Here is a 55908-nt window from a genome sequence, read left to right on the forward strand (position 1 = left end):
GCGAGGTCTATCGCGCACTGACCAGCACAAACCCCCACCACGCCACCCAACCCACAAACCCAGCCACCGCCGCTTGACTTCTATAGGAGCATCCCCCCTCCGAGCTGCGCTGACACCGGAATTGTCGTACCCCTGGGCTAGCGTCCGCGGGCATGGGCATCGATCACGTGGCGGTCGTCGAGGAGTACAGCGGGTTCTTCACCGAGGCGGTGGAGGGCAACCTGGCCGCGCCGGTGCCCAGCTGCCCCGGGTGGACGGTGGACGACCTGGTCGCGCACCTGGCGGAGGTGCAGGCGTGGTGGACGGCGGTCGTGCTGGCGAAGGGCGCGTACCCCGACGAGGAGGCGGCGCGGCGGGCCTCCGACACCGGGCCGGACCGGGTCGAGGGGTGGCGGGAGATCAGCGCCCGCTACGTCGCGGTGCAGCACGAGTACCTGCGCCACGCCGGGCCGGACGCGCCGGTGTGGGTGTGGTGGAACGACGAGGGGCGGGACACGGCGGCGGCGCTGGCGTCCCGGCAGGCGCACGAGGCCGTGGTGCACTGCTGGGACGCCCAGCGGGCCGCGGACAAGGTCAAGCCGATCCCGGCCGAGCTGGCGGCGGACGGCGTCGACGAGTTCCTGGAGCGCTTCCTGCACGGCGAGGAGTGGACGGCCGGGCCCGCGGTGCTGGAGCTGGTGGCGACCGACACCGGGGCGAGGTGGTGGCTGGGCACGGACGGGACCACGACGCCGAAGTGGCTCGCGGGCGGCGCGCTCGCCGGCGGTGGATCGGCGGGTGGTGAGCTCGCGGGTGGCGGCTCCCGGCCCGGTGAATACGCGGCCGACGCGGTGGACGCCCGGGTCGCGGGCACGGCGGAGCAGCTCTACCTGCTGCTGTGGCGGCGGCTGGGCATGGGGGAGGTGACCGTCACGGGTGATGACGTGACGGTGGAGGCCCTGCTCGGCTGGCCGAACCTGACCTGACCCCCGATCGGGGCCCGGCGCCGGCGTCCGCCCTGCTCAGGGAGCTTGGCGGGCGTGGCGCGGGCTCGGGCCGGCGGGTGGGGACCGGCCCGGCGGGGGAGGCCGGTGGTCGTGGTGCCCGAAGTCGGTGGGCGGGGCGCTGATCGACTTTTGCGCACCACACCCCCGCGTCGCTTATCGTCGCAGGTGTGGAACGACCGCTCTTCGTGGTCGGCGACGTGCACGGGCACCTCGCCGAGCTGACTCGCGCCCTGCACTCCTCCGGCCTCGTCGACGCCGACGGGGACTGGTGCGGTGGCGGGGCGGAGCTGTGGTTCCTCGGTGACTTCGTCGATCGCGGCCCCGACGGGATCGGGGTGATCGAGTTCGTGATGCGCCTCGCGGAGCAGAGCGGTGGCCAGGTGGACGCCCTCATCGGCAACCACGAGGTGCTGCTGCTGGGCATGCACCGGTTCGGCGACCGCAACGTGCCCGGCGCACCCACGCCGCGCAGCTTCGCCCGCAGCTGGCTGCTCAACGGCGGCCTGCGCAGCGACCAGGACCGCCTCACCGACGCCCACATCGAGTGGCTGACCACCCGCCGCGTCCTCACCGAGGTCGACGGCCACCTGCTGATGCACTCCGACACCCTCGCGTACCTGGAGTGGGGCACCACGATCGACGACGTGAACGCGGCCGTCCGGGCCGTGCTCAAGGGCGACGACCTGGAGCACTGGTGGGAGTGCTGGCGCAAGATGACCACCCGCTACGCCTTCCGCGGCCCGGACGGCGCGGTGGTGGCGAGCGAGCTGCTCGACGTGCTCGGCGGTCACGAGGTGGTGCACGGGCACAGCGTCATCGCGGACCAGCTCGGCGTGCCGCCGGAGCAGATCGACGGCCCGCTGCGGTACGCCGACGGCAGGGTGCTGGCCGTCGACGCGGGCCTCTACAGCGGCGGCCCGTGCCTGGTCGTCCAACTGGGACGCGACGACAGCCCGGCCGGGACGGCCGACGCCGTGCCCGGCGACGCGGGCGGCGTTGCGGAGGACACGGACTGAGCGCAGCATGGCTGCACCCGGTAAGGAGGCACGCCATGCTGACCGCGACCCGCACCACGACGATCCTGCCCGTGTCCGATCCGGACCGGGCCTCCCGCTTCTACGCGGACCAGCTCGGTCTCACCCCGCTCGGCGGCGGTCCGGGCGACGGCACCCGCCTGTTCGAGCTCGGCCGCGGCGACGCGCTCGGCCTGATGCCCGCCGAGGAGGGCGCGCAGAGCGGCCACACCGTGCTCACCTTCGAGGTCGACGACCTGGAGAGCGAGATCGGGGACCTCCAACGGCGCGGCGTCCGGTTCGAGGACTACGACCTGCCCGAGCTGAAGACCGTCAACCACATCGCGGTGCTCGGTTCGCAGAAGGCGGCCTGGTTCCACGACAGCGAGGGCAACGTCCTGTGCCTGCACGAGGTCGCCGGCTGACGTCCCCGGCCGACGTCCCCGGCCGACACCCGGGTCGGCGTCCCCGGGACTCAGGGCAGGGCCACGATCTCCTTGCCCAACGGCATCAGCGACACGGGCACGAGCTTGAAGTTCGCCACGCCCAGCGGGATGCCGATGATCGTCACGCACAGCAGCACGCCGGTGACGACGTGGCCGATGGCGAGCCAGATGCCCGCGACCACGATCCACACGACGTTGCCGAGCAGCGACGGGGCGCCCGCGTCGGGCCGGTCCACCACCGTGCGCCCGAACGGCCACAGCGCGTAGTTGGCGATGCGGAACGACGCCAGTCCCCACGGGATCGTGATGATCAGCACGCAGCACACCACGCCGGCGACCGCGTACCCGACGGCCAGCCAGAAGCCGCTCAGGACCAGCCAGATCAGGTTCAGGATGAGCCTCACGAGTCCATCCTGCCCGATTAAGCTCCCGACCCGTGCCGAACAAACTCCGCTGGGGTGTCGTGGCGACCGGCGGCATCGCCGACGTCGTCACCGGTGACCTCCGCCTGCTGCCCGACGTCGAGGTGCTCGCGGTGTCGTCGCGCGCGCTGCCCAAGGCCGAGGCCTTCGCGGCCAAGCACGGGATCCCGCGCGCCTACGGCGACTACGCCGACCTGCTGGCAGACCCGGACGTGGACGTCGTCTACGTGGCGACGCCGCACGTCCAGCACCACGAGGTGACGCGGGCCGCGCTCGAAGCGGGCAAGCACGTGCTGTGCGAGAAGCCCGCCACGCTCACCCTGCCGGACCTGAAGGACGTGGTGGACCTCGCCCGTGAGCGCGGCCTGTTCTTCATGGAGGCCATCTGGACGCGGTTCAACCCGCTCATCGTGCGCATGACCGAGCTGATCGCGGACGGCGCGATCGGTGAGGTCCGGTCGGTGCGGGCGGACTTCGGCTTCACCCTGGAGCACGACCCGGCGCACCGGCTGTGGAACAAGGCCCTCGGCGGCGGCTCCCTGTTCGATTTGGGCATCTACCCGGTGTCGTTCGCGCACCTGGTGCTCGGTGAGCCGGACACGGTCGCCGCGCACGGCCGCCTGGTCGACGGCGTGGACGCCGAGATCGGCATGCTGCTCGGCTACCCGGGCGGCGAGCACGCGTTGCTGGCGTCCTCGCTGGTCAGCCCCTTGAAGACCGGTGCGGTCGTGTACGGCACGAGTGGCCTGGTGGAGCTGCCGGAGGCGCTGTACAACCCGAGCGTGATCGTCGTGAACGGGGTGGAGCACCGGCACGAGCAGGAGGGCGCCGGGTACGTGCCGCAGCTGCGCGAGGTCGTGCGGCGGGTGTCGGCGGGGGAGACGGAGAGCCCGTCCGTGCGGCCCGCCGAGTCGCTCGCGATCCTGCGCACGCTCACCAGGGCCGCCGAGCAGGTCGGCCTGACCTACGACGACGTGGCCGGCTGACCGTGCGGCGGGAGTTCCTGCTCGCGGGCGTGGGCGTCGTGCTCGTCGGCGCGGTGGGGTGGGCGGTGCTCACACCGTCCTCGGTGGACGTCGCGGTCATCACGTCGGTCGCCGGGGACGGTTCGGTGGAGTGGGTGGACGCCGAGATCGTCCGGGCCGAGTCGGACAGCTCGGCGGTGCGGGAGCTGCCCGGGTCCGAGCACCGGCACGTGTCGCGGCCGGCCGACGACGCGACCATCCACACCGCGCTGGGCTGCGGCGAACCCGTCGGGCCGCGGCTGTCGTCCGGGCTGGGCGCGGTGGAGTGCTCGCGGGACGACTTCCTGGCGATGCCCTACCCGCCGTACGCGCCGAAGCTGTACTTCGACGGCGACGGGCGGATCGTGGAGGTCGCCGGGCGCTATCACCCGTGACCGCCCGGCCGGTCGGCCAGCAGGGCTTCCGTCACCCGCACGACCGCCTCGACCCGGCGGCTGCCCGGCGTGAGCAGGTGGCTCAGCGCCACCCGCACGATCGTGTCCGCGACCAGGTGCACGCGCGCGTCGGGCAGCTCGGGCCAGTGCTGGCGGATGTGCTGGGCGAACACCGAGGTGGCCAGCGCGAGCACCGGTTTCCCCCTGGTGGTGAGGAACGGGAGCATGTCCTCGGCGTTCGCGCCGTTGAGCACCGACCTGGCCAGCACGTCCCGCCCGGCCAGGTCGAACGCGAACGCGATGCCCCGGCGTAAGCCCTCCAGGGGGTCGGGTTCGCCCAGCAGCCGCTCGCGGATGCCGTGCACGAACTCGGCGGTCTTGTGCAGCGCCACGGCCTGCACGAGCCGTTCCTTGTTGCCGAACTCGTTGTAAACGGTCTGCCTGCTCACGCCCGCCTTGACCGCGACCTCCGCCATGCGCAGGCCCCGGGAGCCGTGCGCCGCGAGCAACTCGGCCGCCGCGTCGAGCAGGGCCCTGGTGAGTTCCGTCACGGCGCAAAGCTTGGCACAGCGCATAGGGTGCGAGCCGTGCCGCTGACCGTGGGATTCGACCTGGACATGACGTTGATCGACCCCAGGCCGGGCATGGCGGCGGTCATGGACGCGGTGGCGGCGGAGAGCGGCTACCCGCTCGACGGCGCGCACTTCGCGGCCAACCTCGGCCCGCCGCTGGACATGACCTACCGCGAGTTCGGCGTGCCCGAGGCCGACATCCCGGACCTGATCGCCCGGTTCCGCGAGCTGTACCCGGAGGTCGTCATCCCGGCCACGGTCGCCCTGCCGGGCGCGGCGCAAGCGCTTGCGGCGGTGCGTGAGCTGGGCGGGACGACGATCGTGGTGACCGGCAAGTACCGGGCCAACGCGGCGCTGCACCTGGCCGCGTTCGACTGGCACGTCGACCACCTGTTCGGCGAGCTGTGGTCGACCGGCAAGGCGGAGGCGTTGAAGGCGCACGGCGCGGCGGTGTACGTGGGCGACCACGTGGGTGACGTGCGCGGTGCGAAGGCGGCGGGCGCGGTGTCCGTGGGCGTGGTGACCGGGCCGTGCGACGCCGACGAGCTGACCGCCGAGGGCGCGGACGTCGTGCTGCCGGACCTGACGGCGTTCCCCGCGTGGCTGCGGGCCAACGCCGAGCGGCTCACCGCCGCGGTCGGGCGCCCCTCACCGCGCTGAGCACGCCCAGCGCGAGCCCCGCGGGCGCGAGCAGCCAGCCCGCCGCGAACACCCAGGCGGGCAGACCGCGTTCGCCGACGATGAACATCGCGACGATGGCCGCCACGCCGAGCGCGAACAACGCCACTGCCAGCGGCATCAGCTTCGTGGTCGACATGGGGTGAAGCGTAGTCGCGCGATCGGAGGTGCCCCGGCGGTGGTGTTCTGGATAGTCTGGTGGGACGCGTCCTGGGCACGCCCGGGGCGCGTTCGTCGTGTGATCGCTCAGTAAGGATTGGTGAGAACGGTGCCGACCGGCAAGGTCAAGTGGTACGACTCGGAGAAGGGCTTCGGCTTCGTCACCCAGGACGGTGGCGAAGACGTCTACGTGCGGAAATCCGCGCTGCCCCCGGGTGTCGAGGGCTTGAAGGCCGGTCAGCGGATCGAGTTCGGCATGGCCGAGGGCAGGCGCGGGCCGCAGGCGTTGTCCGTCCGCCTGATCGACCCGGCGCCCTCGGTCGCGGAGGCCCGCCGCCGCCCGGCGGAGGAGCTGCACGGCCTGATCGAGGACATGATCAAGCTGCTGGAGCTGAAGGTGCAGCCGGAGCTGCGCCGCGGCCGCTACCCGGACCGGAAGAACACGAAGCTGATCTCCGAGGTCGTCCGGGCCGTGGCGCGGGAGCTCGACCCGTAGGTCGACGGGCCCGGGACTACCAGAAAGCCGTCGAAGCCCCAGGTCGCAAGCCTGGGGCCGGTCACGGAGAACCGCGGGGTCGGACTAGGAGCGGTCGTCCACGGAGAGGACCCAGGTGCCCCGGGCGACGAAGTCGAACGCGCCCGTGTCGCCGGCCTCGATGCGCGCCCCGTACTGCTGCACCTCGACGCTCTCCAGCTGGTCGTCCCGGTTCGGCAGCACCAGCGTGTAGGCGAACCTCGGCTCGCGCTGGGTGAACAGCTTGCTGCGCAACGGCTCCTGCTGTTCGCCTCGGGCGTTGCGGTAGGTGAACTTGACCGACCAGGCGGTCTCCGCCAGCTCACCCGGGACCGAGATCTGCACCGGCCTGCCCGGCCGCACGCGCAGCACGCCGACCGCGTCGGCGTCGACCGCGCAGTTCTCCGACTGCAGGTCGCAGTACTGGGACGGCCTGACGTTGATCGCCTCACCGTCGGCGTAGAACGTCACCTCGGGGTCGGTGGGCGCCGCGCAACCGGCCAGGACCAGCAGCGACAGCGGGATGAGGAGTCGGCGCACGGCGGTCGAGCCTACGTGCCCGGCCTGGGCACCACGGGCGCGGCCCGCAGCGGGCGGTCGCCGCCGAGGCCGGGGATGAGCGTCGCGCCGCGCCGCGTCTGCACGGTCTGCGCCAGCCCGACCGCCAGCAGCACGGCCAGCACGGTGAAGCCGATCCAGTACTCGGTGGGCAGCAGCACGCCCAGCGCGCCGCCGAACACCCAGCCCAGCTGCAGGATCGTCTCCGACCGGCCGAACGCCGAGGCCCGCGACTCGTCCGGCACGTCGTCCTGGATGACCGCGTCCAACGACACCTTGGCCAGCGAGCTGGCGGTCGCGCCGACCAGCCCCACGGCCGCCGCCGTCACCAGGCCCGGCAGCACCGCCGCCAGCACCACCGTCGCCAACGCCGACACCAAGCACCCGATGACCACCTGGTCGGGTGAGCCGAACTGCAGTCGTGCGCCGACGGCGTTGCCGAGGAAGCTGCCCACCCCCGCCGCGGCGGCGATCACGCCCAGCAGCAACAACTGCATGAACGCGTCACCCTCGGTCTGGGCGCGCACCACGAACGCGGCGAACAGCATCAGGAACCCGGTCTGCATCCGGATCGCGCCGTTGGCCCACAGCGCCACCACCACCGAACGCCCCAGCGGCTGCCGCGTCGGCTTGCGCGGCTTCGCCCGCAGCGACGCCGGCACCTCGCCCTCGGTGACCTCCACCCAGGACGGGATGCGCAGGCAGTAGTAGCCGTTCGCCAGGCACAGCACGGCCGTGAACCACAACGCGCCCGGCGAGCCGAACACGTTCGCGAACCCGGCCGCGACCGCACCGAACACACCACCCGCCGCCAGGCCGAACACCGTCATCCGGGCGTTCGTCTTGGACAGCGTGATCTCGCGCGGCAGCACGCGCGGCGTGATCGCGGCCTTGAGCACCATGAACGACTTCGACAGCACCATGCTGCCCAGCGCCGCCGGGTACAGGCCCCAGTTGTCGAAGTTCAACGCCATCACGATCGACAGGAACACCCGCAGCACGCACGACGCCGCCAGCGCCACCCGCCTGCCGTGCTGGATCCGGTCCAGCGCGGGCCCGATGACCGGCGCGACCACCGCGAACGGCGCCACCGTGATCAGCAGGTACAGCGCCACCTTGCCGCGGCTCTCGCCCGCGGCGGCGGAGAAGAACAGGGTGTTGGCCAGCGCGACCGCCATCGCCGCGTCGGCCGCGTAGTTGAGCATCACCGCGTAGGTCAGCGACGACAGGCCGGACTGCTTGGCGCCGTCGGCGTGGGCGGCCCGGCGGAACGCGGCCAGCGCCTTGCCGCTGAGCTGCCTCGTGCGGAACCACACCACGCGGGTCACGGTGAGCTTCTTCGGCAACGTCGGCGCGGTCGGCTCCTCACCACCCGGCGGCGGCGGCGCGAAGCGCGCGGACTCCCGGTCCCCGCCCCGCGGCGGCGGACCGCCCGGCGGCGGCGCCGACCGACCGCGCGACCGGTCGCGCGGTGGCGGCTGACCGTTCGGTGGCGGCTGACCGTTCGGCGGGGTCGGCGGTGCGCCGGGTGTCGGGTACGGCCGGGTGCGCGGCTTGTACTCGTCGTCCTCCCACGGGTACCGCCGCGACTGGTCTTCCGGCCGAGGGGGTGTCACCCCTCAATCCTGCCTCACCCGGCACGACCGCGTCTCAGACATTGCCGCCGGTGAGCACGGTGGCGATCGACTCGCCGGGCACGTCCGCGACGGCGATCGCGGCCAGCCCGATCGCCCCCGCCGGCTCCAGCACCAACCCGAGCGCGCCCCGGGCCAGCGCCATCGCGTCCCGGATGGCGTCGTCGGGCACCAGCAGCATGTCGTCCACCAGCGCCCGCAGCCGGGGGATCGCGGCCGGCACCGGCACCCGCACCGCGATCCCGTCCGCGATCGTGTCGATCGGCGTGTCGCCCGCCGGCCGCCCGGCCCAAGCGCGCGCCACGGCCGGCGCACCCTCCGCGCACACCCCGACGATCCGCGTGCCCGGCGAGTGCTCCTTGATCCAGCGCGCCATGCCGGTGATCAACGCGCCGTCACCGACCGGGATCACCGCCGTGTCGAAGGCGTGGCCCGCGCCCAGCAGCTCGACGGCGATGCTCCCCGCCCCCTCGGTGACGGCGACGTCCCGACCGTCCTCGACGAACACCGCACCCACCCGCTCGGCGTGCGCCCGGGCCACCGCCTTGGCACCGGTGAAGTCACCCGGCACCTCCACCACGGACGCGCCCAGCGACCGCATCCGCCGCACCTTGTCCGGCACCGCCGCCGACGAGACGAACACCTCCACCCCGAACCCCCGGCGACGACCCACGTACGCCACCGCCTGCCCGAAGTTGCCCGCCGACGCGCACACGACCGTGCGACCCGGCGGCAGCGTCGCGCCCAGGAAGTCCGCGCCGCGACCCTTGAAGCTGCGCAGCGGGTTGACCGTCTCGACCTTGACGAGCACCCGCCGCCCCAACGCCTCGCACAACTGCTCGTCCACGTACTGCGGTGTCCCCCGGAACACGGGATCGATGGTCTCGGCGGCGCGGGCGATGTTGTCCAGGTCGATGTCCACGCGCCAGACGGTAGGTCACCCGGTCGTGAAGCGGACCCGGAAGATCGTCGGCCAGTTCTTGCCCGTCACCAGGAACTCGTCCGTGCCCGGCACCGCCGCGATGCCGTTGAGCACGTCACTGGCCGGCACGTCGTCCGGCCGCAGCACGCCCAGGTCCACGGTCGCCGTGACGCGACCGTCCGCCGGGTCGATGCGCACCACCTCGTCGGTCTGCCACACGTTCGCCCACACCTGCCCGCCGACGCACTCCAGCTCGTTCAGGCGCGTCACCGGCTGCCCGTCCCGGCGCACCGCCACCGAACCGGTCACCGCGAACGAACCGGGGTCGCGGAACGTCAGCTCGTCGGAACCGTCGCTCATCACCAACCGGCCGCCATCCCGGCACAGCCCCCAACCCTCACCCTCGTAGGTGACGCGCCTCACTTCTTCGAGGGTGTCCCGGTCCCACTCGATGGCCACCCCGTCCCGCCAGGTGAGCTGCCAGACGCGGTCGTCCACCACCGTGATGCCCTCGCCGAACAGCGGCTGCGGCAGCTCCACGCGCCGCTCCACCTCGCCCGTCCCCGGGTCGACCCGACGCAGCGACGACTGCCCCTCCAGGCCGGTGCCCTCGTAGAGCACCCCGTCGACCAGCTCCAACCCCTGCGTGAACGCGCCGGTGTCGTGCGGCAGCGTGCCCAGCACCTCCACCCCCGCCGGCCGGTCCGTTGACCCACCCGGAGGGGTGGCGCACGCCGCCGACAGGACGAAGACCACCGCCATCAGGACCCACCGCACGTCCGAAAGGGTGGCACGTGTGCACGGGGCTGCGAAGACGTGCGGCACAATCCACCTGTGACCGCCACGCCGACCCAGCAGCCCGATCCAGCGCTCGCCGACCCCGAGGCAGTCCGGCTCGCCCGAGCCGCCGCACAAGAGGAAGCGGGCGCGGAACGCGTCGGTGACCACGTGGGCACGGTCGCCGAGGACGAGGTGTCGGCCACCCACCTGTTCGAGGCCGAGCACGCGGGCTACCGCGGCTGGAACTGGGCCGTCACGGTCGCGTTCGCCGGCCCCGGCACGCCCCTCTCGGTCAGCGAGGTCGTGCTGCTGCCCGGCGACGACGCCCTCGTCGCACCCGACTGGGTGCCGTGGCACGAGCGCGTCCGCGCCGGCGACCTCGGCGTGGGCGACCTGCTGCCAGCCCCCGAGGACGACCCGCGCCTGGCGCCCGGCTACGTCGGCTCCGACGACCCCGCCGTCGAGGAGGTCGCGCTCGAGATCGGCCTCGGCCGGGTCCGGGTGCTCTCGCGCGAGGGCGTCCTCGACGCCGCCCAGCGCTGGCACTCCGGCGACTTCGGCCCCCGCAGCGAGATGGCCCGCAGCGCCCCCGCCACCTGCGGCACCTGCGGCTTCTACACCCGGATCGCCGGATCGCTCGGCGCCGCCTACGGCGTGTGCGCCAACGAGCTGACGCCGGCCGACGGGCACGTGGTGCACGTGGAGTACGGGTGCGGCGCCCACTCCGAGGTCGAGGTCGAGGGCGGCCCGCTGGTGCCCGTCGCGGAGGTCGTCTACGACGACGCGGTGCTGGACGTCGAGGCGAACCCGGTGCCCCAGGCGCCCGCCGCCGACGCCCCGGCCGACGAGAGCGGGAAGTGACCGCGGACCCGTTCGGCACCGAGGCGCTGCGCGAGTCGGTGCTGGCCGCGTGGCGCGGCTCGCCCACGCGGTTCCGCGAGGACGCCAACGCCGAGGAGGACCTCAGGCTCGGCGGCTACCGCGACCGGCTGCTGGTGGAACTGGCGCAGAACGCCTCCGACGCCGCCGGCGACACCCCCGGCGTGCTCCGCCTGACCCTCGTCGACGGCGAACTGCGCGCCGCCAACACCGGTGCGCCCCTCGACGCGGCGGGCGTGGCGGCACTGGCGTCCCTGCGCGCGTCCTCGAAGGCCACCGACACCGTCGGCCAGTTCGGCGTGGGCTTCGCCGCCGTCCTCGCGGTGACCGACGAACCACGCGTCGTCTCGCGGTCCGGCGCGGTGGCGTTCTCCGCCGCCCGCACGCGCGACGCCGTGCCGACCCTGGCGTCCGCCCGCGGCGGCGACGTGCCCGTGCTGCGGCTCGTGTGGCCGTCGGACGAGTCGGACGTGCCCGACGGGTTCGACACCGAGGTGCGGCTGCCCCTCAAGGTCCAGGCCGACGGCCTGCTCCCCGAGTTCGCCGCCCAGGCGCCCGACCTGCTGCTCGCACTGCCCGGCCTGCGGCGCATCGAGGTGGGCGACGACGCGTGGGAGCGGACCGAGTCCGACGGCGTCGTGGTGCTCACCGGACCGTCCGGCGCGCAGCGGTGGCTCGTCCGCCGGGTCGGCGGCGAACTGCCCGCCTCCCTCGTCGCGGGCGTCGAGTCCCGGCCCCACTGGTCGGTGTGCTGGGCGTGGCCGATGGACGAACCCCTCTCCGGTGACGTCCTGCACGCGCCCACCCCCACCGACGAGAAGCTGTCACTGCCCGCCCGGCTGATCGCCACCCTCCCCGTCGAACCCTCCCGACGACGGGTGCTCGCCGGTCCGGCCGCCTCGTTCGTGCTCGACCAGGCCGCCCAGGCCTACCCCGGCCTGGTCACCGAACTGCCCGCGGTCGAGCGCACCTCCCTCGTGCCGCTGCCCGGATTCCCGCTGTCCGAAGTGGACGACCGGCTGCGCAACGGCGTCCTGGCCGCCCTGCGCACCGCCTCCTGGCTGCCGCTGGCCGACGGCGAGTGGGCCGCGCCCACCACCGCGAAGGTGCTCGACCTCGCGTCGTTCGAACTGGTCGAGCTGCTCGAAGACGTCATCCCCGGCCTCCTCGACCACGAACTGACCCTGCCACCGCACGCCAAGGCGCTGGCCGCGCTCGACGTCCCCCGGCTCGGCGTGTCCGAAGTGGTCGCCGCCCTCACCGGGGTCGGCGGCGACCCGACGTGGTGGCACCAGGTGTACGACGCCCTCTCACCCGTCGCGGACGTCGACTCCACCGCGCGCGAGGAGATGGGCAGCCTGCCCGTGCCGCTGGTCGACGGGCGACTGGTCAGCAGCCCTCGCGGCGTCCTCGTCGGCACGGACACCGAGCAGTTCCCGGTCCCAGGCCTGCGGATCGCGCACCCCGAGGCGGCGCACCCGCTGCTCCTGCGCCTCGGCGCCACCGAGGCGGGCCCCGCCGAGCTGCTGGACTCCGACGCCGTCCGCGAAGCCGTCCACCGCAGCCTCGACGACCCCACGCTCGACGGCGCCGAACTGGTGCGGACCGTGCTGCGGCTCGTGTCGCGGACCGGCGGCCGGCCCTGGCTCGGGGAACTCGCCCTGCCCGCCGCGGACGGCGAGTGGCGACGGGCCGACGAGCTCGTCCTGCCCGACTCGGCGCTGCTGACGGTGCTGGAGGACGACGCGCCGTTCGGCGTCCTGGACGCCTCCGTGGCCGACGAGTGGCCCCGGTCCGCGCTGGTCGAGGTCGGCGTCATCGACGGCTTCACCGTGGTCGAGGACGACTCGCCCACCGAACCCGACCACGACCTCGCGGACGAGGGCTACTGGTGGGACGCGTTCGACGTCCCGCCCACCCGCGTCCTCGGCATCCGCGACCTGGACCTCGTCGCCCGCGACAAGTGGCCTCAAGCGCTCGCGATGATGGCCGCCGATCCCGCCGCGTGGCGGGCCGTGACCGAACCCGACGGCTACACGGGCTGGTGGCTGGCCCGGTACGCGACGATCGACGGCGTGCCGCTGGGGTCGTGGCGACTGCCCGACGCGGACGAGCTCGAAGGCCTCTACGACGTCGTGCCGCCGATCGACCTGCCGCCGCACGTCCTGGCCGCCGCCGGTGTGCGCACCTCGCTGGGCGTGGTCGACGAGGACGACGTGGCCGACCTGCTGGCCCGGCTCGGTGACCCGGCGCGCAAGCTGTCCGACGCCCTGGTGCTGCGCGTGCACGCCCAGCTGGCCGAGGTGGCCGACTCGGTGAGCGTCGAGCCGCCGGACCGGGTGCGGGTGCTGACCGGCGCCGCCGAACCGGCCGACGACGTGCTCGTCCTCGACCTGCCGTGGCTGCTCGGCGTGCTGCCGCCGGCACAGGTCCTGGCCTCCTCGGGCGCCGCCGCGGACCTGGCGGAACTCCTCGCCCTGCCGCTGGCGTCCGAAGAGGTGACCGGGACCGTCGTGGGCGAGGGTGACGAGGTGGTCTGGTCGGAGCTGGGCGCGCTGCGGCTGGCGTGCGACCTGCTCGGCGTCGACCTGCCCGTCGGGTCGCTGGTCGTGCACGACGACCTGGTCGTGACGGCGGAGGGCGCCGAGCACTCGGTGTCGTGGTGGGTGTCCGACGGCGTCGTCCACGCCGCCGACACCCCCGAGGGCCTGGCGCGTGCGCTGGCGTGGACCACGGGCCGGTGGGATGATCGGCACACCTTCGCCGCCCTGATCTCCGACCCGACGCCCGCCGTCCTGCTGGGCTGAGCACCGCCGGTCCGCCCGGCGCACTGCCGTCCCGCCCGGCCCGTTCGGCAAGATCACCCGATCGGGCAAGCGGCTCGGGGGATGAATGGAAATCCGGAATTTGTTGCCGGTAAAAGAGAGGTCGCGGCGCCCCGGCCCCCAGTGTCATCCGAGGGCCGTCCGAGCCGAGTGTTCAAGGGCGGCCTGGGCATGGGCCGAGGGACAGTGCCACCCGAAGCCCCGCCTGGGCGTGAGCCGAGGTCGGTTGTCAGCCAAGGCCCCGCCTGAGCGCGAGCCGAGGTCGGTCGGCATCGGCCCAAGGGAACCCGGGCGTGGGCCGAGGAGAGCCGGGGCGTCGGCCAAGGGCGGGCTCGGGTGCCGACCGAGGTCTCCCAGCGTCCGCCGAGGTCGCCCGGTGGCCCTCCGGATGTCCCCAGCGCCAGCGGAGGTCGCGGGTGTCAGCCGGGGCCCCGCCGCTAGCCGAGGATGTGACCGGTGCCGGGCCAGTCGAGGGCGGGACTGCTGCCGGGCCAACCGCGGGTGTGGGCCTGCTGCCGGGCCAATTGCGGGTGGGGCCGGTGTCGGGTTGGCCGCAAGTGTGACCTGTGCCGGATCGGGCGCGGGTGTGACCGGTGCCGGGTGGCTGCGGGTGGTGGAGGTGCCGGGTTGGGTGCGGGTGCGGCCGGCTGCGGGTGGGGCGGGCTGCGGGTGGGGCGGGCTGCGGGTGGGGCGGGTAGTGCTCAGTCCAGGCCCTGTTGGGCGGTCTTGCTGCCACGACGGGCGGCGGAGCGTTGCCAGGCGAAGATGCCGTAGCCGATGATCCCCAGTACGCCGCCGGACAGGCACGTCCACCCCAGGACGCCGAAGTCCCGACCGAACAGCAGCACACCGAGCAGTGCCAGCCACCACAGCGCCGTCCCGGCCACGACCACGGGCACCGGGTCGGCCAGCTTCGGTGGTAGCGCGGGCGGGGGCGGGAGGGGTGTTGCGTCCTGTTCGGCCACGTCGGGCAGGCTACCTGGCCGAAACACAGGTGGGGCACGCTCTGCCTGCTCGCCGCCACACCGATCGAGGAGATGAGATGGCCGCCGCCGAGACGCCCGACGCCGGGACAGCCAACGAACCGACAGCCGAACCGACAGCCGACCCGGCAGTCGACCCGACAGCCGATGCGAAAGCCGACCCGACAGCTGAACCGGCAGCCCGTGCGACGCACGGCGCAACGGTCGAGGCAGGGGCGCACGGAGGGACGCGCGGAGGGACGCAAGCAGGGACGCACGCCGTTGGGGTGTCGGCCGGTGCGACGCCTGTGGGTGCGGCGTCGGGAGCAGGGGAAGGCGGGACGGCCGCGGGTGGGGCGGGGCGTTCCGGGTTGGACGGGTTCTTCAAGATCTCCGCACGCGGGTCCACGGTGGCGCGGGAGGTGCGCGGTGGGCTCGTCACGTTCGTGACCATGGCCTACATCGTCGTGCTCAACCCGCTCATCCTGGGCAGCTTCGCCGCCGACGACCCCGGCGCGAAGGTCGACGTCCTCGGCAACATCCTCACCGTCCCGCAGGTCGCGGCGGTCACGGCGCTCGTCGCGGGCGTCATGACGATCCTCTTCGGACTCGTCGCCAACTACCCGTTCGCGCTGGCCACGGGCCTGGGCATCAACTCCTTCGTGGCCGTCACGATGGTGCCGCAGATGTCCTGGCCGGAAGCGATGGGCCTGGTCCTGGTCAACGGCCTGGTGGTGCTGCTGCTCGTCGTCACCGGCGTCCGCACGGCCGTGTTCAACGCGGTCCCGGCGGAGCTCAAGGCGGCCATCGCGGTCGGCATCGGCCTGTTCATCTGCTTCATCGGCCTGGTCGACGCGGGCTTCGTGCGGCGACTCCCGGACGCCGCGCACACCACCGTCCCGGTCGGCCTGGGCATCAACGGGTCGATCGCGTCGTGGCCCACGTTCGTGTTCGTCGTCGGCCTGGTGATCACCGGCATCCTGGTCGCCCGCAGGGTCAAGGGCGCGATCCTGATCGGCGTGCTGGCGGCGACCGTGCTGTCCATCGTCATCGAGGCGATCGTCAAGGCAGGCCCGTCGCAGGGCACCAACCCGGCCGGGTGGAACCTCGGCTACCCCGCGTTGCCGGAGCAGGTGTTCGGGCTGCCCGACCTCTCACTGCTGGGTGACGTGTCGCTCGGCGCGTGGACCAGGGTGCCCGCGCTGACAGCCGCGCTGCTGGTGTTCACGCTGGTGCTCACGGACTTCTTCGACACCGTCGGCACGATGACCGGCCTGGGCAAGGAAGCCGGGCTCATCGGCAAGGACGGCCAGCTGCCGGGCGTGTCCAGGGCGCTGTTCGTGGACGGCCTGGGCGCGGTCGCGGGTGGGGCGGCGTCCTCGTCGTCCAACACCGTCTACATCGAATCGGCGTCCGGCATCGCGGAGGGCGCGCGGACCGGCCTGGCCAACGTCGTCACCGGCCTGCTGTTCATCGCCGCCATGTTCCTCACCCCGCTGTACTCGGTGGTGCCGGTCGAGGCGGCGGCGCCCGCGCTGGTCGTCGTCGGCGCGCTGATGATCATGCAGATCAAGGAGATCGACTTCGCGGACTTCTCGGTCGGCCTGCCCGCGTTCCTCACGATCGTGGTCATGCCGTTCACCTACTCGATCGCCAACGGCATCGGCGCGGGCTTCGTCAGCTACGTCGTGTTGCGCGCGCTCACGGGCCGTGCACGCAGCGTGCACCCGCTCATGTGGATCGTGGCCGCGGCGTTCGTCGTCTACTTCGCGATCGGCCCCATCCAGGCCGCTCTCGCCGGCTGAATGGGCAAGTTCACACGATGGGCGCAGAGATCGTGAGGTATGCTAACTACGTGACGGAAACCGAGGTCGAGGCGGGACTGGCGAGTCGGCTGCGACTGGCCATCATCCGGCTCAACCGCAGGCTCCGCGCGCAGCGGGTGAACTCCACGATCTCGCTCACCCAGGTGTCCGCGCTGTCCACGTTGCACAAGTGCGGGCCCCTGACGCCGGGCGAGCTGGCCGCCAAGGAAGGCGTCCAGCCCCCGTCGATGACCAGGGTGATCGCCGCCCTGGAGGAGTACGGGTTCGCCACGCGCCGCCCCCACCCCACCGACGGCCGGCAGGCCATCGTGGAGCTGAGCGAGGCGGGGTTGACCTACATCAACGAAGAGGTGTCCGCCCGCGAGGCCTGGCTGGACAAGCGGCTGGCGGAGCTGACACCGGAAGAGCGGGGCGTGCTGCTGCGCGCCGCCGAGATCATCGACAGGATGGCGGGGCAGTAACGAAGTGCCGGCGTACGCGGGTGGGGCAGAGACGGACCAGGTCGAACGCAACCCAACCGCACCACCGGCACGAAGGCGCATGTTCGGATCGCTCCGCGTGCGCAACTACCGCCTCTACGCCTCCGGCCAGGTCGTCTCGCTCGTCGGCCTGTGGATGCAGCGCGTCGCCCAGGACTGGCTGGTGCTGGAGCTGTCCGACGGCTCACCGGTCGCCCTCGGCATCGCCGCCGCGCTCCAGTTCGCGCCCACGCTGCTGCTGTCGCTGTGGGCGGGCGTCCTGGCCGACCGCATGGACAAGCGCAAGCTGCTGCTCGTGCTGGAGACCGGCCTCGGGCTCTGCGCGCTGACCCTCGGCCTGCTCGACGTCACCGGCGTGGTCGAGCTGTGGCACGTCTACCTGCTGTGCCTGCTGCTCGGCGCGGTGTCCGCGGTGGAGACGCCCGTGCGGCAGAGCTTCGTGGTCGAGATGGTCGGCCGCGACCAGCTCACCAACGCCGTCGCGCTCAACTCGATGACGTTCAACCTGGCTCGCATGGTCGGCCCGGCCGTCGCCGGCGTCCTGATCATCGTGGTCGGCACCGGCTGGGTGTTCCTGCTCAACGCCATCAGCTTCCTCGGCGTGCTGGCCGGTCTGCTGCTGATGCGCGCGTCCGAGCTGCACCGCGGCGACCCCGTGCCCCGCGAGAAGGGACAGCTGCGGGAAGGCCTGCGGTACGTGCGCAAGCGTGCCGACCTGGTCATCCTGCTGTTCCTGGTGTTCTTCATCAGCACGTTCGGGCTGAACTTCTACGTCACGCTGGCCGTGCTGGCGCGCAACACGTTCGGCGGCGACGCCTCCGCCTACGGCCTGCTGTCCACGACGCTCGCGGTCGGCACGCTGGCCGGCGCGACGCTGGCCGCCCGCCGCAGCGCCCGCGGCAAACCCCGGTTGAGGCTGCTGATCTTCGGCGCGCTGGCGTTCGGCGTGCTGGAGATCGTGGTCGGCCTGATGCCCACCATGCTGCTGTCCGGGCTCGCCCTGATCCCCGTCGGCATCGCCATGATGACGTTCACGACGACCGCCAACGCGACCGTGCAGCTGGCCGTGTCACCCGACATGCGCGGTCGGGTCATGGGCCTGTACATGCTGGTCTTCCTCGGCGGCAACCCGGTGGGCGGCCCGGTGATGGGGTGGCTGGCCGAGCACTTCACCGCGCGGTCGCCGCTGATCGTCGGCGGTGCCGTCTCGATCGTGGCGGCGGTCGTCGGCGGGATCGTGCTGGCGCGTCGAGGCGGCCTGAAGCTGCCCGTGCCCCGCTTCGGGCTGCGCCGCCGCGCCCGCGTCTGACCCACCCGACCCTGTCCGTGCCCTGACGTGCCGCTGTGACGTGCGTCGTCGTGGGCGCGACCGACAATGGGCGGCGTGGTCATCGCAACGGACTGGGTCCGGCTGCTCGTCGTCTGCCTGGTCTTCACCGCCGTCGCGGGGGCCGTGGTCCGGTGGGCCGGGTTGGCCTCGCCCCGACCCGTCGTCCGGGCGGCCGTGCGGGCGGTCGCGCAACTGGCCGCCGTGTCCGCTGTCATCACGGTCGTGCTGGCGTCGTTGCCGTTGACGGCGGCGTTCCTGGTGCTGATGGCGGGCGTCGCCACGGGCACGTCGGCCGCGCGCACGAAGACCGGCAGGCGCGGCACGTGGGTGGGCGCGGCGATCCTCGCCGGCACGGTGCCCGCGCTCGCCGGCCTGGTGGTGAGCGGGCTGGTGCCGGTGCGGGGGATCGCGCTCGTGCCGATCGGCGGCATCCTCATCGGCGGCGCGATGACCGCCACCACGCTGTCCGTGCGCCGCGCCCTCGACACCCTGCGGGACCGGCACGGCGAGTACGAGGCCGCGCTGGCGCTCGGCTTCACCGAACCGGTCGCGGTGCGGGAGCTGGTGCGCCGCCCGGCCGCCGAGGCCCTCGTCCCCGCGCTCGACCAGACCCGGACGGTCGGCCTGGTGACGTTGCCCGGCGCGTTCGTCGGGATGCTGCTGGGCGGTGCGCCGGTGTGGCAGGCGGGCGCGTTGCAGCTCGTCGTGCTGCTGGCGCTGCTGGCGGTCGAGGCGGTGGCGATCGCGGTGGTCGTGGAACTGGTCGCGCGGGGACTCGTGCGCAGGACTGGTGCAGCAGGCGAGCTTAGGCTAACCTAACCGACGTCGCTTCGTGGTGGGAGCGGCAGTCAGTTCGGGAACAGACCAGGCCCCGCCACCCGGCCGTACCACCGGGTGGCGGGGCCTCGTCGTGCCCGGAAATGCGCGTGCCGACGACCGGCGCACGTGCCACGATCGGACCGTGTTGACAGCCAGGAACGTCACGCTGTCGTTCGGTCCGCGTACCGTGCTCTCGGAGGTGGATCTCGATGTCCCCGCAGGTGAACGCGTAGGCCTCATCGCACCGAACGGCGTCGGCAAGTCGACGCTGCTGCGCGTGCTGGCCGGCGAGCTGACCCCCGACTCCGGCACCGTCACCGCCCACGGGACCGTCGCCCACCTCACCCAGGAGACGGAGATCAGACCCGGCGAGTCCCTGCGCGACCACCTGGCCCGCCGCACCGGCGTGGCATCGGCCGAGCGCGCGTTCGACGCCGCCACCCGAGCCCTGGCCGACGGCGCACCCGGAGCCGACGACGCCTACGCGCGGGCGTTCGACGAGTGGACCGCCTCCGGCGCGGCCGACTTCGCCGAACGCGCCGACGCGGTGTGCGAACGGCTCGGCCTGCCCGCCACGCTCCTCGACGAACGCGGGTCCGGCGAACGCGGGGAAGGCGAGCTGTCCGGCGGCCAGTCCGCCCGGCTCCGGCTCGCCGCCGTGCTGCTGACGACGGCCGACGTGCTGCTGCTCGACGAACCGACCAACGACCTCGACCTGGCCGGCCTCGAAGTCCTGGAGTCCCACGTGCTCCGCAGCCGCGCCGCGATGGTCCTGGTCAGCCACGACCGCGAGTTCCTCGCCCGCACCACCACCGCGATCGTCGAACTCGACGAGTTCACCCACGGCGCCACCGCGTTCGGCGGCGGGTGGGACGCCTACGTGCAGGAGAAGGCCAACGCCCAGCGGCGCGCGCGGGAGGAGTACGAGACCTACGCGGCGCGGCGGGACGCGTTGACGCAACGCTCCCGGCAGACCCGCGAGTGGTCCAAGGCGGGCGTGCGGCGCAACGCGAAGTCCGACGAGAGCGACAAGTTCGTCAAGTTCTTCGCCAAGCAGGGAGCCGAGAACCTCACCGCGAAGGCGTCCACAGTGGACCGCGCGCTGGAACGCCTGGAAGAGGTCGAGGAACCGCGCGAGCCGTGGGAGCTGCGGTTGACGCTGCCCAGCGCCGGACGCGGCAGCCAGGTCGCGTTCACCCTGCGCGGCGCCGTGGTCGGCCGGGGCGACGTCACCCTCGGCCCGATCGACCTCACCATCGGCGCGGGCGAGCGCTGGCGCATCGCCGGACCCAACGGATCCGGCAAGTCGACGCTGCTCGGCGCGCTGCTGGGCCGCCTGCCACTGCTGGAGGGCGAGCGCAGCCAGGGCCCCGCGGTGGTGGTGGGCGAGGTCGACCAGGTGCGCGCCGACTTCGCCGTGCCGTCGTCCGTGCTGGAGGTCGTGACCGGGCAGACCGGGCTGCCGGACGTGGAGGCGCGGACGTTGCTGGCGAAGTTCCGGGTCGGTGCCGACGCCGTCCTGCGCCCGGCCCGTTCGCTGTCGCCGGGCGAGCGGACCAGGGCGGGGCTGGCCGTGCTGCAGGCCAAGGGGACCACGTGCCTGGTGCTGGACGAGCCCACCAACCACCTCGACCTCGCCGCCATCGAGCAACTCGAACAGGCGCTGGACGGCTACGAGGGCACCCTGCTGCTCGTCACCCACGACCGCAGGCTGGCGTCGGCTGTGGGGGTTGACCACACCTTGGACGTGCGGACCCTGGCAAGATAGGCGCATGGGCACCGAGGAGGACTGGCCGATCGAGCAGACGTGGTCACTGCGCAACACGCACTGGCACGCCTATGTGGAGCACACGTCCCTCGACCACGCCTCCCCGCGCCAGGAGCGCTTGGAGCGCACGCCGGAGGAGGTCCTGACCACGCCGACCGAGGTCGCCGCGTGGTTGGAGGTCAACCTGCGCAGTGCGACCAAGCCCGAGGAGGCCGGGAAGAAGCGCACGAAGGACGAGCGCGACTTCTCCGACTCGAACCGGGTGCACACGTCGCTGGCGTCGGCGGGCGAGAGCATCTACACGGGCGTGAAGGGCATGCTGACGCTGGCCGTCGAGGCGGTGACGCCGGACGAGTGCCGGAGCTCCCACGACGGTGCCGACGTCGCGCCGCTGAAGTCCGGCCGGCGCCGCTGACCAGCGGTCGGGGTGCGCCGGTAGTACTCTCGCCGGTGCGTCCGGTCGATCTTCGCCGTGCGTTCGGAGCAGGTCCGGGTGTGCCCCCGGTCTGCCGCCAAGATCACCCGAACGCGCGAACCATGGTCGACCCGGGGATGAATGGAAACGCCGAAAGCGTTGCCGGAAGAATGAAGGCGCGGCACCCGGCCCGGACCCCTGTCCACCCCCGGATGTCCACCTGTCCACCTCCGGACCGGATGTCACCGACGCACGCCGACCGCCACCTCCGCCCGGGACTGCCCGGGACCGCGTGAGCTGACCGGACCGTTCGGGCCCGGTCGGCCGGTCGGGGCCTGGCGGTCGGCTGGTAGTCGGCCGGTAGGGCATGGTCGACCGGTAGGGCATGGTCGGCCGGTGGATCGGTCGGTGGAGATGTCCGCCGAGCCCTGCGGCCCCACACGACTCGCAGCACGGCTCGCAGCACGGCTTGAGCCGCCCGCCGGCCGGGCCTCCCAGGCACCCGGCCGCCCGCTGGCTGGGCCGCCCGCCGACCGGGGCGCGTGCTTGCTGGGCCGCCCGCCGAACCGGGGTACGTTTTGGCTGGGCCGCCTGCCGAACGGGCCGCGCGCTTGCTGGGCCTCGGGCCGGCCGGGCACCCACGTGCCTCGACGAACGTGGAGCACGCTCCCGGAAGCGAGCCCGCCGCCAGCGGGACTGCCGCGGGAGCTTCCACCGACCCGACCCGACCCGACCCGACCCCGGCCGTGCCCGGCGTAGCCCGGACCCGACCCGACCCCGGCCGTGCCCGGCGCAGCCCGGGCCCGGCCCGGCCGTGGTGGGTGACCCGCACTCCGCGCGCCAAGGCGGCACGTGGGTGCCCGCCGCGCCCCGACACGCGGCGGGCAGGTCGTGGATTGGCCGGGTGGGCAGGTCGTCGACCGCGGGTGGCGCAGGTCGGGAGCGGGTGGGGGGTGGTTACAGGCCCACGGGCCAGGTGTGGACCGGCTCGCCGGCGTGGGAGAGTTCCACGTAGCGGCCCAGCATGGCGCTCAGCGCGGCATCGCGGTCCGACCCCCGCTCCTCCAGCAGCGCCACCGTCTCGCGCTGCCACTGCGAGCCCGTCCGCCGGGCCAGGCACCGGGCCTCGATCACGCCCAGGTACCGCTCCCGCGCCTCGTCGGACACCCCGCACGCGCGCAGACCCTCGTGGGCCAGCGGCAGGAGCCGGCGCAGCACGAGCTCGTCCGGCGGCACCCAGCCGATGCCCGGCCAGTACAGCTGCGCCCCCATCCCGTGCCGGGACCCGGCGTACAGGTTCTCCTCCGCCGCGTGGAACGACATCTGGGTCCACAGTGGACGTTCCAGCGTGGTCAGCGCCCGCTGCGCCCCGTAGAAGAACGCGGCGTTCGCCATCGTGTCCAGCACGGTCGGCCCGGCGGGCAGCACGCGGTTCTCCACGCGGAGGTGGGGCACGCCGTCCACGACGTCGTACACGGGCCTGTTCCAGCGCCACACGGTCCCGTTGTGCAACCTCAGCTCGGTCAACGACGGCGTGCCGCCGGACCCCAGCACGTCCAGCGGGTCCTCGTCGCCGGTCTCCGGCAGCAACGCCGGGAAGTACCGCACGTTCTCCTCGAACAGGTCGAAGATCGACGTGATCCACCGCTCCCCGAACCACACCCGGGGCCGGACGCCCTGGTTCTTCAGCTCCTGCGAACGGGTGTCCGTGGCCTGGAGGAACAGCGGTATCCGGGTCTCGTGCCACAACGCCCGCCCGAGCAGGAACGGCGAGTTCGCCGCGATCGCCACCTGCACCCCGGCCAACGCCTGCGCCGCGTTCCAGTGCGCCGCGAAGTCGTCCGGCGCGACCTGCAGGTGCAGCTGCACGGACGTGCACGCCGCCTCCGGCATGATCGACTCGGCGTAGCTGGACAGCCGCTCACCCGCCCGCCCCGGCAGCGGCGCACCCTCCATCGCCAGCACGACCTCCTCGCCGCGCGCCGCCAGGATCGTGTCGTTCAACGTCGTGTACCGCGGCTGGTTCGACAGCCACCGCCGGTCGAAGTGCTCGTGCCGCAACGTCGGCAGCACCCCGATCATCACGATCGACGTGCCCGCGTCGTGCGCCTTGTCGTCGGCCGACGCCAGCGTGGAGACCAGCTCCTTCTCCAGGTCCAGCGTCTCGTCGCCGGCCAGCTCGCGCGGCGGGACGTTGACCTCCAGGTTGTGCTGACCCAGCTCCAGCGTGAACGACGGGTCGTCGATCTTCTCCAGCACCTCGGAGTTGGCCATGGCGGGACGGCACGCGCCGTCGACCAGGTTCAGCTCGATCTCCAGCCCCATCTGCTGCCGGGGGAAGGAGAAGCTGTCCTCCACCAGCATGGTCCCCAGCGCGTCCAGGCACCGCTGCATGCGCTCGCGGTAGCGCCGGCGGTCCTCCCTGGTGAACGTCCGACTGGACACATCCGTACCCATGCCGCCTCCCAATCGGTAAGGGCTGCTCCGGCGGGCTTAGCGGAGGCCAACCGTGACACAGCAATTACTTGCCCGCCAGCGTCCAAATCGGTGCTCTCTGTCACATACCAGTAACAATCAGCAAGAACGCGCTGGTGGTGGGCTTGCGTCCGACCGTCGCAGTCTGCGAGCACCCTTCACTTCCGCGAAGGTGGGAGACTGCTGCCGTGATCGAGATCGACGACCCGGCGGACCCCCGGCTGGACGACTTCCGGGACCTGTCGACGGCCGACCGCCGACCCGACCGCCCCGGCGGGCGCGGGCTGGTGATCGCGGAGGGCGTCGTGGTCGTCGAACGGCTCCTCGCCTCGCCCTACCCGGTGCGCGGGCTGCTCGGCGTGCGGCGCCGGGTGGAGGCCCTCGGTGACCTGCCCGCCCCCGCCTACGTCACGTCCGCCGAGGTGATGGCCGAGGTGGTCGGGTTCCACCTCAACCGGGGCGTGCTGGCCGCCGCCGACCGGGCGCCCCAGCCGGACGTGGCCGGCCTCGTCGCGTCGTCGCGGCGGCTCGCGGTGCTCGAAGGCGTCGGGGACCACGAGAACCTGGGTTCGCTGTTCCGCAACGCCGCCGCGCTCGGCATCGACGGCGTGCTGCTCGGCCCGGGGTGCAGCGACCCGCTCTACCGGCGCAGCGTCCGCGTCTCGATGGGCCACGTGCTGCGCGTGCCGTTCGCGTCGGTGCCGAACCTGACCGAAGCCTTCGAGCTGCTGCGCGCCAACGGTTTCACGATCGCCGCGCTCACCCCGCGGGCCGACTCGAAGAGCCTGCCGGACGCCGGTCTGCGCGGCCGGAAGGTCGCCGTCCTGCTCGGATCGGAGGGGCCGGGCCTCACCGACGAGGCCATCGCGGCGGCCGACGTGGCCGTCCGCATCCCCATGGCGGAGGGCGTCGACTCCTTGAACGTGGCAACTGCGGGCGCGATCGCCTTCTACGCGATCGCCTGAACGCGCTACGTTCTCACCGACCAGAGGAGGACGTAGGTGGAACTGCGGGTCCAGGACGGCAGGGCCGTGCTCGCGGGTCGCGACGACGCGGGCGAGCGTGAAGTCGACCCCCACACCCTCCCGCTCGGCGCGGGCCTCGCCGACGCGCTGCACGAGTGGGCGAAGGTGGCGGACGCGGTGACGCGCACCGACGCGCCCGCGGACGGCGCCGCGAGCGCGTTGGTCACCAGGAGGGGGCGCCAGTTGGCGGGCCGGTTGGCCGCCGACATGGGCACCCCCGTCGAGTACACCGACCCGGTGAGCGGCGAGCTGGTCGTCGTGGAGGTGCCCGCCACGCCGTCCGACGTGGACGACGACGCGGTGGACGCGACCGGGGGCGGCGTCGACGCCGACGGCGTGACCGACGACGAGGCCGAGGAGCCGGAACCCCGGGAGGAGACCCCCTGGGGCACCGGCCTGACGGTCAGCTTCATCGTCGCCGCCGTGGTGACGTTCACCGTCTACACCCTGTCGGTGGGCCTGGGCGAGACCAGCCAGTGGCTCGCGCTGCTGGCGAACGTCCTGGTCGTCGGCGGCATCGCCCCGTCGGTGTGGCTGGCCCGGAACGTGCCGGTGTGGCGGTGGGTCGCCTACGGCGTGGTCGCGGGTGTCCTCGCGGCCTGGCTGTCCCTCCTCCTGACCTCGCTGCTGTAGCGCGGCTCAGGCGAGGGACTCGCGCCACGCGGTGTGCAGGGCGGCGAACCGGCCGCGCCCGCCGATCAGCTCCTCCGGCGTGCCGTCCTCCACCACCCCACCACCGTCGAGCACCAGCACCCGGTCCGCGATCAGCACGGTCGACAGCCGGTGCGCGATGATGAACGCCGTCCGCTCGGCCAGCACCGTCTCCAACGCCGACTGCACGGCGCGCTCGGTCGGCACGTCCAGGCTGGACGTCGCCTCGTCGAGCACGAGCACCGCCGGGTCGGCCAGGAACGCCCGCGCGAACGCCACCATCTGCCGCTGCCCGGCCGAGAGCCGCCCGCCGCGCTTGCGCACGTCGGTGTCGTAGCCCTCGGGCAGCGCCCGGATGAAGTCGTCCGCGCCGACCGCGCGGGCCGCCGCCTCGACCTCGTCCCGCGTCGCGGACGGCCGGCCCAGCGCGATGTTGTCCAGCACGGACCCGTCGAACAGGAAGTTCTCCTGCGTCACCATGACGACCGCGCGCCGCAGGTCCTCGTCGGCCACCGACCGCAGGTCCACCCCGTCCAGCAGCACCGCGCCCGCCGTCGGGTCGTAGAACCTCGCCACCAGCTTGGCCAGCGTGGACTTGCCCGCGCCGGTCGCGCCGACCAGCGCCACGGTCTGCCCGGCGGGCACGGTCAGGTCGAACGGCGGCAGCACCACCGGCGTCGACCCCGAGTACCGGAACTCGACCCCGTCGAACCGCACCGAGCCCCGCACGTCGCCCAGCGGCGTCGGTTCCTCCGGCTCGCGCACCTCCGGCCGCTCCTCCAGCAGGCCGGAGATCTTCTCCAGCGCCGCGGTGGCCGACGCGTAGGCGTTGGCGAACATCGCCAGCTGGTCGAACGGGTCGTAGAACCGCCGCACGTACAGCGTGAACGCGGCCAGCACGCCCAGCTCCAGCTGCCCGTTCGCCACCCGCAGCGCACCCCACGCGAGGATCACCGCCAGCGACACGTTGCCGATCACCCGCACCGACGACGTGAACGCCGCCATCACGCCCATGGCGTCGGTGTTGGCGTCGCGGAACCGGCCGTTCAGCTCGCCCATGATCTTCTCGTTGCGCCGCTCGCGCCGGAACGCCTGCACCGCGCGGATGCCGTTCATGGTCTCCACGAACTGCACGATGATCTTGGCGATGGCGCCGCGGGTGTGCCGGTAGGCGCGGCCGGACCGGCGGCGGAACCACCGGGTGAGCAGGATCAGCGGCAGGAACCCGGACAGCACGACCAGCGCGAGCGGGACGTCCAGGTACAGCAGCACCGCCGAGATGCCCAGCAGCGACAGCATCGACGTGAAGAACCCGTCCAGGCCCTCCTCGACCAGGTCCTGCAACGAGTCGACGTCGCTGGTCAGCCGGGAGATCACCTTGCCGCTGGTGTACTTCTCGTGGAACGACACCGACAGCCGCTGCGCGTGCCGGAACACCCGCTCCCGCAGCACCAGCAGCACGTCCTGGCCGATCCGGCCGGTGAGCCGGACGAACGTCCAGCGCAGCAGCGTCGCGGAGATGGCCGCCACCACGTACCCGCCGACGCACCACGCCAGCGCGTCCGGCCGGCCGTCGAGCGCCGCGGGCACGCCGACGTCGATGGCCGCCGCGATCAGCAGCGGACCGGCCAGGTTGACCACGTTCTCCGCCACCACGATCGCCAGCGCGAGGATCGCGGCCCTGGTGTGCGGGCGCAGCAGCTCACCGAGCAGCCGCCGCGACCGGGCCTGGAGCTTCACGCCGGTCGCGTAGTCGACGTCCTCGACGTCCTCGGCGGCGACACCGCGCCACGACTCCTCCGACCCGGGCGCCTGCGGTTCCGCGGTGGTCACGCCGCCACCTCCTCGTCCTCCAAAGTGGACAAGAGGTTGCGGTACTCCTCGTTGTCCGCCAACAGTTGCGCGTGCGTGCCGATGGCCGCGATCCGGCCGTCGACCAGCATCGCGACCCGGTCGGCCAGCTGCACCGTGCTCGGCCGGTGCGCGACGACGAGCGCCGTCACGTCCTTGAGCACGCGGCGCAGCGCGGCCTCCACCTCGGCCTCGGTGTGCACGTCCAACGCCGACAGCGGGTCGTCCAGCACCAGCACCGCCGGGTGCCCGGCCACCGCCCGCGCCAGCGCCAGCCGCTGCCGCTGACCGCCGGACAGCGACAGGCCCTGCTCACCGATGCGGGTGTCCAGGCCCCACGGCAGCGCGTCCACGAACTCGTCGGCCCGCGCCACCCGCAACGCCTCGCGCACCCGGTCCTCACCGACCTCCTGCGCGCCCAGCGCCACGTTCTCGGTGACGCTCGCGGAGAACAGGATCGGCTCCTCGAACGCCGTGCCGACGACCCGGCGCAGCTCGGCCAGGTCCAGCTCGCGCACGTCCACGCCGTCGAGCGTGATCCGGCCGTCCGTGACGTCGGCCAGCCGCGGCACGAGCGCGGTCACCGTGGTCTTGCCCGACCCGGTCGCGCCGACCAGCGCCACCGTCTCGCCCGGCCGGATGTCGAGGTCGACGCCGCGCAGCACCTCGTGCTCCGCGCCGGGGTGCCGGTAGCGCACGCCCTCGAACCGGACGTGGCCGCGCACCGGCGTGGCGGGCGGCTTCGGGTTCGCCGGGCTCGTCACGGTCACGTCGGTGTCGATCACCTCGAAGTACCGCTCCAGCGCCGACGCGGTCGAGTTCGTCTCCGCCAACAACCACCCGATCGAGTCAATCGGCCAGCGCAGGTAAGCGCTCACCGTGACGGCCGCGACGAGCGTGCCGACGGTCGTCGTGCCGTTGGCGATGCCGACCGACCCGAACGCGAGCTGACCGGCGATGCCCAGCTCCGGCAGCACGATCAGCACGGCCCACAGGGCGGCGAAGATCCGCACCTTCGCGACCTCGGTGTCCCGCAGCTCCCGCGCCTGCCGGATGAACCGCCTGGTCAGGTGCGGTCCGCGGCCGAACGCCTTGAGCACCCGGATGCCGAGCACGGACTCCTCGACCACGGTGGTCAGGTCGCCGGACTGGTCCTGCGCGCGGCGGGCGACGACCTTGAACTTCGTCTCGAACAGGTACGACAGCGCCACCAGCGGCAACGTGCTGGCCAGCACGATCACCGCGAGCACCGGCGACAGCCAGAACAGCACGCCCAGGCCGGTCAGCACGACCAGGGTGTTCACCACCAGGAAGATGACGGCGAAGCCGACGAACCGCCGCACCTGGGTCAGGTCGGTGGTGGCGCGGGACAGCAGCTGCCCCGACTGCCACCGGTCGTGGAAGGCCACCTGCAGGTCCTGCAGGTGGTCGTACAGCTCGGCCCGCATCCGCGCCTCGACGTCCGACGCCGGTCCGGCGATCAGCTTGCGGCGGGCGTAGAACAACGCGGCCTCGGCGCAGCCGAGCAGCGCGATGACGCCGATGAGCAGCGGCAGCGCGTCGAGGTCGTGGCCGGCGATCGGGCCGTCCACGATGCGCTGGGTGATCAGCGGGATGCCCAACCCGCAGGTCATCGCGGCCATGGTGGCGGCCATCGCCAGCACGACGGGTGTGCGAACTGGCTTGAGGTACGGCCACAGCCTGCGCAGTGTCGCGGCTGTGGAGGTACGGTCTTCCGACACGAGTCCCCCTCCGGTCCACCCTGACGTTACGAAGGTGGACCGACAATCGGCATCCGGTTTTCCTGTCCGGGCCGGTGGTCCGGTTCCTGCTCCGACCCTGCAGGCTCTGGTTAGGTGGAGGTCAAGGTGGAGGCGACGTTCCTGCGCGGCGAACCGAGCATGGCGCACCCCCGCGGCCGGTTGATGGCGGTGCGCGGCGGCCGGTTGCACGTGCTCGCACCGGACGGGTGGGACGTGGTGGGAGGCGCCCGGCCCGAGGGCGCCCGACCGATCAGCCGCGACGACGCCGCGGCGTGGTGCCTGTTCGAGGGTATCGGGGAAGAGGTGCTCGACGCCGTGCCCGTGCCCGACTGAGCGGGGGAGTTACTTCTTCCGCAGGATCGTCGGCGCGGTGAGCAGGCCCGCCAGGCCGTAGCAGGCGCCCGCCAGCAGGACCAGCACGGTCCACTCGTCGCCCAGGCCGGAGAACCGCTCGGGGACCTTGAAGTAGTGCGCGAGGCCCAGCAGGATCGGCCCGATCAGCACGATCGGCCACACCGGGCGCACCTTGAGCAGCCACAGCAGCGGCCCGGCCAGCAGCGCGCTGACCAGCAGCGCGACCGGCAGGCCGATCACGACCAGCAGGATGAACTGGCCCAGCGTCGTCTCGTCGACCACCCGGCTGAGCGCACCGCCCCGGTACGCCCAGATCCAGGCGACGAGCAGCGCCGACCCGACCAGCGCCGACACGACGACGCGCAGCAGCACCTTGAGCGCGAAGCCGCCCGCCGTGGGGCGCGGGGTGTCAGTCACGCGCAGCAGTGTGACCGACCGGGTGCCGTGCTGTCACCGGCGCGGCCAGCACGAACCCGATCACGCCCGCGGCCACGGACCCGGCGGGCACCGACACCCACACGGTCAGCAGGGTCAGCGCCGCGGTGAACGTGACGCCGACGACCGCGAACCCGAGCGGGCGGTCCTGGTGCGCCGCCGCGAGCACGGCCCACGCCACCAGCAGGCCCACCACCAGGCTGACCGGCATCGCGAACAGGCCCATGGCCAGGCAGTCCCAGTCGTCGGTCGAGCAGACGGCCCCGGACGCGATGAGCTCGCGCAGCCCCCACCAGGCCGCACCCAACCCGGCGCCGAGCACGGCGCCGACGACCAGTCGTCCCAGCATGACGGCCGGTTACCCGGGCGGTCACTCCGGGTAAACCGGTCGGGAGGACAGCATCGCGCCGATCAGGAACGACACCGCGCCCATCCCCACCAGCCACACCGGCGACGGCGTGCCCGGGTCCGCGGTCGACCCCGCGCCGCCCGTCGTGTCCGCCATCGCCAGGAGCACGTGCAGCAGCACCGCCACCCCGACGCCCGACGCCCCGGTCACCCCCGGCCGGTCGACGTGCAGCCGGTGCAGCGCGAACCAGGCCACCGACCAGCTCACCAGCGGCACGGCCGGCAGCGCCAGCACCCACCCCAGTTCGCACCCGAAGCCGGCGCCACCGGGCGCGCAGACCGCTTCCGGGAACCGGTACCACGACCACCAGCCGAAGCCGACGACCGCGCCCAGCACCGTCGCCCAGCCGTACCGCCACCACGTCCGCCCCATGTGAGCGATCCTCGGCCACCCGGCGCGCGCGGTGCATGAGTACGACTACGCGAAAAGGGCCCCCGCACGTGGCAGGGGCCCTCTCCGGTGGAACGCGTCAGCCGCGGGTGGAGCGGACGCCCAGCAGGACGTCCTCCCACGACGGCACGATCGGGTGGTTCTTCTTGCCGCGCTTGGGCGGCTCCTTGGCCCGCGGCGGCTGCTTCGCGGCCGGTGGCTGCTGGACCGGCAGAGGTTCCTCGGCCACCGGGACCGGGACGGGCTCCGGCTCGACCTCGGGCTGCGGTTCCGGCACCACCGGGGGCGGGGGAGGCGTCGGCACCGGCTCCTCGCGGGCGAGGATCTCCGGTTCCTCCAGCTTCTCCAGCTCCAGCGCCTGACGGGCCAGTTGGGTCACCGGGCGGACCGTGCGCAGCGTCCGGTTGGGGTTCGGGTCCATCAGCTCGACGGCCCCGTCGTCCAACGCGGTCACCGTGCCGCCCTGCGCGCCCGGGTGGAACGCCCAGTGCGCCAGGTTGTCCGACCGGCCCGCGGTCCAGTGCAGCTGGACGACCCACCGGCCGTCCTCGCCGCGCCACGAGTCCCAGCTGACGTCGGCGTACTCCTGGCCGCGCAGGCCGAAGGAGTGCGCCACGACCTCGCCCAGCGTCTGCACGTCCGGACCGTCCTCGCGGACGGGGTGGGCGCGCTGGGCCAGCTCGGCCGTGCGGGACCGCTCCAGCAGCACGGGGTAGGCGTACCGCTCGACCTTGTGCGTGGGGATGCCTGCCGCCGCCGCGACCTGCGCCACGGACTCACCGGCGCGGATGCGCGCCTGGATTTCGCGCGGGCGCATCTGGCTCTCGACCTCGATCTCGATCTGGCCGAGCCGGGTCAGGTCGCCGCGTGCCGCCGCGCGCAGCCGTTCGTCGGCGGGGAGCACGAAGCGCTCGCCGCGATCCGGGTCCTCGAGGATGACGGACTTGCCGTCGTCTTCGAGCCCGATGACTCGCAACGCTCGCATCATGGCCTCCCGGATGGCTCACCTCGCCGTGTACCCACGTTAATGCGGCGTGCCGCCTTGACGGGGGAGACTCGCCGCGTTCACCGATATCTTCACGTGATCTTGCCGTATGTCGGCCGAGTCCGCACGTCCGTTACCGCGACGTTCACCCGCGCGCACGCCATCGTGCGGCTTGCCGAAGCGCGCCGGCACGCCGAACGGGGGCCGCCCCGGTGCTCGGGACGGCCCCCGTTCGGGTGGCCGGGTGCGGTGTAACCGCAGGTGGGCGCGGTGTCAGAGCTGGGAGACGACCCAGTCGACGGCCTTGGTCAGCGTGGTCACGTCGGTCGGCTCGACCGCCGGGAACATCGCCACGCGGAGCTGGTTGCGTCCCAGCTTGCGGTACGGCTCGACGTCGACGACGCCGTTCGCGCGCAGCACCTTGGCCACGGCGGAGGCGTCGACCGAGTCGTCGAAGTCGATGGTGCCCACGACCTGCGAGCGGTGCGCGGGGTCGGCCACGTACGGCGTGGTGTAGGAGGTGGACTCCGCCCACGAGTACAGCCGCGACGACGAGTCGGCGGTGCGCTCCACGGCCCACGACAGGCCGCCGTTGCCCAGGATCCACTGGATCTGGTCGTTGAGCAGGAACAACGTGGCCAGCGAGGGCGTGTTGTAGGTCTGGTCCTTGGTGGAGTTGTCCAGCGCCGTGGTCAGCGACAGGAACTCCGGCACCCAGCGGCCCGACGCGCCGATCTCCGCGACGCGCTCCAGCGCGGCCGGCGACATGAGGGCGATCCACAGGCCGCCGTCGGAGGCGAAGCACTTCTGCGGCGCGAAGTAGTAGACGTCGTAGTCCGCCGCGTCGACCGGCAGGCCGCCCGCGCCGGAGGTGGCGTCGATGGCGACCAGCGCGCCGTCGGACCCGGCGGGCCGGGAGACGGGCACCGCGACACCGGTCGAGGTCTCGTTGTGGGCCCAGCCGACCAGGTCGGCGCCCTCGGCGTAGGTGATCTCGGGCGCGCTGCCCGGGTCGGCCTTGACCACGATCGAGTCGCCCAGGAACGGCGCGTCCGAGGTGACCTTGGCGAACTTCGAGGAGAACTCGCCGTAGGTGAAGTGCTGGGCGCGCTCGCGCACCAGGCCGAACGCGGCGGCGTCCCAGAAGGCGGTGGTGCCGCCGTTGCCGAGGACGACCTCGTAGCCCTCGGGCAGCGAGAACAGGTCCCGCAGGCCGGCGCGCACCGAGCCGACCAGGGACTTCACCGGCTTCTGCCGGTGGGAGGTGCCCATCAGCGCGGCGCCCTCGGCCGCGAGGGCCGCGAGGGCCTCGGGACGGACCTTGGAGGGCCCGCACCCGAACCTGCCGTCGGACGGCTGCAGGTCGGAGGGCAGGACCAACGTGGTCGGGTCGGCGGTCTGGGTCATCGCGAAGCCTCCGGTTACGGGGAGGGGGTCGGCACGACCGGCGCCGTTGCCGGGGGACCTAAGTGTTGCAGTCGCGTGGCCGGCCGGTGACAGCCGGGTGTCCGTGGTCACGTCCACGCGGGGTGGAAACGTACAGCTCGGACATCACGGACGGCCCGCCCGGACGGCCCGCCGGATGCGGTCGACGGGCGTCGCGAGGGCGATGTCGAGGTCGCGCTCGTCGGCCGGGTAGCCGGCGGTGGTGATGCCCGCGAGGTCGCTGGGCAGGCTGACGGCCGAGCCGGTCGGCTGGAGCACGAAGGCCCTGCGCCGGCCGAGCCTGCCGACGAACATGCCGAGCTCGAACAGCACGTTGTCCCGGGCGACCGGCCTGGTCAGCCCACGCGTGGTGAGCTCGTCGTCGGGCGTGAAGACGAAGATGCCGCTGTGGTAGGCGAGCACGGCCGCCTCCAGCGCCTCCAGGTTCGACTCGCCGAGCCCGAACACCGTGCCGTTGTTCCACAACGTCACGTCGAACTCGTCGGACAGCAGTTCCCGGACCTTGCGCGCGATCGGCAGCCCTTCGGACGAGGAGCCGACGAAGACCTGCGGCCGGCCGGCGCTGTCGACGCCGTCGCGCAGGATGCGCCCGGACAGGGCGACCAGCCGCTCCACCGCCGCGAGCTGACGCGGTGAGAGCATCCCCGCCCCGTCCACGAGGGCGCGGCGGCAGGCGTCGCAGAACGGCCGATCGCGCATGCTGGTCACGATGTCTGCTTTGACCAGCTTGCGGTCGAACACGCAGGCGCGCGAGTCGTGGTGGTTCGGGTGGTCCGGGGCGAGGAAGCTCAGCGAGTAGCGGGCCAGGAAGTAGAGGAAGTAGGCCGCCATGCGGTCGGCGGGCACCACCGTGCCGGCCACCCCGTTCCTGGTCACCACCGCGATGCCCTCGCTCGCGCGGTGCGCGCCGAACAGGTTCTCGTAGGTGGGGCCGCGCAGGTAGGACGAGACTGCGGCGATGACGAACGGCCGGTAGCCGCGCAGCACCCTGCGGGCGTCCTCGACGCGGTCGAACAACTCCCCGGTGCGGACGTCGTCCGTCACCGCCGTGGCCACCCGCAGGGCGAAGTCGTCGTCGGCCGGGCCGAAGGCGAACTCGTCCTGCGCCGCGTTGGCGAGCGCCACGGCCGAGTGCACGTCGGCGTCGTCGTCGACCGACAGCACCTCGACCGGAACCCTGGCCACGTCCGCGGCCCGTCAGGCGATCTCTTCCCAGCCCTCCACCTCGGACGGCTTGCGCGGGCCCGGGCCGACGTACTTCGCGGACGGGCGGACCAGGCGGCCGGTGCGCTTCTGCTCCAGGATGTGCGCCGACCAGCCGGCGGTGCGGGCGCAGGTGAACATCGCGGGCATCATGTGCGGCGGCACCTGGGCGAAGTCGAGGATCACCGCGGCCCAGAACTCGACGTTGGTCTCGATCGCCCGGTCCGGCCGGCGTTCCCTCAGCTCGGCCAGCGCCGCCTGCTCCAGCGCGTCCGCCGCCTCGTAGCGGGTGGCGCCCAGCTCGCGGCACGTCCGCCGCAGCACGCGCGCCCGCGGGTCCTCGGCCCGGTACACCCGGTGGCCGAAGCCCATCAGCCGCTCGCCCCGGTCGAGGACGCCCTTCACGTACGCCCGCGCGTCGCCGGTCCGCTCGACCTCCTCGATCATCGGCAGCACGCGGGCCGGCGCACCGCCGTGCAGCGGGCCGGACATGGCGCCGATCGCGCCGGACATCGACGCCGCGACGTCCGCGCCGGTGGAGGCGATCACCCGGGCGGTGAACGTGGAGGCGTTCAGGCCGTGCTCGGCGGCCGACACCCAGTACGCGTCCAGCGCCTTGACGTGCGCCGGGTCGGGCTCGCCGCGCCAGCGGGTGAGGAAGCGCTCGGTGATGGTGGTGCACTCGTCGATGCGGTGCTGCGGCACGGCGGGCCGCCCGATGCCCCGCGCGGACTGCGCCGCGTACGACAGGGCCATGACCGAGGCCCGCGCGAGCTGCTCGCGCGCCCGCTCGTCGGTGATGTCCAGCAGCGGCTCGTAACCCCATATCGGGGCGACCATGGCCAGCGCGGCCTGGACGTCGACCCGCACGTCACCGGTGTGCACGGGGATCGGGAACGGCTCGGCGGGCGGCAGGCCCGGACCGAAGCGGCCGTCGACCAGCAGCGCCCACACGTTGCCGAAGGTCACCTGCCCGGCCAGGTCCTCGATGTCCACGCCGCGGTAGCGCAGCGCGCCCCCGTCGCGATCCGGTTCGGCGATCTCCGTGCGGAAGGCGACCACACCTTCGAGACCTGGCCGGAAACCGTCGTCCTCGGTCTGCACCACGCTGTGCGCTCCTTCTCCGCGAGAGTGAAGAGTTGGAGAAACCTTGCTCCCCTCCGGACCTGCCGGCAATCGCGGCCACGCGTGTCGTCGGTCACGATCAAGGAACCGATCCAGTACGGTGAGGTGATCGTTAACGCCTTGTTTCCGTTCCGCGTTCGCACCGTTTCCCGTGATAGACCACCGCCATGCACCTGACACCGCACGAGCGGGACAAGCTGCTGGTCCACGTGGCGGCCGACGTCGCGCGCCGCAGGCTCGACCGCGGCGTGGTCCTGAACTACCCGGAGGCGGTGGCGCTCATCACCGACCACGTGCTCGAAGGCGCGCGGGACGGCCGGACGGTGAGCGAGCTGATGGACAGCGGCCGCCACGTCCTCACGCGCGCCCAGGTCCTCGACGGCGTGCCGGAGATGATCGAGTCCGTGCAGGTCGAGGCCACCTTCCCGGACGGCACCAAGCTCGTGACCGTGCACGACCCGATCGTGTGACAGCGAATCGTGTGACAGCGACAGCGTGACGAGGGAGCGCCGATGCGCCCAGGCGAGATCATCACCGGCGACGAGCCGGTGGAGCTGAACCCCGGACGGCCGCGCACCACGCTGGTCGTGGTCAACGCGGCGGACCGCCCGGTGCAGGTCGGGTCGCACTACCACTTCGCCGCGGTCAACCCGGGCCTGGAGTTCGACCGGGAGGCCGCGTGGGGCAAGCGGCTGGACGTCCCGGCGGGCACGGCGGTGCGGTTCGAGCCGGGCGTGGAGCGCGAGGTGACGCTGGTCCCGCTGGCCGGGGCGCGGCGGGTGCCCGGCCTGCGGCCCGAGTGGGCCGGGGAGCTGGACCGGCCGGCGCCGAGCGCGGGAGCACCGGACCGGGGGGAGTCGGGCCGGTGAACGAGATCAGCCGCCGCCGCTACGCCGAGCTGCTCGGGCCGACGGTCGGGGACCGGATCCGGCTCGCGGACACCGACCTGCTGATCGAGGTCACCGAGGACCGCAGCCGCGGCGCGGGCGCGGGCGACGAGGTGATCTTCGGCGGCGGCAAGGTGATCCGCGAGTCGATGGGGCAGGGCGTGGCGACCCGCGCGGAAGGGGCGCCGGACCTCGTCATCACCGGCGCGGTCGTGCTGGACCACTGGGGCGTGGTGAAGGCCGACGTCGGCGTCCGGGACGGCCGGATCGTCGCGATCGGCAAGGCGGGCAACCCCGACACCATGGACGGCGTGGACCCGGCGCTGGTCATCGGCCCGGCCACGGAGGTGCTGTCGGGCAACGGGAAGATCCTCACCGCGGGTGGCATCGACTGCCACGTCCACTTCATCACGCCCGGCATCGTGGACACCGCCATCGCGTCCGGCCTGACCACGTTGATCGGCGGCGGCACGGGCCCGGCCGAGGGCACGAAGGCCACCACGGTCACGCCCGGCGCGTGGAACCTGGGCCGGATGCTCGCGTCGATGGACCACATGCCGGTGAACGTGCTGCTGCTCGGCAAGGGCAACACCACCCGCGAGGACGCGCTGCGCGAGCAGCTGGTCGGCGGCGCGGGAGGGTTCAAGCTGCACGAGGACTGGGGCACCACGCCGGCCGCGATCGACGCGTGCCTGCGCGTCGCGGACGAGTCGGGCGTGCAGGTCGCCATCCACACCGACACGCTCAACGAGGCCGGTTTCGTCGAGTCGACCCTGGCCGCCATCGCGGGCCGGTCGATCAACGCCTACCACTCCGAGGGCGCCGGCGGCGGGCACGCGCCGGACATCATCCGGGTGGTGTCCGAGCCGAACGTGCTGCCGTCCTCGACCAACCCGACCCGCCCGCACACCGTGAACACGCTCGAAGAGCACCTGGACATGCTGATGGTGTGCCACCACCTCAACCCGTCCGTGCCCGAGGACCTGGCGTTCGCGGAGAGCCGCATCCGGCCGACCACGATCGCGGCCGAGGACGTCCTGCACGACCTGGGCGCGATCTCGATGATCAGCTCCGACTCGCAGGCCATGGGCCGGGTCGGTGAGGTGATCATCCGCACCTGGCAGACCGCGCACGTGATGCAGCGGCGGCTGGGGGAGGTCGCCGGGAGCGGAACGGTCCCGAACCTCCGCGCCCGCCGGTACGTGGCCAAGTACACGATCAACCCGGCCATCGCGCACGGCATCGACCACGAGGTGGGCTCGGTCGAGGTCGGCAAGCTCGCGGACCTCGTGCTGTGGGAGCCGAAGTTCTTCGGCGTGCGGCCGTCGGTGGTGCTGAAGGGCGGGTTCATCGCGCACGCCGCGATGGGTGACGCGAACGCGTCCATCCCGACGCCGCAGCCGGTGTTCGCGCGGCCGATGTTCGGCGCGCACTCGGCGGCGCGCAGCAGCGTGCACTTCGTGTCGCAGCAGGCGGTCGACGCGGACCTCGCGGACCTGCTGCGGCTGGCCCGCCCGCTCGTGCCGGTCAGGGACACGCGGGGCGTCACCAAGGCCGACATGGTGCTCAACGACGCCATGCCGCGGGTGGAGGTCGACCCGGACAGCTTCGCCGTGCGCATCGACGGCGAGCAGGTCGAGCCGCAGCCGGTGGCGGAGCTGCCGATGGCCCAGCGCTACTTCCTGTTCTGATGAACCTCGCGGCGCTGATGATCGCGGACTCCCGCTTCCCGGGCGGTGGTCACGCGCACTCGGGCGGGCTGGAGGAGGCCGTCGCGCGCCGGCTCGTGACCGACGAGCCGTCGTTGCGGTCGTTCCTCGTCGGCAGGCTGCGCACGGCGGGGGCGTTGAGCGCGGTGTTCGCCGCCGCCGCCACCCGCGGCCGGTACGCGGAGCTGGACGCCGAGCTGGACGCCCGCACGCCCTCGCCCGCCCAGCGCAACGCGTCCCGCGTGCAGGGGCGCGGCATCGCGCGGGCCGCCAAGCGGGCCTGGCCCACACCGGCGCTGGCCGAGCTGCTGCGGGTGACGCCGCGACCGCACCACCCGATCATCGTCGGCGCGCTCGTGGGTGAGGGGTTCGAGGCCGCGCAGACCGTCGCCTACCACGCGGTGACGGGTCCGGCGACGGGCGCGATCCGGCTCCTGGGCCTGGACCCGTTCGGGGTGAACGCGGTGCTGGCCCGGCTCGCGCCCGAGATCGACGCGGTGGCCGAGGAGGCCGCCGCCCACGCCGACACCCCGCCCGAAGACCTGCCCGCGCCGAGCGCGCCCGGCCTGGACCTGCTGGCCGAGGCGCACGACCGCCACCACTCCGAAGAGGTGCGTCTCTTTGTCAGCTGACCACGTGCACCCGGTGAACTTCGACCCCACCGACGCGGGCCACGACCCGCACGACCACGACCACGGCGACCACGTGCACCGCGCGGTGCGGCTGGGCATCGGCGGGCCGGTCGGCAGCGGCAAGACCGCGCTGACCGCCGCGCTGTGCCGGGCCCTGGGCGGCAGCGTGGACCTCGCCGTCGTCACCAACGACATCTACACGACCGAGGACGCCGACTTCCTGCGCGCCGCCGGCGTGCTCGACGTCGACCGGATCGAGGCCGTGCAGACCGGCGCCTGCCCGCACACGGCGATCCGCGACGACATCACCGCGAACCTGGACGCCGTCGAGCTGCTGGAGCACCGGTTCCCCGGCCTGGAGCTGGTGATCATCGAGAGCGGCGGCGACAACCTGACCGCCGTGTTCAGCCGCGGCCTGGTGGACCGGCAGGTCTTCGTGGTGGACGTGGCGGGCGGCGACAAGGTGCCGCGCAAGGGCGGCCCCGGCGTGACCACCGCCGACCTGCTGGTGATCAACAAGACGGACCTCGCGCCGATGGTGGGCGCCGACCTCGGTGTCATGACGGCCGACGCCCACCGGATGCGCGGTGAGCTACCGGTGATCGCGCAGTCCCTCAGGGACACACCGGACGCACCCGCGGTGGCCGACTGGGTGCGCGCTCAGCTCCGCACGCTCGCGGCGGTCAGTTGATCGCCGAACGGGCTGACGTCACCCGCGCAGCCGTACTGGTCGGACATGGACAGGTACAGCGGCACGGTCTCGTCCGGCGGGTAGACGCGGACGCCCCACACGGGCGTCTTGCGGCACGTGTCCGGGTCGAAGTTGTCGACCTGGGCGAACCCGACGTCCGAGAGGGCCGAGCCGCCGTGCGGCAGGGTCAGCAGCGGTCCGCGGTCGCCCACCCGCACGGCCGCCGCGCCGACCTGGTTGCCCGACGCGTCCACGTAGGACACGCCCGGGAAGCCGCGCAGCACGCACGCGCCGAAGCCCCGGTTGGTGAACACGACCTCCCGGTACACCGTGCCCGCCGCGCCACCGACGCGGCCGAACGCGATGTCCAGGTCCACCGACTTGCACGTGCCGACCGCGGTCGCCCGCGCGTCCCCGGCCGCCTGCGCGACGGCGGTCCCCCCGGTGGCGAGCACGGCAGCGGCCACCGCGACTGTTGCGAGAACTCTTCTCATGACGATCTCCCCCGAGATTCGCGGGTGGAAGGTCCACCCGATCTGATGACGTGCCGGGGGTCACAGGGGTTGCGTCCATGAGGGCGAGGGCTCACCTGGTCGTGGAACGCGACCCGAACGGGCGAACGGTCGTGCGCGAGATGAGGTCGATGGCGCCGCTGCGGCTCGTCCCCCGGCGCGGGCCCGAGGAGGTGGCGCTGGTGCACCTGGTGAGCGCCGTCACGGCCCCGCTGGGCGGAGACGACCTGGAGCTGCGCGTCACGGTCGGCCCCGGCGCGGCGCTGGAGCTGCGCGGCGTGGCCGCGACCCTCGTGCTGCCTGGACGGCACCCCGGCGGCAGCCGTGCCCTCGTCGACGTGGAATTGGCCGACGGCGCGTCGGTGGAGTACCTGCCGGAGCCGACCGTCGTCACCGGACGCGCGTGCCACGAGGCGGTGTTCCGCGCACGGATGGGGGATGACGCCCGCCTGCGCGTGCGGGAGGTGGTCGTGCTGGGCCGCACCGGCGAGCGGCCGGGCTCGCTCACGACGACGCTCGACGTCCGCCGCAACGGTCCCGTCATCAAGCAGACATCTCATTTGGGATCGCCCGAAGTGGACGCCAGCCCCGCCGGACTGGCCGGGCACCGGGTGCTCGGCACCGAGCTCGCGTGCTGGGGCGAGGACCTGCCGGGAGCGGTCTCAGGGCAGTGGTGGTCGCTGGTTCCGCTGGTCCGGGGCGGGAGCCTGACCACCGCCGTGGCCGACGACGCGGTGACCGTGGAGCGCGCGCTCGACCAAGCGCGGGCGTCGCACCCCGGTTCCGGGGTCGATCTGACTCGATCTCGTGCTCGATTCCGAGGCGACCGTCACACTGAAAGTCACGGATCGGGTGGCGGTCATCACCGTGCGGGCGGTTTCGCGGTGCGCGCGGAACCCGTACGGTCGCGGGACCACTAGGTGCCACAAGTGCCTTGGCCAGGCCGAAAGTATGCTCCGGGAGGTCGGGATGTCGGAGACCGCGAACATCGCTTTGCCGTCGATGCGCGTGTCCTACGAACAGGGCTCGCTCACAGAGGGTGACCTAGAGGCCAGTTGGCACGAGCAGCTGCAGCTGTGGTTGGACCAGGCGGCGGGTGCGGGCCTGCCGGAGCCGAACGCGATGGTGCTCGCCACCTCCGACCCGGAGGGCCGCCCGTCGTCCCGCACGGTGCTGGCCAAGGGCCTGGACGAGCGGGGGCTGGTGTTCTTCACCAACTACACGTCGGCCAAGAGCCACGACCTGATGGCCACCCGGTACGCGTCGGCCACGTTCCCGTGGTTCGCGATGCAGCGGCAGGCGCACGTGCGGGGCATCGTGGAGAAGGTCGGCCCGGCGGAGACCGCGGCCTACTGGGCGGGCCGCCCGCGCGGTTCGCAGCTGGGCGCCTGGGCGTCGCCGCAGTCGCGGGTCGTCAGCGGACGCTCCACTTTGGAAAGCGCGCTGAACAAGGTCGAGCGCCAGTTCGCCGAGTCCGACCGCGTACCCGTGCCGCCCCACTGGGGCGGCTGGCGCATCCGGCCCGAGGAGGTCGAGTTCTGGCAGGGCCGCCGCGACCGCATGCACGACCGCCTGCGCTTCCGCCTCGGCCGTGACGGCTGGGAGATCCAGCGCATCGCGCCGTAGCAGCTTCACCTCCGACGAGCCCCGTGGCGCATCACCGCCGCGGGGCTCGTTCGACGTCCCGACCCCGACGGGTGAGGGTGGTGCCGCCGCAGCGCACGGACTGCACGGCCGGCGTGTTCGCCAGCACCTCCACCTCGGGCAGGTCCGGCGCGACGACGCACGCGTAGGAGGCGTGGACCGGTCCGGGGCCGTGGTCGAAGCCCAGGGTGAAGATCCCGTTCTCGACGGACGCGAAGTGGGGTGACAGCGGCAGGTAGGTGAGGCCGCCGTGCCGCACGGCGCCGGCGGTCGGCCCTCCGGTGGTCGGCTCGTCGACGGCCAGGCGCTGGTCGACCGTGGTGATCACCCGGTTCGCGCCGGGGGCCGAGATGCCCGCGCCCAGCGCGACGACGGCGTCCGGGAAGCAGAACCACGCCTTCCAGCCGTCGGTGAAGCGGTCGACGCCGGCGAGCCGCATCACGGCCACGCCGTGCTCGCCGTCGGCCCACCCGAGCACGTCCTCCGCCGCGCCGCGCTCCAGGTACGGGCGGGGGAGCAGGGACCGGCCCTGCTCGGTCGTGGTGCCGGGCAACCGGGCCCAGTCCCAGCGCGACAGCACCTCGCGGTACCCGTCGGCGGCACCGACGCGGAACGTCGCGACACCGTCGCCCAGGTGCCGCCCGAGGGTGTTCTCGCCGTTCAGGGTCTCGGTCGGCACGGTCCGGGTGGACGACATCCGCACGGCGAACGCCCAGGTCGGACGGCGGTGCGCGAGGTAGTCGGAGCGCGGGAACCACTTCGTGCCGACCAGCGGCGGCCCGTCGCCGTCCAGCCGGGCCGCGAGGGCGGCCACCTCCTCCGCCCGGTACGGCGAGCCGGAGAGCCGGTCGACCGCCTCGCGCAGCGAGTCGAGCCGGTGCGCGTCCGGCCGGACCAGCTCGCGACCCATGGCGGCGAAGTCGTAGGACGAGCCGTGCGCGAACCACTGCTGGCCGTCGAGCAGGAAGTCGGTGAAGAACCGGACGGCGGGTTCGGGGAACAGGTGCAGCCAGCGGGTGAGCGACGCGACGAGGCTCGCGCCGTAGCCGCCGGAGTAGAGCTGCGGGCCGTGCTGGTGGAAGCTGTGGTCGCGCTGGACGCCCTCCTCGTCGGTGAAGGCGAGCACCGAGCACATCCGCTCGACCGCCTCGGTCACGACGGCGTCGTCCCGCGTGATCAGCCCGCGCCGCAGGTGGATCGCGGACACCCACACGAGGTTCTGGCCGGCCTTCGGCACCGGCCCGATCGCCGCCGCGAGCCACTCGCCCCAGGAGGCGCGGTCGGTCGGGCTCAGGTCGAGGTCGAGCAGGGCGTCACCGACCACCTGCGGTGCGCCGATCTCGTTGTACCACCAGTTGTCCGACCGGGGCGCGAGCCGCCGCCACGCCTCCAGCGCGGTGAGGCGTTCGGCGGGCGGGAGGGCCTGCGCGCGGCGCAGGTGTTCGAGGGCGGGGAAGTCGGCGGCGTCGCGGGACGCGTAGTCGACGTCGGGCCACGTGCCGTCGGGGCGCATGACCCCATTGTCGACCGGCCGCGCACCCGTGTCCCACGTCTCGGTGGACAACCCGTTAGTTGACGTACGCTAACGACCGTGCGGAGAGTGCTGGGGAAGATTGCCATCGACACCCGACCGCTGAAGGTCCTGGCGTACCGGCGGTTGTGGCTCTCCACCATCGTCACGGCCATCGGCAGCCAGTTGACCGCGGTGGCGGTGCCCAAGCAGGTGTACGACCTCACCGGGTCGTCCGGCTGGGTCGGCGTGTCGGCCGGTGTGGCGCTGGTGCCGTTGTTGATCTTCGGCCTGTACGGCGGCGCGATCGCGGACGTCGTGGACCGCCGCAAGCTGCTCGTCGTCACCAACACCGGCATCGCGGTCACGTCCGTGCTGCTGTGGGGGCAGGCCGCGCTGCACGCCGACTCGGTGTGGCTGGTGATCGCGCTCCTCGGCCTGCAACAGGTCTTCTTCGCCGCCAACTCCCCGGCCCGCACCGCCTCCGTCGCCCGGCTGGTGCCCGCCGACCAGATCCCCGCCGCCACCGCGCTCAGCTCCACGGTGATGATGTTCGGCGGCGTCTTCGGCCCCATGCTCGCGGGCGCGCTGATGCCGGTCGTGGGCCTGTCGACGCTCTACCTCGTGGACGCCTTCGCGCTCACCCTGACCATCTGGGCGGTCTGGAAGCTGCCGCCGCTGCCCCCGTTGAGCGGGACGACGCGGCGGGCCGGCCTGCGCGACGTGGTCGACGGGTTCAGGTACCTGGCGGTGCAGAAGATCCTGCTGGCGAGCTTCCTGCTGGACATCATCGCGATGGTCTTCGGCATGCCCCGGGCGCTGTTCCCGGAGATGGCCGAGAACACGTTCGGGGACCCGGCCGGCGGGGAGTTGGCGCTGGGCCTGCTGTTCGCCGCCATCCCGCTGGGCGCGATGCTGTGCGGCCTCACGTCGGGCTGGACGTCACGGGTGCACCGGCACGGCATGGGCGTCGTGTTCGCGGTCGTGGCGTGGGGCGTGGCGATGATCGGCTTCGGCCTGTCGCACGCCCTCTGGCTGGCCGTGGTGTTCCTGGCGATCGGCGGCGCGGCGGACATGATCAGCATGGTGTTCCGCAGCGCGATCCTCCAGTCGGCGGCGACGGACGAGATGCGCGGCCGGATGCAGGGCGTGTTCATCGTGGTGGTGGCCGGCGGCCCGCGCCTGGCGGACCTCCTGCACGGCACCACCGGCGCTCTGATCGGTCCCGGCAGCGCGACCGCGCTCGGCGGTGTGCTCGTCGTCGTCGCGACCGCCCTGGCCGTGCTCGCCATCCCGGCGATCAAGCGCTACCGCTTCACCCCGGAAGAGGTGCCCGGCAGCACCACCCGGTGACGTCGCGGCCCGCGGGTCACACCGGGGTCTGCGGCGCCTGGTCCGGGTCGCCGTGCCGGACGCGCGCCGCGCGCACCCGCAGCCGGTCCAGCAGCCGGATGGACGGGGTCGCCGTGATGCCGTGCAGGAGGATGGAGCCGATCACGACCAGGCCCACCACCCGCCAGATCGCGCCCGGGTCGACGAAGTCCCCGGACTGGATCGCGTAGGCCACGTAGAACAGCGAACCGACGCCCCGCACGCCGAAGAACGAGATCGCGGCCCGCTCGCGCGGTCCCGTCTTGCCGCGGGCCAACCCGACCAGGCCGGCCACCGGCCGCACCACGAGCAGGACGACCACCGCGACCAGCACCTCCCGCCACCCGGTGCCGGCCAGCAGCCCGGTGACCGCCGCCCCGCCGAGCAGGAAGATCACCAGCACGGTCAGCATCCGCTCCGCCTGCTCGACGTACTGGTGCAGGACGCGGTGGTAGCCGTGCGAGCGCTCACCGGCCCTGATCGTGCAGGCGCACACGAAGACCGCGACGAAGCCGTACCCCTCGGCCAGCTCGGTGAGGCCGTAGGCCAGGAAGGTCGCCGCGAGCGCGACGAACCCCTCCGCGTGCTCCGCCAGCCGGAAGTCCTCCGACGGCGCGGCGAAGAACAGCTTGCGCAACGCCCACCCGGCGAGCAGGCCGACGAGCACACCGCACGCCAACCGCCACAGCACGTCCACGGCGAGCCACTGCGGCAACCAGGCGTCCGGGGCCGCGCCGACGACGCTGATCGCCACCGCGGCGTAGGTGAACGGGAACGCCAGCCCGTCGTTCAGACCGGCCTCGGACGTCAGCGCGAACCGCACCTCGTCCTCGCCCTCGCCGGGGTCGTCCGGGTTCTCCGCGGGCTCGGCCACCTGCACCTCGCTCGCGAGCACCGGGTCGGTGGGCGCGAGCACGGCGGCGAGCAGCAGCGAGGAGGCCAGGCCCCAGCCGAGCGCGCCCCACCCCAGCAGGCCGATGGCCAGCATCGTCAGCGGCATCGTGAGGCCGAGCAGCCGCCAGGTCGAAGACCAGCGGCCCAGCCCGACCGGCCGGTTCAGCGCGAGACCCGCGCCCATCAACGAGATGATCACGCACAGCTCGGTGAGGTGCAGGATGAACGAGCTGTGCTCGATCGGATCCGGGTCGGGCAGGGGGTCGATGACCGTGAACGCCAGCGCACCCGCACCCAGGAACACCATCGGCATCGAGATCGGGGCCCGGCCGAGGACCCTGGGCAGCACCGCGGCCATGAGGGTCGCGACCCCGACGGCGGTGTAGATCAGCGCAGCCGGCTCCACCGGGTGATCTCCTCTCGGCCGGCCTGCGGTCGAACGCGGACCGCCGCAAGTACCGGGCAAGTACCCCGGCGCGGTGACGCCAACCCCCTACCGCGACCCGGGCTCAGCGCTGTGACCGAAGGAACCTCGCCCACGAGCCGACGGGAACGCTGATGGTGGGCGTGGGGTTCTTGGAGTCCCGCGCCGCCACCCTCTCCTGAAGACGCGCCACCTCAACACAATTCGCGCTGCTGGCACTACGAGAACTCTTCCGCCACAGGGTCATGCGCCCATGTTTTCACGCCAGACCCTTCAGGTAGGCCGCCGTTTCCTCAGCGGTGAAGGCCACATCGCGGAGGACACCCCACGTGTCCTCGAACAGGGCGATCTGGTCGGGCTCGTCCAGGAAGTGACTGGCGATCTTGTTCTCAAGGAGCACCAGGCTCGGGTCGTCGTCGTACTTGAGGATCACGAACGCGCCGTTCAGGCCGGGGTGCAAACCGGCCTCGGTCGGGATCACCTGCACCGTGATGTTGGGCATCTCGGCCATGTCGGTGATGTGGCGGATCTGGCGGCCGTACACGTGAGGATCACCGAACTGGCGCTCCAGGACGCTCTGCTCGATGACCGCGTGCAACTGGAGCGGGTTGCTGCGGGTGAGAAGTCCTTGACGAGCCATCCGGCTGGAGACCAGCGTCTCGACCTGATCGTCGTCGAGGTCGTTCCCGGTCGCGCAGATGATCTTGCGTGCGTACTCGGCGGTCTGGAGCAGTCCCGGGATCATCAAGGGCTCGTAGAAGTGCAGTGCATTGGCTTCTTCCTCGAAATCGGCCCAGGTCTGCCAGTCCTCGGGGAAGTGCGCGCTGTTCACCCGCAGCAGGCCGCGCTGCTCGGCGTGCCGGGCCAGGTCCAGCAGTTGCACCCGCTGCTTCTTGGTGACGCCGTAGAAATCGAGCAGCTTCTCGACGTCGTCGAGGTAGATGCCGCTCTCGGCGCTCTCGACCCGGCTGATCTTGCTGGCGGACATCTCCACCGCCTTGGCGACATCCGCACCGGTCATGCCGGTGGCTCGCCGCAGCTTCCGCAGGGTGAACGCCAGGCGGCGGGAACGGACTGACGCTTCGGAACGACGTGGCATGCGATCCAAGGTAGGGGGGTGTCGCCAAACGCGAAAGGATGCTCACTCGATCGGGTAATTGAGCTTACTAACGCAAGCTTGCATGATTCCGGCATGGGCGAATCGATGATCAGGGTGACGGTCCCGAAGCGGGAGTGGTTGTTGCGGTGCTACTCCGACCACGAGGACGTCATGTCGCTCGAAGTGCAGGACGGCGGGATCGACCTGTTCCTGCCCAGCGGGTCCGACACGGTCCGGTTGGAGGCGGCGCAGATCGCGGCGTTCCGGGAGGCGTTGGACGAGGCCATCGCCCGTGCCGAGGCCGACCTGCGCGGGTGACCGGAGCGGAAGGTCAAGACTTGCCCAAGGTCCGCGCATCCGACTACCCGGGCCATGTGTGATCCGGCACACTCAGTCGGCATGGCGGAAGCGACGAGCGCACCGGAACAACCGGAACTCAACCGGGCCATCGGCCCGAAGCTGCTGTTGTTCTTCGTGGTCGGTGACATCCTCGGCACCGGCATCTACGCCCTCACGGGCAACGTCGCGGGCAAGATCGGCGGCGCGCTGTGGGTGCCGTTCCTGATCGCGTTCGTGGTGGCGTTCCTGACCGCGTTCAGCTACCTGGAGCTGGTCGGCAAGTACCCGAAGGCGGCCGGTGCGGCGCTGTACACCAACCGGGCTTTCAAGATCCAGTTCCTGACGTTCATGGTGGCGTTCGCGGTGATGAGCTCGGGCATCACCTCGGCGTCCTCCGCCGCGCTCGCGTTCGGGCGCACCTACCTCCAGTCGGTCATCAAGGAGTTCTTCTCCGACACCTTCACGGTGTCCGCCACGCTCGTCGCGATCCTGTTCATCGTCGGGCTCGGCGTGATCAACTTCCGGGGCGTCTCGGAGTCGGTCAAGGCGAACGTCGTGCTGACGTGCATCGAGCTGTCCGGTCTGGTGATCATCATCGCGATCGGCCTCTACGCGGTGCTGGCGGGCGACGGGGACGCGTCCCGCCTCACGCAGGTCGACCCGGCACCCGGTCAGAGCGCGCTGGTCGCGATCACGTCCGCGACCGCGCTGGCGTTCTTCGCGATGGTCGGGTTCGAGGACTCGGTGAACATGGCCGAGGAGTGCCGCGACCCGGTCCGCATCTTCCCGCGGGCGATGCTGTGGGGCATGGTGATCGCGGCGGTCATCTACGTGCTGGTCGCGATCACGTCGTCGCTGCTCATCCCCGCCGACGAGCTCGCGAAGGCCGGCTCCTCGGCGTTGCTGAGGGTCGTCACCGTCGGTGCGCCGGGCTTCCCGCTGTGGGTGTTCTCGCTGATCGGCCTGTTCGCGGTCATCAACTCGGCGCTGATCAACATGCTGATGGCCAGCCGGCTGCTGTACGGCATGTCGAACGAGCGGATCATCCCGAAGGTCTTCGGCACCGTGCACCCGTCCCGCCGCACGCCGTGGATCTCGATCATCTTCACCTCCGGCGTGGCGATCATCCTGGTGTGCACGACCGACATCGCCAAGCTCGGCGGCACGACCGCGTTGCTGCTGCTGGTCGTCTTCACGATCGTCAACATCGCCGTGCTGGTGCTGCGCAAGGAGAAGGTCGACCACAAGCACTTCCGCGCGCCGACGTGGGTGCCGGTGCTGGGTGCGATCACGTGCGCCTACCTGGCGAGCCCGCTGTCGGGTCGGGCGTCGGCGGACTACGAGATCGCGCTCTACCTGCTCGCCGCCGGCGTGGTCCTCTGGATCATCAACCGGTTCGTGCACGGCAAGACGAGCTTCGACCCGGCCAAGCTGGGCAAGTGAGCGGAGGGGGTCACGCCGGCGCGACCAGCGTGTCGAGGTGACGGCGCAGCACGTCCAGCACCGCCGCCGCGTCCAGCCGGTCGGGGTGCAGGATCGCGTGCAGCGACAGGCCGTCGATCAACGCGCACAGGCGGCGTGACTCCAGGGCGAGGTCGGCGTCGGGGGTCAACCGCCCCCCGCGCCGCGCCCCTTCGAGGATCCGGGTGGTGAGCACGACCAGGCCGTCGTAGAGCTCGTCGGCGTGCGGGCGCAGCTCGGGGCGCGTGCGCGAGGCCATCAGGAACGCCAGCCACACGGCCGTCTCGCGGGTCCGCCGCTCGTCCACGGGCAGCAGCTCGGCCAGCATGTCGACGACCGCCCCACGCGGGTCCGCCGCGGTGCGCACGCGGTCGACGTGGCTGGTCAGCCGGGTGGTGAGCCGTTCGCTCAACGCCTTCATCGCGAACACCACCAGCTCGGTGTGGTGCTCGAAGTAGTGCCGCACCGAGCCGATGGCCAGGCCCGCCTCGGCGGCGACGTTGCGCAGGGACGCCTGCTCCAGGCCGTCCCGCTCGATCACCCGGAACAGCGCTTCGACCACGGCTTCCCGCCGCTGGTCCGGGTCCACGATCTTCGGCACTCCACTTTTGTAGCACAGCCATGCTATTTTGATTTGGCATGACCGTGCTAAATCAAAGGGGGACGTCGACGTGTGGATGACTCTGATCGTGATCGCGCTGGTGGTGGGCCTGGTGGTCAAGCGGTTCCTGGGTGAGCCGCTCAACGCCCGCGACCTGTTCGTGCCGCCCGTCGTCCTGGTGGGGATCGGCGTCTACGGCCTGGTGAACGACGTGCACCCGAGCGGCGGCGACATCGCCTGGGTCGTCGCCGCCTCGGTCGTCGGGCTCGTGCTCGGCGGGGTGCGCGGGCTGACGCCGCGGCTGGTCACCAAGGAGGGCCACCTCTGGCAGCGCTACACCGCGTGGACGCTGGTCGTCTGGGTGCTGTCCGCCGCCGTCAACTTCGGGATCGGCCACCTCGCCGTGTCGTCGGGCACGCCCGAGCAGGCCCGCCCGATGACGCTGGCCATCGGGGTGAGCCTGCTGGGCGAGGGCATCGCGCTCGGCGTGCGGGCGCTGGGGACGGGCGTGCCGTTCGCGCCGGCGCGGCGGTAGGGGCCCGCTCGATCAGGCGGGCACGGCCTGGTGGCGGCGCAGGAGGGTGGCGTCGTGGGCGTTGAAGACGTCGACCGACGCGCCGTGGTCGCGCACCAGCTCCCGCAACCGGTCCTGGTTGGCCAGGCGCAGCCCGGACGCCACCTGCATCCGCTTCTGCATGAAGGTCAACGCGGGCGGGCAGTGCGGCGGCGTGGCCATCTCGCCGTGGAAGAAGTAGGAGTCGCCCGCGTGCAGCAGCCACCGGTCGCCGTCGCGCACCGCCACCCCCGTGTGCCCGTGCGTGTGCCCGAACAACGGCACCAGCAGCACGTCCGGCCGCACCTCGCGCACCCCGGAGAAGCCGAACCACGTCTCGCCGGTCGTCTCGTGCGGCACCCACTTCGGGCCGTGCCGCCACTGGCCGTCGGGGTAGCGCACCCGGTCGTTGCCCGACCTGTCCGGGCGCGTCGCGGCGGCCAGCTCCTCCGCCGACAGGTGCACCCGCGCCTGCGGGAAGTCGCGCAGACCGCCGCCGTGGTCGAGGTCCAGGTGGGTCAGCACGACGTCCCGCACGTCCGACGCGGCGAAGCCGAGCGCTTCCACCTGCCGCACCGCGGTCTCCGACTCGTCCAGCACGGGCCGGCTCATCGCCCGCCACCACCGCGCCAGCGTGTCGCCGGGCCGGCGCACGTCACCGACGCCGAGCCCGCTGTCGACCAGCACCAGGCCGTCGTCGGTCTCCAGCAGCAGCACGTGGCAGACCAGCTCGGCCGCGCGGAAGTACGACCCCTCGCCGGTGACGAGCTTCCCGCCGAACGGGCGCATGGTGCCGCAGTTGAGGTGGTGCACCTTCATGGCGTGGGCCTTTCCAGCAGCGCGCCCAGGCGGGCGCCGACGGCGTGCAGGGGGTCGAGCGAACGGCGGGTGCGGGCGAGCAGCAGCGCGCCCTCGATGGCGGCGAGCACGACCGTGGCGAGGTCTTCGTCGCCCACGTGCGCGGCGATGACCTGTTGCCACGACGCGTAGACGTCCTCGCAGGCGACGCGGATCGGCTCGCTGTCCGACGCCGCGTCCAGCGCCACCGTGGCGATGGGGCACCCGCTGCGGAAGTCCGAAGCCAGCAGCTCGCGGCCGAGCAGGTCCAGGGCCCGGGAAAGCGCTTCCGCGGGGTCCGGCACCGCCGCCAGGACGGCGGCCAGCGCGTCACCGAGTTCCTTGCCCGCCAACGCCACCGCCTCGACGGCCAACTGCTCCTTACCGCCCGGGAAGTGGAAGTAGAGCGATCCCTTGGGCGCCCCGCCCTCGCTGAGGACCTGGTTCAGACCCGTCGCGTGGTAGCCCTGCGACCGGAAGAGGTCGGCCGCCGTGCGCACCACGCGGTCGCGGGTGTCCGTCCTTCTTGGCATGGTTTTACTATAGAGACCGGTCTAGTAAGAAAGTCAAGCGGAACGTCCCTCGGATACGCTCCTGACCCATGCTGGAGATCGCCCACGGCGCGGCGCGCGCCGTCATCGCACCTGAGGGTGCGGTACTGAAGTCCTACGACGTCGGCGGCGTGCCGTACGTGGAGACGTACGAAGACGAGCAGCCCATGGGCAGCGGCGCGGTGCTCGTGCCGTGGCCCAACCGCACGGCGGGCGGCAAGTGGACGCTGGACGGCGTCGAGCAGCAGCTGGAGGTGACCGAGCCGACCCGCGGCAACGCGATCCACGGCCTGGTGCGCCGCGTGGTGTGGGAGGTGCTGGAGCACACCGGCGGGCTGCTGTCGATGGAGGCGTCGGTGGCGGGCTTCGGCTGGCCCGTGCCGCTGCGCACCACCATCACCTACGCGTTGGACGACAACGGCCTCAGCGTGTCGCACGGCGTCACCAACCTGGGTGACGCGCGCACGCCGTTCGGCGTCGGCACGCACCCGTACCCGCGGGCCGGCGCGTCGCTGACCGACGAGACGTCGCTGTCGCTCTCCGCCGCCACCGTGCTGCCGGTCCACCCGGACACGATGATCCCGACCGGTCCGGCCGAGCCGGTCTCCGGCGACTACGACTTCCGGGTGGCGCGGCTGCTCGAAGGCGTGAAGCTGGACACCGCGTTCGGCGGCTGCGAGCCGGTGGACGGGCTGGTGCGGCACGTGCTGAAGGGCCCGGGCGGCGGCGTCGAGGTGTGGGCGGACCCGGACTTCAAGTGGGTGCAGGTCTACACGCCGGACGACTTCCCCGGGCGGGGCCGCGCCGTGGCGATCGAGCCGATGACGTGCCCGCCGGACGCGTTGAACAGCGGGGTGGACCTGCTGTGGCTGGAGCCCGGCGAGTCGTGGGCCGGCCGGTGGGGTTTGCGCCCGTTGTCGTAGGCCGTTAGCGTCGCTAACTATGAACGTCGCAATCACGGGTGGGTACGTCGTCCCGGTCGCCGGTGAGCCGATCGAGGACGGCACGGTCCTGATCCAGGACGGGAAGATCGCCGCGATCGGCCCGGACGTCGAGGTGCCGGACGGCGTCCCGGTCGTGGACGCGGCGGGCGGCTGGGTGCTGCCCGGTTTCGTGGAGGCCCACGGCCACCTCGGCGTGCACGAGGAGGGCGAGGGCTGGGCCGGGCAGGACACCAACGAGATGACCGACCCCAACGGCGCGCGGCTGCGCGCGTTGGACGCGATCAACGCCGCCGACCAGGGCTTCGCCGACGCCCTGGCCGGCGGCGTCACGACCGCGGTGATCAAGCCCGGGTCGGGCAACGTGATCGGCGGGCAGACCGTGGCGGTCAAGTGCTGGGGCCGCACGGTCGACGAGATGCTGCTGCGCAACCCCGTCAGCGTGAAGAGCGCCCTCGGTGAGAACCCGAAGCGGGTGTACGGGGACCAGAAGAAGCTGCCGTCCACCCGTCAGGGCGTGGCCGCGGTGATCCGCGACGCGCTCACCAAGGCGCAGGACTACGTGGCCAAGCGGGACGAGGCCGAGGGCGCGTTCGAGCGCAACCCGACGTCCGAGGTGCTGGCGCGGGTGCTGTCGGGCGAGCTGCCGTGGTGCCAGCACTGCCACCGGGCGGACGACATCGCGACGGCGTTGCGGCTGGCCGACGAGTTCGGCTACCGGCTCATCGTCAACCACGGGACCGAGGGTCACCTGATCGCGGACGTCCTCGCGGAGCGTGGCATCCCGGTCGTGATCGGGCCGCTGTTCACGTCGCGGTCCAAGGTCGAGGTGCGGCAGCGGTCGTTGCGCAACCCGGGCATCCTGGCGCGGGCGGGCGTGCAGATCGCGATCACCACCGACCACCCCGTGGTGCCGATCCACTTCCTCGTGCACCAGGTGACGTTGGCGGTGAAGGAGGGCCTGGACCGCCGGACCGGTCTGGAGTCGATCACCACCAACCCGGCGCGCATCATGGGCCTGGACGACCGCGTCGGCTCGCTCCAGCCGGGCCTGGACGGTGACGTCGTGATCTGGTCGGGTGACCCTCTGGACGTGATGAGCCGTGCCCTGAAGGTCTTCGTGGAGGGCCGCGAGGTCTACCGCTACGAGAACGGCGAGGAAGTCGTCACCAACCCGTTCTACCGCGAACCCTGACCCGTCGGCGGGCCCGACGACGTGGTCGGGCACCTGCTATCTTTGAGGCGCGGACCCGTCCCACTCCCGTGGGGAAGCGGGTCCAGCTTCTTTCCCGGGGTGGGTCAGATCGGCTGTGGTCGACCGCCATTGGCGCAGGCGGGACCGAGCAGGTCGGCGTACCACTCCCACATCAGTTCCTTGCCCGGGGCGCGCAGCACGGCCTGGTAGGCCGTGTACGCCACCAGGTCGGCCACCTGGACCCACTGGCTCAGGTGGGAGCCCTGGAAGAACGGGTCCTCGATCAGGTTGCGGGTGGCCAGGCGCAGGCCGCGGTGCGCCTGCCGGTAGGACGGGTCGGTGCCGTCCCCGTCCATGATGACGAAGCCGTGCTGACCGGTGTCCACGAGCCGCACGTCGATCGTGGTCACCAGGTCGGCGTAGGCGGTGGCCTTGGCGTCGAAGTAGTTGGTGCCCTTCGTGTCGCGGAACACCGCGCCGGTGCGCACGCCCGGCAGTCCGGCGATGGCGCCCAGCGCCTCGACCATCACCGCCGAGCGGTGGGCCTTGCTGTGGTCCCAGTCGGTCTTCGTCGGCCGGCCGCGGCCGTTGGCGAACTTGGTGGCGTGCAGCTCGTAGCTGGCCGGCAGCCCGGTCGTGGCGTGGAGAGCCTTGCGCCAGTCCAGCCACGACCGCAACGCCGGCCGCCAATCGGTGACGAGCAGCTCCACCCAGCCGAAGACGACCAGTTCGGCGGACTGGGCCCCCGAGTCGTCGATGTAGAACAGGCGCACTTCGCTCACGACCGCGAACGGTAGAGTGTGCGCCACGAAGGGTGATGGTCGGCCACTCGGAGTGACTTCCCGCCCCGGTGGCCCCGATGTCAGCGGCGCAGGTCGCGGCCGATCACGAGGCGTTGGATTTGGTTCGTGCCCTCGAAGATCTGGAGGACCTTGGCCTCCCGCATGTAGCGCTCCACCGGGAAGTCGCGGGTGTAGCCGGCGCCGCCCAGCACCTGCACGGCGTCCGTGGTCACCTTCATGGCGGTGTCGGTGCAGATCAGCTTGGCGATCGCCGCCTGGCGGCGGAACGGCAGGCCGCGGTCGCGGCGGCGGGCGGCTTCCAGGTACGTGGCACGAGCCGACTCGACGGCGGCGGCCATGTCGGCCAGCAGGAACTCCAGGCCCTGGAAGTCGATGATCGCGCGGCCGAACTGGGTGCGCTGCTTGGCGTACGCCACGGCCTCGTCCAGCGCCGCCTGCGCCAGACCCACGCCGCACGCGGCGATCCCGAGCCGGCCCGAGTCCAAAGCGGACAGTGCGATCTTCAGGCCGTCGCCCTCGGCACCGATCAACCGGTCCGCGTCCAGGCGCACGCCGGAGAACGACAGCTGCGCGGTGATCGAACCCGTCAGGCCCATCTTGCGCTCCGGGGCGGCGGCCGTGAGACCGTCCGCGCGGCCCGGCGCGAAGAAGCAGCTGATGCCCTTGCCGCCGTCGTCCGACGTGCGCGCCATCAACGTGTAGAAGTCGGCCACCCCGGCGTGCGTGATCCACGCCTTCGTGCCGTTGACGACGTACCGGTCGCCGTCCCGCACGGCCCGCGTCGACAGCGCCCCGGCGTCCGAACCGGCGTGCGACTCCGACAGCGCGTACCCGCCGAGGTGGTCACCCGCGAGCACGTCCGGCAGCCACCGGTCCTTCTGCTCCTCGCTGCCGAACGTCGCCAGCGCGTAGCTGGACATGACGTGCACCGACAGCCCCACGCCGACCGACATCCACGCCGACGCGACCTCCTCCAGCGCCTGCAGGTACACCTCGTACGGCTGCTCGCCGCCGCCGAACCGCTCCGGGTACGGCAGGCCCAGCAGGCCGGTCTTGCCGAGCAGGCGGAACTTGTCGCGCGGGAACCGCTCGTGCTCCTCGGCCTCGGCGGCGTGCGGCGCGAGCTCGTCGCGGGCGATCTCGCGGACCAGGGCCAGCAGGTCCTCGGCCTCGGTGGTGGGCAGCAGGCGCTCGGCGGGCATCGTCGACCTCCGGGTAGCGGCGTGGACGCGTCCAAGGACGGTACTCTTGACAGTACTGTAGGACGTACGCCAGTACTGCGCCTAGGTACTGTGAAAGAATTGCCGCCTATGACCTCGATCGTGCGCAGACCGCTGACGCCCAGGCAGGACGAGCTGCTGGGGCGACTGGAGGCGCTGGTGCTCGCGGAGGGGTTCGCGCACTTCACGCTCGACGACCTCGCGGCCCGCCTGCACTGCTCGAAGTCGACGCTGTACGCGCTGGCCGCCAGCAAGGAGCAGCTGGCCGTGCGCGTCGTCGGCCGGTACTTCAAGGGCGCGGCCGAGCGGATCGAGCACCGGATCGCGGACGTCAAGGACGTCCGGGCCCGCGTCGGCACGTACCTGGCGGGCGCGGCCGAGGAGCTGCGCCGGGCGTCGGGGCAGTTCATCACCGACGTGTCCGCGTTCGCCCCCACGCGCTCCACCTACGAGCGCAACGCCCGCGCCGCCGCCGAGCGGATCCGCGAGTTCATCCAGGAGGGCGTCCGCGACGGGGTGTTCCGGGACGTGCATGC

60 protein-coding genes (1 of these 60 only partly in view) are annotated in these 55908 nt (G+C 72.4%); 32 read left to right on the top strand and 28 right to left on the bottom strand.

Translation table 11 applies throughout. The annotated features are described in order from the left end of the window. Window positions 1–152: 152 nt before the first annotated feature. From AB0G02_RS00005 to AB0G02_RS00015, 3 genes are all read left to right on the top strand, one after another. Entirely contained in the window at window positions 153–965 is an 813-nt protein-coding gene (locus tag AB0G02_RS00005; protein ID WP_360786799.1) for a maleylpyruvate isomerase family mycothiol-dependent enzyme, read from the top strand. A 188-nt stretch (window positions 966–1153) separates the two neighbouring features. Further along, on the top strand, window positions 1154–2002 hold the full coding sequence (locus AB0G02_RS00010; RefSeq protein WP_360786802.1) for a metallophosphoesterase: 849 nt from the start codon (window positions 1154–1156) through the stop codon (window positions 2000–2002). A 35-nt stretch (window positions 2003–2037) separates the two neighbouring features. Beyond that, window positions 2038–2424 (top strand): VOC family protein, encoded by a 387-nt coding sequence (locus tag AB0G02_RS00015; RefSeq protein WP_360786805.1) that lies wholly within the window; start codon window positions 2038–2040, stop codon window positions 2422–2424. 50 nt (window positions 2425–2474) lie between these two features. Here the strand turns inward: AB0G02_RS00015 and AB0G02_RS00020 are convergent, their stop codons facing one another. Beyond that, entirely contained in the window at window positions 2475–2849 is a 375-nt protein-coding gene (locus AB0G02_RS00020; protein WP_360786808.1) for a YccF domain-containing protein, read from the bottom strand. A gap of 32 nt (window positions 2850–2881) precedes the next feature. Here AB0G02_RS00020 and AB0G02_RS00025 point away from each other — a divergent pair, with 32 nt between their 5' ends. After that, a complete protein-coding gene (locus AB0G02_RS00025; protein WP_360786811.1) occupies window positions 2882–3853 on the top strand; it encodes a Gfo/Idh/MocA family oxidoreductase in 972 nt (323 codons plus the stop codon). A gap of 2 nt (window positions 3854–3855) precedes the next feature. After that, on the top strand, window positions 3856–4266 hold the full coding sequence (locus tag AB0G02_RS00030) for a hypothetical protein (RefSeq protein WP_360786813.1): 411 nt from the start codon (window positions 3856–3858) through the stop codon (window positions 4264–4266). Here AB0G02_RS00030 and AB0G02_RS00035 read toward each other — a convergent pair. Further along, the gene (locus tag AB0G02_RS00035) at window positions 4257–4817 is read right to left on the bottom strand and encodes a TetR family transcriptional regulator (RefSeq protein WP_360786816.1); all 561 of its coding nucleotides are present in this window, start codon (window positions 4815–4817) and stop codon (window positions 4257–4259) included. The two genes, AB0G02_RS00030 and AB0G02_RS00035, sit on opposite strands and share 10 nt — an antisense overlap. A gap of 36 nt (window positions 4818–4853) precedes the next feature. Between AB0G02_RS00035 and AB0G02_RS00040 the strand changes: the two genes are divergently transcribed. Next, window positions 4854–5498, top strand: a complete 645-nt coding sequence (locus tag AB0G02_RS00040) for an HAD hydrolase-like protein (RefSeq protein WP_360786818.1) — start codon at window positions 4854–4856, stop codon at window positions 5496–5498. On the opposite strand, the gene AB0G02_RS00045 is transcribed toward AB0G02_RS00040, so the two are convergent. Continuing rightward, entirely contained in the window at window positions 5464–5655 is a 192-nt protein-coding gene (locus AB0G02_RS00045) for a hypothetical protein (RefSeq protein WP_360786820.1), read from the bottom strand. The two genes, AB0G02_RS00040 and AB0G02_RS00045, sit on opposite strands and share 35 nt — an antisense overlap. A 129-nt stretch (window positions 5656–5784) precedes the next feature. Here AB0G02_RS00045 and AB0G02_RS00050 point away from each other — a divergent pair, with 129 nt between their 5' ends. Then, entirely contained in the window at window positions 5785–6171 is a 387-nt protein-coding gene (locus AB0G02_RS00050; protein WP_360787045.1) for a cold-shock protein, read from the top strand. A gap of 84 nt (window positions 6172–6255) precedes the next feature. On the opposite strand, the gene AB0G02_RS00055 is transcribed toward AB0G02_RS00050, so the two are convergent. The 4 genes from AB0G02_RS00055 to AB0G02_RS00070 are packed head-to-tail and all read right to left on the bottom strand — an operon-like array spanning window position 6256 to window position 10080. Next, window positions 6256–6729 (bottom strand): DUF2771 family protein, encoded by a 474-nt coding sequence (locus AB0G02_RS00055; protein ID WP_360786823.1) that lies wholly within the window; start codon window positions 6727–6729, stop codon window positions 6256–6258. A gap of 11 nt (window positions 6730–6740) precedes the next feature. Next, complete coding sequence (locus tag AB0G02_RS00060; RefSeq protein WP_360786826.1) at window positions 6741–8363, bottom strand: MFS transporter; 1623 nt, start codon at window positions 8361–8363, stop codon at window positions 6741–6743. Window positions 8364–8397: 34 nt separating this feature from the next. Beyond that, window positions 8398–9303: a pyridoxal-phosphate dependent enzyme gene (locus tag AB0G02_RS00065; RefSeq protein ID WP_360786828.1), complete on the bottom strand. Its 906-nt coding sequence runs from the start codon at window positions 9301–9303 to the stop codon at window positions 8398–8400. Between the two features lie 15 nt (window positions 9304–9318). Continuing rightward, complete coding sequence (locus AB0G02_RS00070; protein WP_360786831.1) at window positions 9319–10080, bottom strand: glutaminyl-peptide cyclotransferase; 762 nt, start codon at window positions 10078–10080, stop codon at window positions 9319–9321. A 57-nt stretch (window positions 10081–10137) separates the two neighbouring features. On the opposite strand from AB0G02_RS00070, the gene AB0G02_RS00075 reads away from it, so the two are divergent. After that, entirely contained in the window at window positions 10138–10944 is an 807-nt protein-coding gene (locus AB0G02_RS00075; RefSeq protein WP_360786834.1) for a DUF3027 domain-containing protein, read from the top strand. Next, complete coding sequence (locus AB0G02_RS00080; RefSeq protein ID WP_360786836.1) at window positions 10941–13769, top strand: hypothetical protein; 2829 nt, start codon at window positions 10941–10943, stop codon at window positions 13767–13769. The genes AB0G02_RS00075 and AB0G02_RS00080 overlap by 4 nt, the downstream gene beginning before the upstream one ends. A gap of 719 nt (window positions 13770–14488) precedes the next feature. Here the strand turns inward: AB0G02_RS00080 and AB0G02_RS00085 are convergent. Beyond that, on the bottom strand, window positions 14489–14752 hold the full coding sequence (locus AB0G02_RS00085; protein ID WP_360786839.1) for a DUF2530 domain-containing protein: 264 nt from the start codon (window positions 14750–14752) through the stop codon (window positions 14489–14491). A 368-nt stretch (window positions 14753–15120) separates the two neighbouring features. Between AB0G02_RS00085 and AB0G02_RS00090 the strand changes: the two genes are divergently transcribed. The 6 genes from AB0G02_RS00090 to AB0G02_RS00115 all read left to right on the top strand — a co-directional run bounded on the left by AB0G02_RS00090 (window position 15121) and on the right by AB0G02_RS00115 (window position 21386). Then, window positions 15121–16554 carry an NCS2 family permease gene (locus AB0G02_RS00090; RefSeq protein ID WP_360786842.1) on the top strand — a complete coding sequence of 478 codons (1434 nt, stop codon included), beginning with the start codon at window positions 15121–15123 and terminating at the stop codon, window positions 16552–16554. A 17-nt stretch (window positions 16555–16571) separates the two neighbouring features. Continuing rightward, a complete protein-coding gene (locus tag AB0G02_RS00095) occupies window positions 16572–17036 on the top strand; it encodes a MarR family transcriptional regulator (RefSeq protein WP_360786845.1) in 465 nt (154 codons plus the stop codon). Between the two features lie 79 nt (window positions 17037–17115). Next, window positions 17116–18363 (top strand): MFS transporter, encoded by a 1248-nt coding sequence (locus tag AB0G02_RS00100; protein ID WP_360786848.1) that lies wholly within the window; start codon window positions 17116–17118, stop codon window positions 18361–18363. A 66-nt stretch (window positions 18364–18429) separates the two neighbouring features. After that, window positions 18430–19203, top strand: coding sequence for an ABC transporter permease (locus AB0G02_RS00105; protein ID WP_360786851.1), 774 nt, complete (start codon window positions 18430–18432; stop codon window positions 19201–19203). Window positions 19204–19402: 199 nt separating this feature from the next. Continuing rightward, window positions 19403–20971: an ABC-F family ATP-binding cassette domain-containing protein gene (locus AB0G02_RS00110; RefSeq protein WP_360786854.1), complete on the top strand. Its 1569-nt coding sequence runs from the start codon at window positions 19403–19405 to the stop codon at window positions 20969–20971. A gap of 4 nt (window positions 20972–20975) precedes the next feature. Then, a complete protein-coding gene (locus tag AB0G02_RS00115; protein WP_360786856.1) occupies window positions 20976–21386 on the top strand; it encodes a hypothetical protein in 411 nt (136 codons plus the stop codon). Between the two features lie 957 nt (window positions 21387–22343). On the opposite strand, the gene AB0G02_RS00120 is transcribed toward AB0G02_RS00115, so the two are convergent. Further along, a complete protein-coding gene (locus AB0G02_RS00120; protein WP_360786859.1) occupies window positions 22344–23843 on the bottom strand; it encodes a glutamate-cysteine ligase family protein in 1500 nt (499 codons plus the stop codon). Between the two features lie 206 nt (window positions 23844–24049). On the opposite strand from AB0G02_RS00120, the gene AB0G02_RS00125 reads away from it, so the two are divergent. Together AB0G02_RS00125 and AB0G02_RS00130 are read left to right on the top strand one after the other, a co-directional pair. After that, entirely contained in the window at window positions 24050–24826 is a 777-nt protein-coding gene (locus AB0G02_RS00125) for an RNA methyltransferase (RefSeq protein WP_360786862.1), read from the top strand. Between the two features lie 36 nt (window positions 24827–24862). Beyond that, window positions 24863–25519 carry a DUF2537 domain-containing protein gene (locus AB0G02_RS00130; RefSeq protein ID WP_360786864.1) on the top strand — a complete coding sequence of 219 codons (657 nt, stop codon included), beginning with the start codon at window positions 24863–24865 and terminating at the stop codon, window positions 25517–25519. A 6-nt stretch (window positions 25520–25525) separates the two neighbouring features. Here AB0G02_RS00130 and AB0G02_RS00135 read toward each other — a convergent pair whose 3' ends face one another. Both AB0G02_RS00135 and AB0G02_RS00140 read right to left on the bottom strand, forming a co-directional pair. Then, the gene (locus tag AB0G02_RS00135; RefSeq protein ID WP_360786867.1) at window positions 25526–27370 is read right to left on the bottom strand and encodes an ABC transporter ATP-binding protein; all 1845 of its coding nucleotides are present in this window, start codon (window positions 27368–27370) and stop codon (window positions 25526–25528) included. After that, window positions 27367–29130 (bottom strand): ABC transporter ATP-binding protein, encoded by a 1764-nt coding sequence (locus AB0G02_RS00140; protein ID WP_360786870.1) that lies wholly within the window; start codon window positions 29128–29130, stop codon window positions 27367–27369. The genes AB0G02_RS00135 and AB0G02_RS00140 overlap by 4 nt, the downstream gene beginning before the upstream one ends. A 114-nt stretch (window positions 29131–29244) precedes the next feature. Here AB0G02_RS00140 and AB0G02_RS00145 point away from each other — a divergent pair, with 114 nt between their 5' ends. Then, window positions 29245–29484 (top strand): hypothetical protein, encoded by a 240-nt coding sequence (locus AB0G02_RS00145; protein WP_360786873.1) that lies wholly within the window; start codon window positions 29245–29247, stop codon window positions 29482–29484. 9 nt (window positions 29485–29493) lie between these two features. Here AB0G02_RS00145 and AB0G02_RS00150 read toward each other — a convergent pair whose 3' ends face one another. The 7 genes from AB0G02_RS00150 to AB0G02_RS00180 form a co-directional block, all read right to left on the bottom strand. Beyond that, window positions 29494–29922: a hypothetical protein gene (locus tag AB0G02_RS00150; protein ID WP_360786876.1), complete on the bottom strand. Its 429-nt coding sequence runs from the start codon at window positions 29920–29922 to the stop codon at window positions 29494–29496. After that, entirely contained in the window at window positions 29915–30289 is a 375-nt protein-coding gene (locus AB0G02_RS00155; RefSeq protein WP_360786879.1) for a hypothetical protein, read from the bottom strand. The genes AB0G02_RS00150 and AB0G02_RS00155 overlap by 8 nt, the downstream gene beginning before the upstream one ends. Window positions 30290–30310: 21 nt before the next feature. Beyond that, window positions 30311–30721, bottom strand: coding sequence for a hypothetical protein (locus AB0G02_RS00160; protein ID WP_360786881.1), 411 nt, complete (start codon window positions 30719–30721; stop codon window positions 30311–30313). 97 nt (window positions 30722–30818) lie between these two features. Beyond that, window positions 30819–31724: a septation protein SepH gene (sepH, locus tag AB0G02_RS00165; protein WP_360786884.1), complete on the bottom strand. Its 906-nt coding sequence runs from the start codon at window positions 31722–31724 to the stop codon at window positions 30819–30821. 273 nt (window positions 31725–31997) lie between these two features. Further along, window positions 31998–33131 carry a phosphoserine transaminase gene (serC, locus tag AB0G02_RS00170; RefSeq protein WP_360786887.1) on the bottom strand — a complete coding sequence of 378 codons (1134 nt, stop codon included), beginning with the start codon at window positions 33129–33131 and terminating at the stop codon, window positions 31998–32000. Window positions 33132–33275: 144 nt separating this feature from the next. Further along, window positions 33276–34355 (bottom strand): nucleotide-binding protein, encoded by a 1080-nt coding sequence (locus tag AB0G02_RS00175; protein WP_360786889.1) that lies wholly within the window; start codon window positions 34353–34355, stop codon window positions 33276–33278. 12 nt (window positions 34356–34367) lie between these two features. After that, window positions 34368–35480 (bottom strand): citrate synthase 2, encoded by a 1113-nt coding sequence (locus tag AB0G02_RS00180; RefSeq protein WP_360786892.1) that lies wholly within the window; start codon window positions 35478–35480, stop codon window positions 34368–34370. Between the two features lie 185 nt (window positions 35481–35665). Here AB0G02_RS00180 and AB0G02_RS00185 point away from each other — a divergent pair, with 185 nt between their 5' ends. From AB0G02_RS00185 to ureG, 5 genes are read left to right on the top strand one after another with little or no spacing between them, the layout of a single operon-like run. Then, the gene (locus tag AB0G02_RS00185; RefSeq protein WP_360786895.1) at window positions 35666–35968 is read left to right on the top strand and encodes an urease subunit gamma; all 303 of its coding nucleotides are present in this window, start codon (window positions 35666–35668) and stop codon (window positions 35966–35968) included. 42 nt (window positions 35969–36010) lie between these two features. Beyond that, window positions 36011–36367, top strand: coding sequence for an urease subunit beta (locus AB0G02_RS00190; RefSeq protein ID WP_360786898.1), 357 nt, complete (start codon window positions 36011–36013; stop codon window positions 36365–36367). Beyond that, on the top strand, window positions 36364–38076 hold the full coding sequence (locus AB0G02_RS00195) for an urease subunit alpha (protein WP_360786901.1): 1713 nt from the start codon (window positions 36364–36366) through the stop codon (window positions 38074–38076). Before AB0G02_RS00190 ends, AB0G02_RS00195 begins: the two co-directional genes overlap by 4 nt. Continuing rightward, entirely contained in the window at window positions 38076–38726 is a 651-nt protein-coding gene (locus tag AB0G02_RS00200) for an urease accessory UreF family protein (RefSeq protein WP_360786904.1), read from the top strand. The genes AB0G02_RS00195 and AB0G02_RS00200 overlap by 1 nt, the downstream gene beginning before the upstream one ends. Before the next feature lie 4 nt (window positions 38727–38730). Next, window positions 38731–39417, top strand: coding sequence for an urease accessory protein UreG (ureG, locus tag AB0G02_RS00205; RefSeq protein WP_360787048.1), 687 nt, complete (start codon window positions 38731–38733; stop codon window positions 39415–39417). Here ureG and AB0G02_RS00210 read toward each other — a convergent pair. Beyond that, window positions 39387–39911, bottom strand: a complete 525-nt coding sequence (locus AB0G02_RS00210) for a DUF4232 domain-containing protein (RefSeq protein WP_360786906.1) — start codon at window positions 39909–39911, stop codon at window positions 39387–39389. The genes ureG and AB0G02_RS00210 overlap by 31 nt on opposite strands. A 77-nt stretch (window positions 39912–39988) precedes the next feature. Between AB0G02_RS00210 and AB0G02_RS00215 the strand changes: the two genes are divergently transcribed. After that, window positions 39989–40849, top strand: a complete 861-nt coding sequence (locus AB0G02_RS00215) for an urease accessory protein UreD (protein WP_360786909.1) — start codon at window positions 39989–39991, stop codon at window positions 40847–40849. A gap of 49 nt (window positions 40850–40898) precedes the next feature. Then, entirely contained in the window at window positions 40899–41555 is a 657-nt protein-coding gene (pdxH, locus tag AB0G02_RS00220; protein WP_360786911.1) for a pyridoxamine 5'-phosphate oxidase, read from the top strand. A 31-nt stretch (window positions 41556–41586) separates the two neighbouring features. Here pdxH and AB0G02_RS00225 read toward each other — a convergent pair whose 3' ends face one another. Then, window positions 41587–43086 (bottom strand): polysaccharide lyase family 8 super-sandwich domain-containing protein, encoded by a 1500-nt coding sequence (locus AB0G02_RS00225; RefSeq protein ID WP_360786914.1) that lies wholly within the window; start codon window positions 43084–43086, stop codon window positions 41587–41589. 78 nt (window positions 43087–43164) lie between these two features. On the opposite strand from AB0G02_RS00225, the gene AB0G02_RS00230 reads away from it, so the two are divergent. Continuing rightward, window positions 43165–44436 carry an MFS transporter gene (locus AB0G02_RS00230; protein ID WP_360786917.1) on the top strand — a complete coding sequence of 424 codons (1272 nt, stop codon included), beginning with the start codon at window positions 43165–43167 and terminating at the stop codon, window positions 44434–44436. 16 nt (window positions 44437–44452) lie between these two features. Here AB0G02_RS00230 and AB0G02_RS00235 read toward each other — a convergent pair whose 3' ends face one another. The 3 genes from AB0G02_RS00235 to AB0G02_RS00245 all read right to left on the bottom strand — a co-directional run bounded on the left by AB0G02_RS00235 (window position 44453) and on the right by AB0G02_RS00245 (window position 46871). Next, window positions 44453–45754, bottom strand: a complete 1302-nt coding sequence (locus AB0G02_RS00235) for a cation:proton antiporter (protein ID WP_360786919.1) — start codon at window positions 45752–45754, stop codon at window positions 44453–44455. Between the two features lie 103 nt (window positions 45755–45857). After that, window positions 45858–46019, bottom strand: a complete 162-nt coding sequence (locus tag AB0G02_RS00240) for a DUF397 domain-containing protein (RefSeq protein WP_360786922.1) — start codon at window positions 46017–46019, stop codon at window positions 45858–45860. Between the two features lie 12 nt (window positions 46020–46031). Beyond that, window positions 46032–46871: a helix-turn-helix transcriptional regulator gene (locus AB0G02_RS00245; protein ID WP_360787051.1), complete on the bottom strand. Its 840-nt coding sequence runs from the start codon at window positions 46869–46871 to the stop codon at window positions 46032–46034. 93 nt (window positions 46872–46964) lie between these two features. Between AB0G02_RS00245 and AB0G02_RS00250 the strand changes: the two genes are divergently transcribed. After that, window positions 46965–47189: a hypothetical protein gene (locus AB0G02_RS00250; protein WP_360786925.1), complete on the top strand. Its 225-nt coding sequence runs from the start codon at window positions 46965–46967 to the stop codon at window positions 47187–47189. Between the two features lie 81 nt (window positions 47190–47270). Beyond that, window positions 47271–48653 (top strand): APC family permease, encoded by a 1383-nt coding sequence (locus tag AB0G02_RS00255; RefSeq protein ID WP_360786928.1) that lies wholly within the window; start codon window positions 47271–47273, stop codon window positions 48651–48653. A 10-nt stretch (window positions 48654–48663) separates the two neighbouring features. On the opposite strand, the gene AB0G02_RS00260 is transcribed toward AB0G02_RS00255, so the two are convergent. After that, window positions 48664–49272, bottom strand: a complete 609-nt coding sequence (locus AB0G02_RS00260) for a TetR family transcriptional regulator C-terminal domain-containing protein (RefSeq protein WP_360786931.1) — start codon at window positions 49270–49272, stop codon at window positions 48664–48666. Between the two features lie 76 nt (window positions 49273–49348). On the opposite strand from AB0G02_RS00260, the gene AB0G02_RS00265 reads away from it, so the two are divergent. Then, window positions 49349–49807, top strand: a complete 459-nt coding sequence (locus AB0G02_RS00265) for a DUF1453 domain-containing protein (RefSeq protein ID WP_360786934.1) — start codon at window positions 49349–49351, stop codon at window positions 49805–49807. Window positions 49808–49819: 12 nt separating this feature from the next. Here the strand turns inward: AB0G02_RS00265 and AB0G02_RS00270 are convergent, their stop codons facing one another. Beyond that, window positions 49820–50644 (bottom strand): MBL fold metallo-hydrolase, encoded by an 825-nt coding sequence (locus tag AB0G02_RS00270; RefSeq protein ID WP_360786938.1) that lies wholly within the window; start codon window positions 50642–50644, stop codon window positions 49820–49822. Then, entirely contained in the window at window positions 50641–51195 is a 555-nt protein-coding gene (locus AB0G02_RS00275; protein ID WP_360786940.1) for a TetR/AcrR family transcriptional regulator, read from the bottom strand. Before AB0G02_RS00275 ends, AB0G02_RS00270 begins: the two co-directional genes overlap by 4 nt. A gap of 68 nt (window positions 51196–51263) precedes the next feature. Here AB0G02_RS00275 and AB0G02_RS00280 point away from each other — a divergent pair, with 68 nt between their 5' ends. Both AB0G02_RS00280 and AB0G02_RS00285 read left to right on the top strand, forming a co-directional pair. Beyond that, window positions 51264–52136, top strand: a complete 873-nt coding sequence (locus AB0G02_RS00280; protein WP_360786943.1) for an aldose 1-epimerase family protein — start codon at window positions 51264–51266, stop codon at window positions 52134–52136. 19 nt (window positions 52137–52155) lie between these two features. Further along, entirely contained in the window at window positions 52156–53349 is a 1194-nt protein-coding gene (locus AB0G02_RS00285) for an amidohydrolase (protein ID WP_360786946.1), read from the top strand. A gap of 104 nt (window positions 53350–53453) precedes the next feature. Here AB0G02_RS00285 and AB0G02_RS00290 read toward each other — a convergent pair whose 3' ends face one another. Beyond that, complete coding sequence (locus tag AB0G02_RS00290; RefSeq protein WP_360786948.1) at window positions 53454–54131, bottom strand: DUF3800 domain-containing protein; 678 nt, start codon at window positions 54129–54131, stop codon at window positions 53454–53456. Window positions 54132–54211: 80 nt separating this feature from the next. Beyond that, the gene (locus tag AB0G02_RS00295; protein WP_360786951.1) at window positions 54212–55354 is read right to left on the bottom strand and encodes an acyl-CoA dehydrogenase family protein; all 1143 of its coding nucleotides are present in this window, start codon (window positions 55352–55354) and stop codon (window positions 54212–54214) included. 108 nt (window positions 55355–55462) lie between these two features. Here AB0G02_RS00295 and AB0G02_RS00300 point away from each other — a divergent pair, with 108 nt between their 5' ends. Continuing rightward, a protein-coding gene (locus AB0G02_RS00300) for a TetR/AcrR family transcriptional regulator (protein ID WP_360786954.1) crosses the window boundary here: on the top strand, window positions 55463–55908 show its 5' portion. The gene runs 151 nt beyond the window's last position; the window shows 446 of its 597 coding nt (coding positions 1–446); it begins with the start codon at window positions 55463–55465; its stop codon lies beyond the right edge, outside the window.

The sequence above is a fragment of the Actinosynnema sp. NPDC023658 genome, assembly GCF_040639995.1.
Classification (GTDB): Bacteria; Actinomycetota; Actinomycetes; order Mycobacteriales; family Pseudonocardiaceae; genus Actinosynnema.

Bases quoted from the DNA above. Each gene is read 5' to 3' on its own strand.
- AB0G02_RS00250 (WP_360786925.1), top strand. From the start codon at position 46,965: ATGGGCGAATCGATGATCAGGGTGACGGTCCCGAAGCGGGAGTGGTTG.
- AB0G02_RS00275 (WP_360786940.1), bottom strand. From the start codon at position 51,195: ATGCCAAGAAGGACGGACACCCGCGACCGCGTGGTGCGCACGGCGGCC.
- AB0G02_RS00255 (WP_360786928.1), top strand. From the start codon at position 47,271: ATGGCGGAAGCGACGAGCGCACCGGAACAACCGGAACTCAACCGGGCC.
- AB0G02_RS00240 (WP_360786922.1), bottom strand. From the start codon at position 46,019: ATGACCCTGTGGCGGAAGAGTTCTCGTAGTGCCAGCAGCGCGAATTGT.
- pdxH (WP_360786911.1), top strand. From the start codon at position 40,899: ATGTCGGAGACCGCGAACATCGCTTTGCCGTCGATGCGCGTGTCCTAC.
- AB0G02_RS00210 (WP_360786906.1), bottom strand. From the start codon at position 39,911: ATGAGAAGAGTTCTCGCAACAGTCGCGGTGGCCGCTGCCGTGCTCGCC.
- AB0G02_RS00295 (WP_360786951.1), bottom strand. From the start codon at position 55,354: ATGCCCGCCGAGCGCCTGCTGCCCACCACCGAGGCCGAGGACCTGCTG.
- AB0G02_RS00185 (WP_360786895.1), top strand. From the start codon at position 35,666: ATGCACCTGACACCGCACGAGCGGGACAAGCTGCTGGTCCACGTGGCG.
- AB0G02_RS00105 (WP_360786851.1), top strand. From the start codon at position 18,430: ATGGGCGGCGTGGTCATCGCAACGGACTGGGTCCGGCTGCTCGTCGTC.
- AB0G02_RS00265 (WP_360786934.1), top strand. From the start codon at position 49,349: ATGACTCTGATCGTGATCGCGCTGGTGGTGGGCCTGGTGGTCAAGCGG.
- AB0G02_RS00005 (WP_360786799.1), top strand. From the start codon at position 153: ATGGGCATCGATCACGTGGCGGTCGTCGAGGAGTACAGCGGGTTCTTC.
- sepH (WP_360786884.1), bottom strand. From the start codon at position 31,724: ATGCGAGCGTTGCGAGTCATCGGGCTCGAAGACGACGGCAAGTCCGTC.
- AB0G02_RS00015 (WP_360786805.1), top strand. From the start codon at position 2,038: ATGCTGACCGCGACCCGCACCACGACGATCCTGCCCGTGTCCGATCCG.
- AB0G02_RS00225 (WP_360786914.1), bottom strand. From the start codon at position 43,086: ATGCGCCCCGACGGCACGTGGCCCGACGTCGACTACGCGTCCCGCGAC.
- AB0G02_RS00045 (WP_360786820.1), bottom strand. From the start codon at position 5,655: ATGTCGACCACGAAGCTGATGCCGCTGGCAGTGGCGTTGTTCGCGCTC.
- AB0G02_RS00115 (WP_360786856.1), top strand. From the start codon at position 20,976: ATGGGCACCGAGGAGGACTGGCCGATCGAGCAGACGTGGTCACTGCGC.
- AB0G02_RS00200 (WP_360786904.1), top strand. From the start codon at position 38,076: ATGAACCTCGCGGCGCTGATGATCGCGGACTCCCGCTTCCCGGGCGGT.
- serC (WP_360786887.1), bottom strand. From the start codon at position 33,131: ATGACCCAGACCGCCGACCCGACCACGTTGGTCCTGCCCTCCGACCTG.
- AB0G02_RS00155 (WP_360786879.1), bottom strand. From the start codon at position 30,289: ATGCTGGGACGACTGGTCGTCGGCGCCGTGCTCGGCGCCGGGTTGGGT.
- AB0G02_RS00100 (WP_360786848.1), top strand. From the start codon at position 17,116: ATGTTCGGATCGCTCCGCGTGCGCAACTACCGCCTCTACGCCTCCGGC.
- AB0G02_RS00120 (WP_360786859.1), bottom strand. From the start codon at position 23,843: ATGGGTACGGATGTGTCCAGTCGGACGTTCACCAGGGAGGACCGCCGG.
- AB0G02_RS00280 (WP_360786943.1), top strand. From the start codon at position 51,264: ATGCTGGAGATCGCCCACGGCGCGGCGCGCGCCGTCATCGCACCTGAG.
- AB0G02_RS00245 (WP_360787051.1), bottom strand. From the start codon at position 46,871: ATGCCACGTCGTTCCGAAGCGTCAGTCCGTTCCCGCCGCCTGGCGTTC.
- AB0G02_RS00095 (WP_360786845.1), top strand. From the start codon at position 16,572: ATGGGCGCAGAGATCGTGAGGTATGCTAACTACGTGACGGAAACCGAG.
- AB0G02_RS00285 (WP_360786946.1), top strand. From the start codon at position 52,156: ATGAACGTCGCAATCACGGGTGGGTACGTCGTCCCGGTCGCCGGTGAG.
- AB0G02_RS00270 (WP_360786938.1), bottom strand. From the start codon at position 50,644: ATGAAGGTGCACCACCTCAACTGCGGCACCATGCGCCCGTTCGGCGGG.
- AB0G02_RS00215 (WP_360786909.1), top strand. From the start codon at position 39,989: ATGAGGGCGAGGGCTCACCTGGTCGTGGAACGCGACCCGAACGGGCGA.
- AB0G02_RS00160 (WP_360786881.1), bottom strand. From the start codon at position 30,721: ATGGGGCGGACGTGGTGGCGGTACGGCTGGGCGACGGTGCTGGGCGCG.
- AB0G02_RS00190 (WP_360786898.1), top strand. From the start codon at position 36,011: ATGCGCCCAGGCGAGATCATCACCGGCGACGAGCCGGTGGAGCTGAAC.